This is a genomic window from Bradyrhizobium sp. AS23.2 (genome assembly GCF_001908185.1).
GTDB lineage: Bacteria > Pseudomonadota > Alphaproteobacteria > Rhizobiales > Xanthobacteraceae > Bradyrhizobium.
On the sequence record NZ_LGHM01000012.1, the window covers coordinates 1 to 47,236 of the forward strand.

The 47,236-nt window shown below is 62.4% G+C and carries 45 protein-coding genes and 1 pseudogene; 36 read left to right on the forward strand and 10 right to left on the reverse strand.

Annotated elements, in window-relative coordinates; translation table 11 throughout:
• The 3 genes from AC630_RS02220 to AC630_RS02230 all read right to left on the reverse strand — a co-directional run.
• Positions 1-1,009 (reverse strand): acyl-CoA dehydrogenase family protein (locus tag AC630_RS02220; RefSeq protein ID WP_074116854.1); only part of this gene is annotated, 1,009 nt, incomplete at its 3' end.
• A gap of 93 nt (positions 1,010-1,102) precedes the next feature.
• On the reverse strand, positions 1,103-2,254 hold the full coding sequence (locus tag AC630_RS02225; RefSeq protein ID WP_074116855.1) for an isovaleryl-CoA dehydrogenase: 1,152 nt from the start codon (positions 2,252-2,254) through the stop codon (positions 1,103-1,105).
• Between the two features lies 1 nt (position 2,255).
• Positions 2,256-3,278, reverse strand: coding sequence for an enoyl-CoA hydratase/isomerase family protein (locus tag AC630_RS02230; RefSeq protein ID WP_208866947.1), 1,023 nt, complete (start codon positions 3,276-3,278; stop codon positions 2,256-2,258).
• Between AC630_RS02230 and AC630_RS02235 the strand changes: the two genes are divergently transcribed.
• The 14 genes from AC630_RS02235 to AC630_RS02300 all read left to right on the forward strand — a co-directional run bounded on the left by AC630_RS02235 (position 3,277) and on the right by AC630_RS02300 (position 20,014).
• Positions 3,277-4,086, forward strand: coding sequence for an enoyl-CoA hydratase-related protein (locus tag AC630_RS02235; RefSeq protein ID WP_074116892.1), 810 nt, complete (start codon positions 3,277-3,279; stop codon positions 4,084-4,086). The two genes, AC630_RS02230 and AC630_RS02235, sit on opposite strands and share 2 nt — an antisense overlap.
• A gap of 98 nt (positions 4,087-4,184) precedes the next feature.
• Entirely contained in the window at positions 4,185-4,976 is a 792-nt protein-coding gene (locus AC630_RS02240) for an ABC transporter ATP-binding protein (protein ID WP_074116857.1), read from the forward strand.
• A complete protein-coding gene (locus AC630_RS02245; RefSeq protein ID WP_074116893.1) occupies positions 4,973-5,749 on the forward strand; it encodes an ABC transporter ATP-binding protein in 777 nt (258 codons plus the stop codon). The genes AC630_RS02240 and AC630_RS02245 overlap by 4 nt, the downstream gene beginning before the upstream one ends.
• Entirely contained in the window at positions 5,746-7,605 is a 1,860-nt protein-coding gene (locus AC630_RS02250; protein WP_074116858.1) for an AMP-dependent synthetase/ligase, read from the forward strand. The genes AC630_RS02245 and AC630_RS02250 overlap by 4 nt, the downstream gene beginning before the upstream one ends.
• Before the next feature lie 30 nt (positions 7,606-7,635).
• Positions 7,636-8,475 (forward strand): branched-chain amino acid ABC transporter permease, encoded by an 840-nt coding sequence (locus AC630_RS02255; protein ID WP_283808378.1) that lies wholly within the window; start codon positions 7,636-7,638, stop codon positions 8,473-8,475.
• The gene (locus AC630_RS02260; protein ID WP_074116860.1) at positions 8,475-9,521 is read left to right on the forward strand and encodes a branched-chain amino acid ABC transporter permease; all 1,047 of its coding nucleotides are present in this window, start codon (positions 8,475-8,477) and stop codon (positions 9,519-9,521) included. Before AC630_RS02255 ends, AC630_RS02260 begins: the two co-directional genes overlap by 1 nt.
• Positions 9,522-9,558: 37 nt before the next feature.
• The gene (locus tag AC630_RS02265; protein ID WP_167561118.1) at positions 9,559-10,716 is read left to right on the forward strand and encodes an ABC transporter substrate-binding protein; all 1,158 of its coding nucleotides are present in this window, start codon (positions 9,559-9,561) and stop codon (positions 10,714-10,716) included.
• A gap of 88 nt (positions 10,717-10,804) precedes the next feature.
• A complete protein-coding gene (locus tag AC630_RS02270; protein ID WP_074116862.1) occupies positions 10,805-11,404 on the forward strand; it encodes a TetR/AcrR family transcriptional regulator in 600 nt (199 codons plus the stop codon).
• Positions 11,405-11,551: 147 nt separating this feature from the next.
• Positions 11,552-12,937, forward strand: coding sequence for a phenylacetate--CoA ligase family protein (locus AC630_RS02275; RefSeq protein WP_074116863.1), 1,386 nt, complete (start codon positions 11,552-11,554; stop codon positions 12,935-12,937).
• A 4-nt stretch (positions 12,938-12,941) separates the two neighbouring features.
• Positions 12,942-14,558 (forward strand): acyl-CoA carboxylase subunit beta, encoded by a 1,617-nt coding sequence (locus AC630_RS02280; RefSeq protein ID WP_074116864.1) that lies wholly within the window; start codon positions 12,942-12,944, stop codon positions 14,556-14,558.
• A gap of 14 nt (positions 14,559-14,572) precedes the next feature.
• The gene (locus AC630_RS02285; protein WP_074116865.1) at positions 14,573-16,555 is read left to right on the forward strand and encodes an acetyl/propionyl/methylcrotonyl-CoA carboxylase subunit alpha; all 1,983 of its coding nucleotides are present in this window, start codon (positions 14,573-14,575) and stop codon (positions 16,553-16,555) included.
• A 6-nt stretch (positions 16,556-16,561) separates the two neighbouring features.
• Entirely contained in the window at positions 16,562-17,524 is a 963-nt protein-coding gene (locus AC630_RS02290) for a hydroxymethylglutaryl-CoA lyase (protein WP_074116866.1), read from the forward strand.
• Between the two features lie 38 nt (positions 17,525-17,562).
• Entirely contained in the window at positions 17,563-18,462 is a 900-nt protein-coding gene (locus AC630_RS02295) for an enoyl-CoA hydratase/isomerase family protein (protein ID WP_245330235.1), read from the forward strand.
• Positions 18,398-20,014: a class I adenylate-forming enzyme family protein gene (locus AC630_RS02300; protein WP_245330236.1), complete on the forward strand. Its 1,617-nt coding sequence runs from the start codon at positions 18,398-18,400 to the stop codon at positions 20,012-20,014. The genes AC630_RS02295 and AC630_RS02300 overlap by 65 nt, the downstream gene beginning before the upstream one ends.
• 83 nt (positions 20,015-20,097) lie before the next feature.
• Here the strand turns inward: AC630_RS02300 and AC630_RS02305 are convergent, their stop codons facing one another.
• Positions 20,098-20,847: an IclR family transcriptional regulator gene (locus AC630_RS02305; RefSeq protein WP_208866948.1), complete on the reverse strand. Its 750-nt coding sequence runs from the start codon at positions 20,845-20,847 to the stop codon at positions 20,098-20,100.
• Between the two features lie 445 nt (positions 20,848-21,292).
• Here AC630_RS02305 and AC630_RS02310 point away from each other — a divergent pair, with 445 nt between their 5' ends.
• From AC630_RS02310 to AC630_RS02340, 7 genes are all read left to right on the forward strand, one after another.
• Complete coding sequence (locus AC630_RS02310; protein ID WP_074116870.1) at positions 21,293-22,519, forward strand: ABC transporter substrate-binding protein; 1,227 nt, start codon at positions 21,293-21,295, stop codon at positions 22,517-22,519.
• A gap of 78 nt (positions 22,520-22,597) precedes the next feature.
• Positions 22,598-23,341 carry an ABC transporter ATP-binding protein gene (locus AC630_RS02315; RefSeq protein ID WP_208866949.1) on the forward strand — a complete coding sequence of 248 codons (744 nt, stop codon included), beginning with the start codon at positions 22,598-22,600 and terminating at the stop codon, positions 23,339-23,341.
• Positions 23,334-24,053, forward strand: coding sequence for an ABC transporter ATP-binding protein (locus AC630_RS02320; protein WP_074116871.1), 720 nt, complete (start codon positions 23,334-23,336; stop codon positions 24,051-24,053). Before AC630_RS02315 ends, AC630_RS02320 begins: the two co-directional genes overlap by 8 nt.
• Before the next feature lie 17 nt (positions 24,054-24,070).
• The gene (locus AC630_RS02325; RefSeq protein ID WP_074116872.1) at positions 24,071-24,943 is read left to right on the forward strand and encodes a branched-chain amino acid ABC transporter permease; all 873 of its coding nucleotides are present in this window, start codon (positions 24,071-24,073) and stop codon (positions 24,941-24,943) included.
• Between the two features lie 51 nt (positions 24,944-24,994).
• On the forward strand, positions 24,995-26,011 hold the full coding sequence (locus AC630_RS02330) for a branched-chain amino acid ABC transporter permease (protein WP_074116873.1): 1,017 nt from the start codon (positions 24,995-24,997) through the stop codon (positions 26,009-26,011).
• A 51-nt stretch (positions 26,012-26,062) separates the two neighbouring features.
• Positions 26,063-27,352 (forward strand): ArgE/DapE family deacylase, encoded by a 1,290-nt coding sequence (locus AC630_RS02335; RefSeq protein WP_074116874.1) that lies wholly within the window; start codon positions 26,063-26,065, stop codon positions 27,350-27,352.
• A complete protein-coding gene (locus AC630_RS02340) occupies positions 27,349-28,578 on the forward strand; it encodes a Zn-dependent hydrolase (protein ID WP_074116875.1) in 1,230 nt (409 codons plus the stop codon). Before AC630_RS02335 ends, AC630_RS02340 begins: the two co-directional genes overlap by 4 nt.
• Positions 28,579-28,630: 52 nt before the next feature.
• Here the strand turns inward: AC630_RS02340 and AC630_RS02345 are convergent, their stop codons facing one another.
• The 3 genes from AC630_RS02345 to AC630_RS02355 form a co-directional block, all read right to left on the reverse strand.
• Positions 28,631-29,710, reverse strand: a complete 1,080-nt coding sequence (locus tag AC630_RS02345; protein WP_074116876.1) for a YeeE/YedE family protein — start codon at positions 29,708-29,710, stop codon at positions 28,631-28,633.
• A gap of 72 nt (positions 29,711-29,782) precedes the next feature.
• Positions 29,783-30,133 (reverse strand): ArsR/SmtB family transcription factor, encoded by a 351-nt coding sequence (locus AC630_RS02350; protein WP_074116877.1) that lies wholly within the window; start codon positions 30,131-30,133, stop codon positions 29,783-29,785.
• A gap of 38 nt (positions 30,134-30,171) precedes the next feature.
• Entirely contained in the window at positions 30,172-30,543 is a 372-nt protein-coding gene (locus tag AC630_RS02355; RefSeq protein WP_143197745.1) for a thioredoxin domain-containing protein, read from the reverse strand.
• A 75-nt stretch (positions 30,544-30,618) separates the two neighbouring features.
• Here AC630_RS02355 and AC630_RS02360 point away from each other — a divergent pair, with 75 nt between their 5' ends.
• Entirely contained in the window at positions 30,619-31,350 is a 732-nt protein-coding gene (locus tag AC630_RS02360; RefSeq protein ID WP_074116878.1) for a cytochrome c biogenesis CcdA family protein, read from the forward strand.
• 103 nt (positions 31,351-31,453) lie between these two features.
• On the opposite strand, the gene AC630_RS02365 is transcribed toward AC630_RS02360, so the two are convergent.
• Positions 31,454-32,176 (reverse strand): hypothetical protein, encoded by a 723-nt coding sequence (locus AC630_RS02365; RefSeq protein ID WP_074116879.1) that lies wholly within the window; start codon positions 32,174-32,176, stop codon positions 31,454-31,456.
• 41 nt (positions 32,177-32,217) lie between these two features.
• Here AC630_RS02365 and AC630_RS02370 point away from each other — a divergent pair, with 41 nt between their 5' ends.
• The 12 genes from AC630_RS02370 (at position 32,218) to AC630_RS02425 (ending at position 41,782) form a co-directional block, all read left to right on the forward strand.
• Positions 32,218-32,835, forward strand: coding sequence for a SoxW family protein (locus tag AC630_RS02370; protein ID WP_083636104.1), 618 nt, complete (start codon positions 32,218-32,220; stop codon positions 32,833-32,835).
• Between the two features lie 128 nt (positions 32,836-32,963).
• Positions 32,964-33,419 (forward strand): sulfur oxidation c-type cytochrome SoxX, encoded by a 456-nt coding sequence (gene soxX, locus AC630_RS02375; RefSeq protein ID WP_074116880.1) that lies wholly within the window; start codon positions 32,964-32,966, stop codon positions 33,417-33,419.
• 18 nt (positions 33,420-33,437) lie between these two features.
• Positions 33,438-33,890 (forward strand): thiosulfate oxidation carrier protein SoxY, encoded by a 453-nt coding sequence (gene soxY / locus AC630_RS02380; RefSeq protein ID WP_074116881.1) that lies wholly within the window; start codon positions 33,438-33,440, stop codon positions 33,888-33,890.
• Between the two features lie 18 nt (positions 33,891-33,908).
• Positions 33,909-34,235, forward strand: a complete 327-nt coding sequence (soxZ, locus tag AC630_RS02385; protein ID WP_074116882.1) for a thiosulfate oxidation carrier complex protein SoxZ — start codon at positions 33,909-33,911, stop codon at positions 34,233-34,235.
• A 29-nt stretch (positions 34,236-34,264) separates the two neighbouring features.
• Positions 34,265-35,086 (forward strand): sulfur oxidation c-type cytochrome SoxA, encoded by an 822-nt coding sequence (soxA, locus tag AC630_RS02390; RefSeq protein ID WP_074116883.1) that lies wholly within the window; start codon positions 34,265-34,267, stop codon positions 35,084-35,086.
• A gap of 27 nt (positions 35,087-35,113) precedes the next feature.
• Entirely contained in the window at positions 35,114-36,805 is a 1,692-nt protein-coding gene (gene soxB, locus AC630_RS02395; protein WP_074116884.1) for a thiosulfohydrolase SoxB, read from the forward strand.
• A 6-nt stretch (positions 36,806-36,811) separates the two neighbouring features.
• Entirely contained in the window at positions 36,812-38,083 is a 1,272-nt protein-coding gene (gene soxC, locus AC630_RS02400; RefSeq protein ID WP_074116885.1) for a sulfite dehydrogenase, read from the forward strand.
• Entirely contained in the window at positions 38,067-38,759 is a 693-nt protein-coding gene (locus AC630_RS02405; RefSeq protein WP_074116886.1) for a c-type cytochrome, read from the forward strand. Before soxC ends, AC630_RS02405 begins: the two co-directional genes overlap by 17 nt.
• Positions 38,760-38,785: 26 nt before the next feature.
• Positions 38,786-39,220, forward strand: a complete 435-nt coding sequence (locus AC630_RS02410; RefSeq protein WP_074116897.1) for a DsrE family protein — start codon at positions 38,786-38,788, stop codon at positions 39,218-39,220.
• A gap of 14 nt (positions 39,221-39,234) precedes the next feature.
• Positions 39,235-40,140: an alpha/beta hydrolase gene (locus AC630_RS02415; RefSeq protein ID WP_074116887.1), complete on the forward strand. Its 906-nt coding sequence runs from the start codon at positions 39,235-39,237 to the stop codon at positions 40,138-40,140.
• A gap of 9 nt (positions 40,141-40,149) precedes the next feature.
• A complete protein-coding gene (locus AC630_RS02420; RefSeq protein ID WP_074116888.1) occupies positions 40,150-40,593 on the forward strand; it encodes a DsrE family protein in 444 nt (147 codons plus the stop codon).
• 106 nt (positions 40,594-40,699) lie between these two features.
• A complete protein-coding gene (locus AC630_RS02425) occupies positions 40,700-41,782 on the forward strand; it encodes a YeeE/YedE family protein (protein WP_074116889.1) in 1,083 nt (360 codons plus the stop codon).
• Positions 41,783-41,926: 144 nt separating this feature from the next.
• Here the strand turns inward: AC630_RS02425 and AC630_RS48185 are convergent.
• Positions 41,927-42,031 (reverse strand): annotated as a pseudogene (locus AC630_RS48185) (hypothetical protein); the annotation flags it as partial.
• Positions 41,982-42,965, reverse strand: coding sequence for a biotin synthase BioB (gene bioB, locus AC630_RS02435; RefSeq protein ID WP_074116890.1), 984 nt, complete (start codon positions 42,963-42,965; stop codon positions 41,982-41,984). The pseudogene AC630_RS48185 and the gene bioB, both read right to left, overlap by 50 nt.
• Positions 42,966-43,103: 138 nt before the next feature.
• Here bioB and AC630_RS02440 point away from each other — a divergent pair, with 138 nt between their 5' ends.
• Both AC630_RS02440 and AC630_RS02445 read left to right on the forward strand, forming a co-directional pair.
• Positions 43,104-43,730, forward strand: coding sequence for a GntR family transcriptional regulator (locus AC630_RS02440; RefSeq protein ID WP_074116898.1), 627 nt, complete (start codon positions 43,104-43,106; stop codon positions 43,728-43,730).
• Positions 43,731-44,130: 400 nt separating this feature from the next.
• Positions 44,131-46,452 (forward strand): molybdopterin guanine dinucleotide-containing S/N-oxide reductase, encoded by a 2,322-nt coding sequence (locus AC630_RS02445; protein WP_074116891.1) that lies wholly within the window; start codon positions 44,131-44,133, stop codon positions 46,450-46,452.
• Positions 46,453-47,236: the final 784 nt, after the last annotated feature.

Here is a 47,236-nt window from a genome sequence, read left to right on the forward strand (position 1 = left end):
AGATCATCTCGGGGGCGAACTTGCCTTCGTCCATCAGGCGGCCGACGCGCAATGAACCCTGCAGGCCCAGCGCGATCTCGGTCTCCATGTCGGCGAGCTTCTTCTGCACGAGCTGGGTCGCGGCGAGCGGCTTGCCGAACTGCTTGCGGTCGAGCGTGTACTGGCGGGCGCGGTGCATGCAGTCTTCGGCCGCGCCAAGGGCGCCCCAGGAGATGCCGTAGCGGGCGCGGTTGAGGCAGCCGAACGGGCCCTTGAGGCCGGAGACGTTGGGCAGCAGGGCGTCTTCCGGAACCACGACGCCGTCCATCACGACCTCGCCGGTGATGGAGGCGCGAAGCGACAGCTTGCCGCCGATCTTCGGCGCGGACAGGCCCTTCATGCCCTTCTCCAGCACGAAGCCGCGGATCTGGTTGTCGTGCGCGGCCGACTTGGCCCAGACCACGAATACGTCCGCGATCGGCGCGTTCGAGATCCACATCTTGCTGCCGGTCAGGCGATAGCCGTCGGAGACCTTCTCGGCGCGGGTCTTCATGCCGGCCGGATCGGAGCCGGCGTCGGGCTCGGTCAGGCCGAAGCAGCCGACCCACTCGCCGCTCGCGAGCTTGGGCAGGTACTTCTTGCGCTGGTTCTCGTCGCCATAGGCGTAGATCGGGTACATCACCAGCGAGGACTGCACCGAGTTCATGGAGCGGTAGCCGGAATCGACCCGCTCGATCTCGCGCGCGACGAGGCCATAGGCGACGTAGCTCGCATTGGCGCAGCCATACTCCTCGGGCAGCGTGATGCCGATCAGGCCGAGCTCGCCCATCTCGTTGAAGATCTCGCGATCGGTCTTCTCTTCGAGATAGGCCTTGGAGACGCGCGGTAGCAGCTTGTCCTGGGCGTAGGCCCGGGCGGTGTCGCGCACCATGCGCTCGTCTTCGGTGAGCTGCTCGTCGAGCAGGAACGGATCGTCCCACTGGAAAGAAGCCGCAGTCGGCTTGTCCTTGGCCTGCGCAGATGCTGTCATGGCGATGAATTACCTGGTCTTCTTGCGGTCATGATCGAGGGGGCGGACGAGCATGGCGTTGGCGCGCCGCCCCAGCTTCGCCGTCACCGGAGTTCAATGGCCTTCCATCAGTTCACGACCGATGAGCATCTTGCGGATTTCGGTCGTACCTGCGCCGATCTCGTACAGTTTGGCATCGCGCAGCAGGCGACCTGTGGCAAAATCGTTGATGTATCCGTTGCCGCCGAGAAGCTGGATCGCATCGAGCGCCACCTGGGTCGCGCGCTCCGACGCGAACATGATGGCGCTGGCGGCTTCCTTCCTGAGCGGCATTCCCCGGTCTGCAGCCGCAGCAACTGTATACAAATAAGCTCGTGCGGCATTGAGCGAGGTCATCATGTCCGCAAGCCTGCCCTGGACCAGCTGGAATTCCCCGATCGGGCGGCCGAACTGCTTACGCTCGCGGACATAGGGCAGGGCGATATCCAGCGCCGCCTGCATCAACCCGATGGAGGCGGACGAGGCAACGATGCGTTCGTAGTCGAGCCCCTTCATCAGCACCTGGACGCCGCCGTCGAGCTTTCCCAGAACATTCTCTTCCGGAACCTCACAGTCCTCGAATATCAGCTCGCATGTGCCGGAGCCGCGCATGCCGAGTTTGTCGAGCTTCTGGCCCTGGCTGAACCCGGGTGAGTTCCGCTCCACGATGAACGCGGTGATGCCGCGCTTGCCGGCATCTGGCGTGGTCTTGGCGTAGATGATGTAGACGTCGGCATGGTGTCCATTGGTGGTCCACATCTTGGTGCCGTTGAGGACAAATCTATCGCCGCGCCGGGTAGCCTTGAGCGACATGCTCACGACGTCCGATCCGGAGCCTGCTTCGCTCATGGCGAGCGCCCCGACGTACTCTCCCGAGATCAGCTTCGGCAAGAAGCGCTTTCTCTGTGCGGCGCTGCCGTTGAGGCGGATCTGATTGACGCACAGGTTGGAGTGGGCAATGTAGGAAATTCCGATCGAGCCGGACGCGCGCGAGACCTGCTCCGAAGCGACGACATGGGCAAGATAGCCGAGGCCCGCTCCGCCGTCGGCCTCGTCAGCGGTGATGCCGAGAATGCCGAGCGCGCCGAGTTCGGGCCACAGTTCGCGCGGGAACACGTCGGTCCGGTCCACCCTGTCGGCCAGGGGCGCAATTCGCTCCGCGGCAAACGCCGCAACCGTGTCACGGATTTGGCTCGTGGTTTCGTCAAGCAGGTAGAGATCAGTCATCTCAGCGTCCCTTGAACTGAGGGGCTCGTTTTGCGGCGAATGCGGCGAAGCCTTCCGCGGCGTCCGCGGACGATAGCAGATCGCGGAGGCCGGCTCGCTCGATGTCGAAGCTTTCGGCGAGACTGAGCGAACGCGACTTTCGGATGAGGTCGAGGGTCTTTGCGATGGCCAGCGGGGCGTTGGCGGCAATACGACCGGCGATCTTCAATGCAGTGTCGAGAAGCGCATCGACCTCGACCACGCGGCTGACGAGCCCGATACGAAGTGCTGTTGCGGCGTCGATCGGGTCACCCGTCAACAACATTTCCGCTGCCACGGCCGGCGCGACGAAGCGGGGCAGGCGGCTTGCTCCTCCGGCGCCGGCCAGGACACCGATCTGAACCTCCGGCAAGCCGAATCTGGCTTTGGTGTTGGCAATGCGGATATCGGACGCCAGAGCGAGTTCGAGGCCGCCGCCGAAGGCAAGACCATTGACCGCCGCAATGATCGGCTTTCTCGTCGGATAGACGCGGGTCAACCCGCAGAAGGTCCCGTCATCGTCATTCAACTGACTGCGGTCACGAATATCGGGGAGGAGCCGCTCGATATCGCCGCCGGCGCAGAACGAACCGTTCGTGCCAGTCAGCACGATGCAGCGCACGTCCTCTCTCTGCTCGGCCCAGGCCCATGCTTTGCGCATCAGGGCGTCCGTTGCGGGATCGATGCAATTGAATTTTTCCGGCCGGTTGATGGTGATCAGCGCTACGCCGGGACGGATCAACTCGCGAAGGACAGTCATGAATTGACCTTGCTGCAAGGTTCGCGCCGGATCATGTCCTTCGATCGATCGTAGGTATGCTTCGGGAAAGCATTGTGCATCTTCGCCGGATTGTCGGCGGCTGGCGAGCCTTTGGTTCGGTGCCGAGTATTCTGCGACATTTAATCGCCCCTCGCTTGTCGTGACCGTTCTTTCCGGTGGACGGCGTATCAAATCCAATCTAGGAATGCAACGGTCAACCGTTTGTTTATTGTCGGAAGCCGTCATGAAACAGGAATCGTCGGTGATCTCACAGCCGGGCGTCGTGACGTGTCAGGTCGACGCGCGGGGCGTTGCGCGGATTGCGCTTAATCGCCCTGAACTGCACAACGCCTGGAATCCCGAGCTGGTTGTTGCATTGAACGATGCGGTCGTGCGCGTGTCGCAAGAGCGAGATGTCCGCGCGGTTGTTCTCGCGGGAGAGGGCAGGAGTTTCAGCGCTGGAGGCGATCTGCGGTGGATGCGTGGCATTCTGGATCTCTCCTCTGAGCAGCGCCGTCAGGATGCGCTTCGGATCGGCGCGTTGCTTGTGGCTGTGGACGCATGTCCGAAGCCGGTCATCGCCCGCGTCCATGGTGCGGCGATCGGCGGGGGATTTGGTCTGGTTTGCTGCAGCGACATTGCGATTGCAGGCACGCAGGCGTCGTTCGGCTTGTCGGAGGTCAGACTCGGCATTGTCCCGGCGATGATTTCGCCTTTCGTCGTTGCTCGGCTCGGCGAAGCGTTGGCGCGGGCGCGCTTCTTGACTGGTCGTGATCCGGTGTCCGCTGCCGATGCGCTCGCATTCGGTATCGTGCATCGCGTAGTCGAGCAGGACGAACTGGATGCGGCTGTAGAGGAGGAGGTCGGCGCGATCCTGAGGTCGGCGCCGGGTGCGATCGCCGAAACCAAGCGGCTATTTCACAGGGCGGGCGGACTATCCAAGGGTGAGATGATCGCCGAAGCGGCGGATGCTCTGGTCAAGAGGTGGGAGACGGCAGAGGCGCGCGAAGGCTTGCAGGCGTTTCTGGAGAAGCGAAAGCCTGCCTGGCGATAAAACGGACAGGCAACCGTTTTTTTATTGCAGCGCTTGCGGAGCCTTGCTAACGGTAGCGGCGGCGAGGCCCGTTCAAGAGGTCGGCGCGAGGGGGCGAGATGCTCGAGGTCGAAAATCTCCAGGTCGTCTACAACAACGCCATTGAGGCCGTTCGTAATGCCTCGCTGACGGTCGGTGTCGGCGGCATGACGGCGCTGCTCGGCGCAAACGGCGCCGGCAAGACGACGCTGCTGAAAGCCATATCCGGCGTTCTCTATCCAGAAGACGGCTCAATTCGCGACGGGCTGATCAAGTTTGAAGGGCACGATCTGACGTCGCTTGCGCCTGATGAGATCGTGCGGCTCGGCATCGCGCATGTGCCGGAAGGGCGCAGGCTGTTCATCGAATTGACTGTGGAAGAAAACCTCGTTGTGGGAGGTCACATCGCCGAACGGGCCGACGTCGCGCGCAGGCTTGAGGAGATCTACGCTTTATTTCCGCGGATCAAGGATAAGCGCGCGGTTCTCTCCGGATACTTGTCCGGCGGCGAGCAGCAGATGGTGGCCATCGGGCGAGCGCTGATGACGAATCCTCGCCTCTTGATGCTGGACGAGCCGTCCCTCGGCATTGCGCCTCTGATGGCGCAGGCGATCTACGCGGCGGTCGAGCGTCTGTGTCGCGACAACGGTCTGACAGTGCTGTTGGTTGAGCAGAACGCTCAACTCGCGCTCGATGCTTCGCGTCAGGCCTACGTTCTCGAAAACGGTCGCGTCGTGCTCGATGGGACTTCGGACGAGCTCAAACGCAATGAAGACGTTTGCGAATTCTATCTGGGCCTTGGTGCCAAGGGGGATCGGCGCAGCATGCGCGAGGTGAAACATTATAAGCGCCGGAAGCGGTGGCTGTCGTGAGTTCGATTCTGGATGTCGAAGGGCTGGGCAAGGCGTTCGGCGGCGTGCAGGCCGTGCAGGACGTCTCGTTTTCGGTCGAGCAGGGTACGATTTGCAGCTTGATCGGTCCCAACGGGGCCGGCAAGACCACTGTCCTCAACATGATCAGCGGTCTCGTGCCGCCGACGACCGGGCGCGTGAGTTTCGAGCGGCGCGACATCACGAACTCTCCTGCCTATCGCATGGCGAGTCGCGGCCTGGGTCGCACGTTCCAGAATCTGGCGGTCTTCGCCCACGCCTCCGTGGTGGACAACATTCTGGTCGGGATGCACGCGCGGCTTTCGGCCGATCCGCTCACGGCGGCGGTCTATTGGGGACGTGTCCGCAACGAGGAGATCAAGGCCCGGCGCAGGGTCGAGGAAATCATCGACTTTCTTGAGATCCAGAATGTGCGGGATCTGCCGGTGGGTACGTTGTCGTACGGCTTGCAGAAGCGGGTGGAGCTCGGTCGAGCGCTGGCCATCGAGCCGCGGCTCCTTCTCCTTGATGAAATGGTGTCGGGCATGAACCAGGAGGAAACCGAGGACATCGCGCGTTTCATTCTCGATATCAAGGAGCAGCTCAACGTCACGGTGCTGATGGTTGAGCATGACATGGGCATCGTGATGGATATATCGGATCAGGTCGTCGTCCTGGAGTTTGGGCGGAAGATTGGCGACGGCACTCCAACGCAGGTCTCGCAGGATCCGCGGGTGATGGCGGCCTATCTCGGCGGCGCGGGCGAAGCGGCATGAGCAATCCGATCCGCGATCTGGCTCGTGCCGGAAATCTACCACTGCCGCAACTCGTTCGGCTCTGGAGCGAGATCCAGCCGGATCGACTCGCTTTCCGGGAAAAAGAGCTCGGCATCTGGAAGCGCGTAACTTGGGGCGAGTACGCCCGCAACATGGATCTCGTTGCGCTCGGGCTATCGGAGCTTGGATATGGGCCAGGCGATCGGATGGCGATCGCCGGCGAGGGGGTTCCGGAATGGATGTACGCCGACCTCGCGTCGCAGTCGCTCGGCGGGGTTTGTGTCGGTCTGTATCCGACCAGCCCCTGGCCGGAACTGGCCTACATCCTCCAGAACTCCGGCGCGCGGGTTGTCGTGTGCGGCGACCAGGAGCAGGTCGACAAGATCCTCGAAGCACGCCGGCGCACAGATCTGCCCAATCTGTCCTGGATCGTCTACGTCGATGACAAAGGCATGCGAGGCTATCAGGAGGATGGCCTGATCAGCTTCGCCGACCTGATCGAGCGCGGCCGGCGTCGGCTGGAGCAGGAGCCTGCGGCGCTGGTCGCTCACAAGAAGCAGATGGCGGAGCGCTCGCCGGACGAACCCGCGATCATTGTCTACACCTCGGGCACAACCGGCGCGCCCAAAGGTGCGATGCTGTCGCATCGAAACATGCTGGTAGCCGCCTGCAGCGTCGTCGATACCTTCGGCTACGACGGAAATAATCACGAGGTCCTCTGCTATCTTCCGCTCTGTCACGTCGCTGAGCGATCATTCTCGACGGTGATGCAGCTCTGTTGCGGCTCCGTGGTGAATTTCGCGGAGTCGGTCGACACCGTTTCTGCAGACCTGCGCGAAATCGGGCCGACCCTGTTCCTCGGCGTTCCGCGCATCTGGGAAAAGCTACAGCAGACCATTGATATCAAGATCAGGGAATCCTATCCGCTGCACCGCTGGGCGTATCAGTTTGCGCTATCGCGGGCATTACCTATCGCGCGGCGCGAGATTGCGGCCGGCGGCCAGCGGAGGACCCTGCGCGACAGGATCATGGCGTGGTTGCTCTATGTGCTGATGTTCCGCAACATTCAGCGGTTCCTGGGTCTCTATCGTGCTGCTGCCTGCTTCTGCGGAGCGGCGTCAGTGTCGCCCGAGACGCTTCTGTTCTTCCGCTGCATCGGGCTTCCAATCTACCAGGTCTACGGGATGACGGAAACGGCCGCCGTCGCCTTTCAGCAGCAGCCCGGACGAACTGCCTTCGGATGTGTCGGGGTTCCGATCCCCTCGCTTCAGTATCGTCTCGGTGAGGACGGCGAGCTGCTGATGAAAGGGCCGACCGTATTTCTGGGCTATCTCGATGCTCCCGAAGCGACGGCAGCGGTGATGAATGACGGCTGGATCGCGTCCGGGGATATCGCGGCGGTCGTCGACGGCGAGGTGCAGATCATCGACCGCAAGAAGGATCTCATCATCACGTCCGGAGGCAAGAACATTTCGCCTTCGGAAATCGAGCATGCGCTGAAGGAGAGTGCCTATGTCCGGGAGGCGATCGTGGTCGGGGATGGCCGCAACTTCGTCTCGGCGCTGATCCAGATCGACTACGACACCGTGGGCAAGTGGGCGCAGGAGCGTCAGCTCTCGTTCACGACGTTTCGTAGCCTGACATTGGTCGCCGACGTGCGTGAACTGATCGGGCAGGACGTGCAGAAGGCCAATTCCCGCTTCGCACGGGTGGCGCAGGTGCGCAAGTTCGCTCTGTTGAGCAAGGAGCTTGACCATGACGACGGTGAGTTGACCGCTACCATGAAGGTTCGGCGCAAATCGATCGAACAGAAATTCGCGCAAGAAATCTCCGAGCTTTATGGAGCACGAGCTTGAACTATTTTTTTTGCTCTTCTTGGGTCGGGGCTGGCGGTCGGCGCAATCTACGGTCTCGTCGCGATCGGGTTCGCTATCATCTACCGGGCGACCCGGGTCATCAACTTCGCCCTGGGCGAGATGATGATGCTGAACGCATACATCGCCCACACCATCGGCGTTCACACCGGGCTCGGCTTCTGGGGCCTGGTGCCCGTCGTCATTGCGGTGTCGCTGTTGCTCGGTCTCCTCATCGAATTTGTCCTGATCCGTCCGATGATCGGGGAGCCTACGATATCGATCGTGATGATGACGGTCGGCCTTGCAGTCTTCATCAGGTCACTGGTCGTTCTGGTCTGGGGCGCAGCGCCGCTGGAATTTTCTGCTTCGCCGGGAGACATCGTTTTGTCGCTCGGCCCCGTTCGTCTCTATCTGGCGCAGGCCATCGCGATCGGATTGTTGCTCGCGATCATGGCGGGATTCGCGGTGTTCTACCGCTACACGCGATCCGGCATTGCCATGCGCGCCGCCGCCAACGACGAGACCGTCGCGCTATTGATGGGCATCGATGTGCGACGGATCTATGCGCTGGCCTGGGTGCTCGCCGCGAGTACGGCCGGACTCGCCGGGCTCCTGATCTCGACAATCTATGAACTCGGCCCGGATATGTCGGCTTTCGGCCTGCGGGGATTTCCGGCGACGATCCTCGGTGGGCTCGACGCGGTAGGCGGCTCGGCCGCGGGCGGCTTCATCATTGGCATCCTTGAGAACCTCGGCGAGGGCTACGTAGGGCGCGGCCTCAAGGAGATCATCGGCTTTGTGATCATTCTGGTGGTTCTGATGATTCGACCCTTCGGTCTGTTTGGCACGCGCAACGTGGAGCGAGTCTGATGCGGGCGGGACATTTCAAGCAGAGCTACCCCGAGCTGGTCGCGCTGACCGACTCCGGCGCGGTCAAGGCATGGACAGTGACGTTGCTGGTCGCCTGCATGGCCTTGCCGTGGGTTGCCAGCTCCTATGTACTGGCGCTGGCGACCACTATTCTCATCACCGGGATAGGCGTTGTGGGCCTCAACCTGCTGACAGGAGTGTGTGGCCTGATCTCGCTCGGTCATGCCGGTTTTCTGGCGATCGGCGCCTACACTGCGGCCGTCCTCGCCGTCGACTATGCGGTGCCTGTCGTTCCAGGCATCATCTGCGGCGGTCTTTTGGCGGCGGCATTATCCCTGCTGGTCGGCATTCCCTCGCTGCGGCTGAAGGGACTCTATCTGGCGATCACGACTCTCGCGTTCACGATCATCGTGACGCACTCGATCCTGAACCTGGATTGGCTGACGCGCGGATCGGCCGGCCTGTCGCTTCCGGCAGCCGATCTGCTCGGCGTTTCGCTCGCCGGCAAGGTGTCGTTCTATTATTTTAGCCTGGCGGTCTGTGTGCTGTTCGTTGCCGCGGCGACGAACCTGATGCGTAGCCGGATCGGACGCGCCTTTGTCGCCATCCGGGATCACGACATCGCGGCCGAGATGATGGGTATCAATCTGGTTGCCTACAAGCTGATGGCCTTTGCTCTCTCCGCGTTCTTCACCGGTGCGGCCGGGGCGCTCGCCGCCTACCAGGTGCGTTACATCAATGTCGATAGCTTTGCCGTACTCGTGAGCATCGAAGCTCTGGCGATGATCATCGTCGGGGGGCTGGGGTCGATCGCAGGCGCCATTCTCGGCACCATTTTCATGTCGCTGCTGCCCGAGTTCACCAGGTGGTTGTTCGATGCGCTTGGCAGCGGGTTGACGGAGACCTTTTCGACACGCGCGCTCGAAGTGCGAGGTCTGATCTATGGCGTCGTGATCATGACCGTACTGCGGGTACAGCCCGACGGACTGATCGGGCTGTGGCGCGATGCGAAGCGACTTTGGAGCAACTGGCCGTTCCGTTACTGAAATCCATAGAAACGACAGGGAGAAAGTGATGCATTTGATGAGAAGAGTCGCGGGCGTTCTGATGCTGGGGGCACTTGCCGGTACTGCGCATGCAGCTGACCCCGGAATCACCGACAGAGAGATCAAGATTGGCGAGGTGCTGCCGCTCACTGGACCCGTGAGCTTTGCCGGCGAAGCGCACTATCTCGGCACCAAGGTCGCGCTTGCGGAAGCCAATGCTACCGGCGGAGTGGCGGGGCGCAAAGTTGTTGCGGTGACCGAGGACGACGGTTATGTCCCGGCGCGCGCGTTCCAGGCGGCCCAGAAGCTCTTGGCCGAAGGCGTGTTCGCCGTTACCGGAACTTCCGGCACCAGTCATCTGAACGCGATGATGCCGCTGTTCATCGAACAGAAGGTCCTCACCATCGTTTCGATTAATCCGGCCGAGCAGGCCTACAATCCGGTCAAGAAGAACATCTTTGTCATCGGGACCGACTATGGCAACGCCCTTTATGCGGTGGTCAAGTACGCGGTCGAAAAGTTGGGCAAGAAGGACGCCCGTTTCGGCGTGATCTACCAGGACGACGACTTCGGTGCGAACAACCTGCTCGGCTACCAGCGCGCGGTTAAGGACTTTGGTTTGAAGAACGTGCTGGAGATTCCGTATAAGCGCGGCCAGAAGGACTTCTCGGCCGAAATGCTGCGCGTCCAGAATGAGAATGTGGGGTTCATCGCGTCGGGCGGCATCATTGCGGAGAACGTCGCGATTTTCAAGGAAGCCAAGAAGCTCGGCTTGAAGGATTTGCGTGTTGGGACGGTGTGGACCGCCCACCTCCCCATCGTGCAGCAGCTCTCAGGCGAGGCGGGTGACGGCTACTACACGGCCGATTACATGTCCGACCTTTCCGACGCCGACGCCGCGCCGTTCGTGGAAGTCGCCAAGAAGTATCTCTCCGCCGACGAGATGAAGAAGGTGAACCGCTACACCATGGCGTCCTACAGTGGCGCCAGCATCCTGATCCAGTCGATGCGTGCCTGCGAAAAGGATCTCACACGCGATTGCGTCATCGGCCAACTCGAGAGCGGCAAGAAGTTTTCCGTGAACGGCGCCACGGCTCCGTTCGGCTTTTCGCCCAGCAAGCACTTCTCTGACTCGCCGGTGCGCGTCTTGCAGAACGATTTCAAGAATGCGCGCTTTGTCCGCGTCCCAGAGTAGGGCTGCATAAGCCCATGCTTTCACGCCCGTTTTCTGCGTTCGAAATGCTATATGTAGGATCGCAGAATCGGCACGAAGGGACGAATTGATGGCAAGGACCACAGGCTCGACCGGGGTTAAGACCAAGGAGACCATCCGGAAGGCCGCCATCAAACGCATCTATCAGCATGGTTTCGAGGCGATGAAGCTTCGCGACCTTGCTGATGATGTCGGAATCCAGGCCGGGTCGCTCTATAACTACATAAAATACAAGGAAGATTTCCTTTACTCGCTGCTCAAGGAGGTTCTGCTCGAACTGCTTGACGGTCTGGCGAAGGATCTGAACGGCCCCGAGACGCCGCTTGCGGCCCTCGAGGCGTTCGTTGCATTCCACCTGCGCTGGCACACGGCTCGGCGGGAGGAGGTCTTCATCGGCAACATGGAGCTCCGCAGCCTATCCGGGCCTCATCTGAACGAGATCGTGCGGCTTCGCGAAACGTACGAACGGAAGCTGCGCGATATCCTCGAGTGGGGAAACAAGGAAAAGATCTGGCGGGTGCGTGATCCCAAAGTGACGACTTACGCAGTGATCGCCATGCTCACCGGCGTGTGCAACTGGTATCGCCCCCGAGGGAGATTGTCTCAGGACGAGATCATCGAAATCTACCGCGAATTGGTGCTGCAAGGTATCGGCCTGATCAAGAAGTAGCGCGCCCCGGCTGGTCCGAGCCGCGTCGCTGCTGTGACTAATAAAAAAACGGTCAACCGCTTGTTTTTTTGCGCGAGGCCATCTAACAATTGAGTGTCTCGACCGGGCATCATTGTTCGATGTGGACCGCAAAAGACGGAGAGTGAGATGCGATTTCGTAAGCCGTTGGCATTTTCCCATGCGATTGCCGCGACCTTCAGCGGGGTGGAGACAGCGTCCCCGTCGGCGATCCGCGATCTTCAGGAACATCGTCTCAGGGTGCAGCTCGATTATCTCGCGGCGCGATCGGCCTTTTATCGGCGCCGCTTCCGCGCGGCGAATATCGACGTGTCGCGTATCCGTACGATCGAGGATCTGGCGCGCGTGCCGTTCACGACCAAGCAGGACTTGCGCGACAGCCTTGCCGCAATGCCCCCGCTCGGCGAACATCTTGCAGCGTCGCTCGAAGACGTGGTGCAGATCCAGGCGTCCTCTGGCACGACGGGCAGTCCGTCCTATGTCGGTTTGACTGAGGCAGATGTGCTTGCCTGGCAGGAAATGACTGCGCGCGCACTGTTCGCGTGCGGGATGAGGCCGGGAGATCTCGTGCTGCACGGCTTCTCCATGAGCAAGGGATTTGTTGGCGGCATTCCGATTTTCCAGGCGATCCAGTATCTGGGTGCGCGCGATATTCCGATCGGCGCGGACGGCGGTTTCGACCGGCTGCTGATCGCCTGCCGCGATCTTCGTCCGCGTTGCATCGTCGGCACTCCGAACTTTCTGCTCTTCCTCGCAGAGAAGGCAAAGGAGCTCGCTGGTGTCGAAGCGGCCGACCTCGGGGTCGAATGCCTGATCGTGGGCGGGGAGCCCGGCGGCGGCATTCCGGCCGTGCGTCAGGCCATCGAGCAGCGCTGGAATGCGACCTGCCGCGAGCTGATGGGTGGCACCGATCTGGGGTGCACTTATTGGGCCGAGAGCAACGCCGACGGCGGCATGTACATGGTCGCGCCCGATCATATCCTGGTTGAGCTGATCGATCCGGAAAGCGGCGACGTTCGGCCTTTCGATGTCGGCGCGACGGGCGAGCTTGTCTATACTGCGCTTGGCCGCGAGGCGTCGCCGGTGTTGCGGTTCCGAAGTGGCGACCATGTCATCGTGACGAGCGACGGGCGCTCGGGCGGGGTGCGGACAACGCCCGCCGTCCGGTGTTTCGGTCGCACCGACGACATGCTGATCGTGCGTGGGGTCAATCTGTTTCCGTCGGCGGTCCAGGACGTCGTTGCCGCGACGCCGGGGACAAATCGCGTCATGCGCGTTGTCGCCGACTTCCCCGGTCACACGACCCAAGACAATCTGAAGGTTCTCGTCGAGCGCGCCGAGGGAGCGGATCCGAAAGGCGATGCGGTTCTCAAGAGCAATATTGAGGGACGCATTCGAAACGCGCTGTCGGTCAAGGCCGACGTCACGATCATCGACGCGAATTTCTTCGAAAAGCCCGGCGCGCGAAAGGTGTCGTTGACGCTGCGAAAGATGCCTGAATTGAGGGGGATGTGAGGGTATGACTGGCGGACTGGTCGAGAACCTCGAGACGGCATCAGTTGCTTCAGAAGCGGATCTGAACCGAGAAGCCTATCGGAAGCTGCTGGATGATCTGTTTGAGCGACGCCGAGCGGCGAGAGTCGGGGGGCCCGACGCCGCACGGCGAAAGCATCGCGAGCGCGGCAAGCTCCTGGCGCGCGAGCGCATCGATGCCTTGATTGATCCAGGCTCGCCCTTTCTCGAACTGGCCGATCTTGCCGGCGAGGGACTCTACGAAGGTGTTCCCCCAGGCGCGGGCCTGATCACAGGCGTCGGCACGATTGCCGGGCGTTCATGCATGATCATCGCCAACGACGCCACGGTGAAGGGTGGCACGTATTTTGGAATGACCTGCCGGAAGCACGTGCGCGCGCAGCGCTTCGCCTGGGACAACCGCCTGCCTTGCATCACGCTGGTGGACTCCGGCGGTGCATTCCTGCCCGATCAGGCCAACATCTTTCCCGATGAGGGGCTGTTCGGCTCGATCTTCCATAACCAGGTTGGAATGTCCGCGGACGGCGTTCCGCAGATCGCTGTTGTGCTGGGCGCTTGTACGGCCGGCGGTGCCTACATTCCAGCGCTGTGCGACGAGGTCGTGATCGTGCGGGGGCAGGGGTTTATGTACCTTGGCGGACCGCAGCTCGTTCAGGCCGCGACGGGCGAACAGACCGATGCCGAGGCCTTGGGTGGTGCGACGATGCACAGCCGCGTGAGCGGAGTGACCGATCATCTGGCCGAGAACGATGCCCATGCATTGTCCATCACGCGCCGGCTTGTCGCGGAATTGCCGGCTTCCGCCAGCCCGCGCCGGACGCAAGCTGCTCCGGCGCCTGCGCTGCATCCGGCCGAGCGGATTTACGAGATCGTGAGCCGTGATGCTCGCAAGCCGACCGATACCCGGGCCATCCTCAAGTGCCTGCTGGATGCGGGCGAGTTGCAGGAGTTCAAGGCCGAGTACGGCAACACGCTGATCACGGGATTTGGTCGCATCAACGGCCACCAAGTTGGAATTCTGGCGAATGCCGGCGTCCTGTTCACCGAGTCCGCGCTGAAGGCAACCCACTTCATCAATCTGTGTTGCCAGCGCGATGTTCCGCTGTTGTTTCTGGCCGACGTTTCGGGCTTCATGGTCGGGCGCGAAGCAGAGGCTGGCGGCATCGCGAAGGCCGGCGCGAAGTTCATCACGGCGATGAGCTCCGCATCCGTGCCGAAGTACACGATCATCGTCGGCGGATCATACGGCGCGGGATATCTCGCGATGTGTGGGCGGGCCTTTCGCCCCACGGCCATGTTCATGTGGCCGAACGGGCGTGCTGCGATCATGGGGCCTGAGCAGGCGGCGACGACGCTTGCGCTGGTGCGGCGGCAAATCGCCGAGCGCAATGGTCAGGAGTGGACCGCGGAGGTGGAGAAAGCGTTCAAGGACCCGATCCGGCGCGAGTACGAAACCTTCGCCAACGCCTACAATTTTGCCCGGCATCTGTGGGTCGACGGGGTGATCGAGCCGGCGGAAACGCGGGATGTGATGACGTTGTTGCTCGATATTGCAAGCCGGACTCCGCGTCGCGAGACGCGATTCGGCGTGTTTCGCATGTGAGGCGGAGTAGTCGCGTGTTTCGCAAGATTCTTGTCGCCAATCGTGGTGAAATCGCCTGCCGGATTGCCCGGACTTGTCGTCGTCTCGGAATCGAGGTCGCAACGGTACATTCGGCCGCCGACCGCACCGCGCTCCACGTGCGCGAGATAGGTGAATCGGTAGAGATCGGGGCCGCGGCCGCAGGCGACAGTTACCTCGTTATCGAGCGTATCATCGAGGCCGCCCGGCGCGTCGGCGCCGACGCGGTTCATCCCGGCTACGGCTTTCTCGCCGAGAACGGCGACTTCGCGGAGGCTCTGAAAGAACACGGGATAGCCTTCATCGGACCGTCGCCGCAGGTGCTCAGAGACTTCGGCAACAAGGCCTCCGCCAAGCAGGTGGCGCGGCGCGCAGGCGTTCCCGTGGTTCCCGGGACGGATGAGCCCAGCGCTTCCGTCGAGGACATCGCGGCCGCCGTCGCAACCATGCGTCTTCCGGTTCTGCTCAAGGCGGCCGCCGGCGGCGGCGGCAAGGGGATGCGCGTCGTGACGAATGCCGCGACAGTGCGGGCCGACATCGCGGCCGCGATGCGCGAAGGCAAGAGTTCGTTCGGTGATCCACGTCTGATCGTCGAACAATTTCTGCCCGATGCCCGTCACATCGAGGTCCAGATCCTCGGCGACGGACAAGGTAACGTCATTCATCTGTTCGATCGTGAGTGCAGCCTGCAGAGGCGGCACCAGAAGGTGATCGAAGAAGCCCCGGTCCTCAGCCTTGAACCGGCTCTGCGCGCCGAAATCCTGGCGCATGCAGTTCGGCTTGGCGCCAAGGTTCGCTATGCTGGCCTTGGCACGGTGGAGTTCATCGTGAAGGATGGAGCCGCCTTCTTCCTCGAGGTGAATCCGCGCATTCAGGTCGAGCACCCGACGACCGAATTGATTACCGATCTCGACCTGGTCGAACTGCAGATCCGCGCCGTCGCGACCGGCCGGTTGCCGCTCTCGCAGGCCGACGTATCGGCTTCCGGTGTAGCGGTCGAGGCGCGGCTTTATGCCGAGGATGCCGACAAGGGCTTTTTGCCGTCTACGGGGACGATCGAGAAACTGCATCTGACGGATATGGTTCGGGTCGATGCGGGCGTTGCTGCGGGAATGCCGATCACGCCCTATTATGACCCTATGATCGCCAAGCTGATCGCGATCGGGGCGACGCGTGAGGAGGCCTATTCAAGGCTGGCGATGGCACTGCGCGACTGCAGCGTCGGTGGCGTGACGACCAATTTGGGCTTTCTTCACCGCATCGTTGCCGAGCCCGCCGTGCTGTCGAACGAAGTGCATACCGGGACCATCGACGCGATGACGGCCGCGAGCGGGGAAGCGGTCAGGCACCCGCTAGAAGTGCACATCGCCGCAGGCCTGTGGCTATGGGCACGAAAGGATCGGACATGGTGCGGTTGTGAAGGATTGACCGCATGGCGGCTGGGCGTGGGCAAGTCCGAGCCTGCAACGGTGCCGACGCTGCGGCTTGTCGCGTCGGGCCGGAACCACGAGGTGACGTTTGGCTATGCCGGCGGACGGGATCGTCTTGTGGTCGGCGTCGATGGAAATGTTCGGACGCTCGATTTCCATGCACACGACAATGGTACGACTATGGTTTCGTGCGATGGACTCGCGATAACGGTCACGCCGGTGCTGTCGGATACGTTCGCCGGTTTCGCGTCCGCCATTGCGAGCTCCAGCTTCGAGGTGCATCCTTATCTGTCGGGCTCGCTGCTCGCGCAGGCCGGCGCCGGTGATGGGCAGGTTCGTGCGCCCATGATGGGCCGCATCGTGTCGGTTCATGCGGAGCAGGGGCAGCTGATCGCCGCCGGCGACGTGCTTGCGGTGATGGAGTCGATGAAAATGGAGCTGTCCATCGTTGCGCCGTTTGCAGGTCGGGTCACTGCCATCGAGTGTCCGGTGGGAGGCACCGTCGAGCGCGATCAGGTGGTGTTCGTCGTGACGCCGGAATCGGAGTAAGTTTCCATGAGCGATCTGCCGTCGCATATCGAGATCCACGAGGAGGGACCCCGAGAGGGGTTCCAGTTCGAGAAGACGATATACCCTTTGGCGGATCGGGTCGCCCTGGTTGACGCGCTGTCGCGAACAGGACTGAAGCAGATCCAGGTGGCATCGTTCGTCAATCCGAAACGCGTGCCGCAGATGGCGGATGCCGCCGAACTCTTCGCGCACATCGAGAAAGTTCCCGGTGTCGCGCATACCGCATTGTGGCTGAACGAGAATGGGTTCAGGCAAGCGGCGGGCGCGCGAAACGTTGATCTCAAGGGGATATTGCTGTTCTACGCCTCCAACGCGTTCGCGTTGCAAAACAACGGGCGTACTGCCGAGGCCATGCTGCAGCAACAGGATGACTGGATTCGGCTCTACGATGAGGCGGGTGTATCTGTTCAGGCCGCTTACATCATGACGGCATTCGGCTGCAACCTGCAGGGCGATGTTCCGGTCTCGGCCGTCACTGACCAGGTGCGGTGGATTGTGGATCGCTGCGGGAGGGATCGTCGCCCGCTTCCGGCGATCTACCTTGCCGACACGGTGGGGTGGGCCGTGCCGACCGAGATCGAACGTCGCGTCGGAGCCGTTCGCGAAGTCGCACCCGATGCGCGGATCGGATTGCACCTCCACGATACGCGCGGTAGCGGGCCCGCCAGCTTTTACGCTGCCCTGCGCATGGGGGTCGATCTGTTCGACAGCTCCGTCGCCGGATTGGGCGGCTGTCCGTTTGCCGGACACGATAACGGGGCGGCAGCCGGGAATGTTTGTACCGAAGACATGGTCTTCATGGCGCATGAAATGGGAATCGCAACCGGCGTCGACCTCGATGCGCTGATCGAGGCCGCGCGGCTGGCTGAGCGGATCATTGGCCGTCCTCTTGGCGGACGGGTCATGCACAGTGGCTCGCTGAGCCGGTTCCGGACCCGGCATGAGTGAGAAGATCATCAGGTCGTAGGTCGACCTGAGCGCTGGAAGTGCTCGGCAATGGAGATGACGATCTGAACGCCCAAGAGGCTCGCAGGTGGGCGTCGCCAACCGCAGGAATATCAAGAGGGAGAACATCCATGTCGACTCGTTACGCCGCCTATACGAAGTTGAAAATCGACTATCCGTCAAAGCGAGTCTTGCGGCTGACGTTCGACCGCCCCGAATCCTACAATTCGGTCGATGCGGAAACCCACACCCAGCTCACGCATATCTGGCGCGACATCAATGACGATCCGGAGATCAGCGCCGTCATCGTTACGGGAGCCGGGAAGGCTTTTTCGGCCGGTGGCGATTTCGAGCTGATCAAGAGCCTCCTCGACAATCCGGTGGCGCGTATGGCCACCTGGAAGGAAGCGAAGGATCTCGTCTACAACGTTATCAACTGCAACAAGCCGATCATTTCGGCCATCAATGGCGTCGCGGTCGGCGCCGGTCTGGTCGTCGGTATCCTTGCGGATGTATCGATCTGCGGAAAGTCGGCACGCATTGTCGACGGTCACACCCGGCTTGGCGTCGCGGCGGGCGACGTCGCCTGCATCATTTGGCCGCTGCTGTGTGGCTTGGCCAAGGCCAAATACTATCTGATGACCTGCAAGCCGCTATCCGGCGAGGAGGCTGAGCGCATCGGGCTGGTCTCGCTCTGCGTCGAGGATGCCGACCTGCAGAAGGTCGCGCTCGAAACTGCCGAGGACTTAGCAAACGGCGCGCAAAGCGCCATCCGTTGGACAAAATACTCGTTGAACAACTGGCTTCGGGTCAATGGTCCGCTGTTCGATACATCGACAGCGCTGGAAATCCTCGGCTTTAGCGGGCTGGAGGCTCGTGAAGGCCTGGCGTCCCACATTGAGAAGCGTAAGCCAGTGTTTCCGCCGGAGTGCCCGATTTGATTTCGTGAGGCAACCTATGACGATCGGATTCAATAGCGAGATCGGTGCGGCATGTGCGGTTGGGACCGTTGGCGACCTGTTTGAAACATGCGCCGAGGTCAACGCCCAGCGAGTCGCGATCGAATATCGCGATCGATGCATCTCTTATGGAGAGCTTCTCGATCGTGTCCGACGGCTGAGTGCCGTGCTCACCGCGCGTGGGCTGAAGCGCGGTGATCGGCTTGGCTTGCTCTCGCGAAACCGCCCTGAATATCTTGAGGTCGAACTCGCGGCTGCTCATCTCGGGGTCATTACGGCATGCCTCAACTGGCGATTGGCAGGTCGCGAGCTCGCTCATTGCATTGAGCTTATCGCGCCGGCACTTCTGATCGTGGAAGCCGATCTCGTGAGCAGCCTCCCGCCTGTCGTTGGATCGCCATCCGTTCTCGAGATCGGGCCGCATTACGAGAGTGAACTCGCACAGCAGGCAGGGAGCTCTCCTCCGTCTGTGGCACGCTCGGAGGACGGCCTTATTATACTGTACACGAGTGGGACGACCGGCCTTCCGAAGGGAGCTGTGATCTCGCACCGGGCCATGATCATGCGTGCCCTGACATTCTCCTCGGAGCTCGGCATAGCGCCGCATGATGCGTTCGTTGCTTGGGCTCCCCTGTTCCATATGGCTTCGAACGATCACGCACTCGCCACGCTTATGCGTGGCGGGATGGTGCTCGTCATCGACGGATTTCAGTTGGAGCCGCTTCTGACCGCCGTGTCCCGGCATAACATCGGCTGGTTGCTCTTGATACCGGGCATGATCGAAGCCTTTGTCGAGGGCTTAAAAGCTCACCAGGAACCTGTGAAGAAGGTGCGGGTTTGCGGGGCCATGGCGGACCTCGTGCCTCCGCACCTGATCGCAGAGGTGACCGCGCTGCTGGGCGCGCCATACCTGAATAGCTTCGGGTCAACCGAGACTGGCCTTCCTCCCGCGACGCGAGCGTTGATTTCGCCGGGAGAGGTTCCGACAAGACTATCCAAGCGGCAAAACGGGTTTTGCGAGATCAAATTGGTCGACCCTGAAGACGAAGAGGTCGCACCAGGCGAGCCCGGAGAGCTGGCCGTGCGCGGCTCTACATTGTTCTCTGGCTACTGGCAGGCCGACGAGGAGAACGCGCAGGCATTCCGCGGCGGCTGGTACCACATGGGTGACGTCTTCAGGCGCAACGCCGACGGGTCCCTCGATTTCGTGGACCGAGCCAAATATCTGATCAAGTCCGGCGGCGAAAATATCTATCCTGCTGAGATTGAGCGCGTCCTGTTGCGCGACAAGCGCGTGACGGAAGTCGCGGTTGTGCGCGCCGCGGATCCCAGATGGGGGGAAGTCCCGGTCGCCTTCGTCGCGTGCGGCGGGGACGAGCCGCCGACCGAGGCTGAACTCGTCGACTTGTGCGCCCGCGAGCTCGCCGGTTACAAAAGGCCGCGCGCATTCCACTTCGTCAGCCTCGCCGAGTTCCCGCGATCCACGAGCGGCAAAGTCCAGCGCCAGGAACTCGAGCGCAGGCTCAAGCCCTAACGGCTGGTGCGCAAGGCGTGCCCCGCGTTGTGGTCGGAATCGATGGTACGCATCGATGTCGGCGGTACGAACTCACCCAACGATCAGGGCTGTAAACTTGCTCCAATCTCGGCGGCGGCATCGATCAGGCTGTCGAGATAGCGCGGACTGCCGTCCTCGCGGACCAGTCGCGACGTTAGGGTCGTGATGCTGAGGCTGGCCACGAAAGCGCCATTGCGATCGAAGATCGGCACACCGAGACCAGCGAGCCCCACGACATAATCGTCAACGGCCAACACCCATCCACGCGCTCGAATGGCAGCGGAATCGGCACGCAAGGCCGCCGGATCGATCTGAGTGAACGGTGTCATGGGCGTGAGCGGCCCGGCCAGCACACGCTCGCGTTCGGCTGCATCGATGTACGCGAGCAAGGTTCGGGCTCCGCCAGCATAATTCAGCCCAATGCGGCCACCGATGGTGGCCCACGGCGTGTCGATGTGGAGGGAGCGCGCGCGGACGCGATCGATGCACAGCGCCTCGCCCTGATGGTAAACCCACAGGAAGGCCGTGGCGCCGGTCGTCTCTGCAATCCGCGTCAGGAACGGTGCGGCAATTTCTCTCAGATCGCCGCCGACACTAACGGCCGGCGCCAACATCAGGACAGCGGCGCCGAGTGCGTAAGTCTGCGATTGCTGATCGATGTGGATGAAATCCACCGCGGCCAGCGTGTGAAGCAGCCGTCGTGCAGTGCCCTTGTCGAGGGCGGTTGCGCGCGCGAGTTCGGCGAGAGTCAATCGTGAATGTTCGGGCGAGAAGGCTTTGAGCAGCGCGGCAGCGCGCTCGACGGCTCGCACAACTGGCAAGCTCGACTTGCGAGGCGAATCTGATGCGTGAGTTGCGACAGGCGGGGTCAACGGTATCTCGCTCAAAAAACAATGAAACAGCCTGACGGTGAGCCGTCAGGGCACAGCAGTCGTGATTGGGCCTGCAGAGTCACCCCTGGCGCGATCGTCATGTCTCACCGCCTCCGGTCTCAATCAAATTAGCAGCAAGCCTCCTGCTTGAAGCGCCGAGGCGTGTGTTATCAGGTGACACATTATGTCATGCCTTGACACGATTGGAAAGGGCCGACACTATCCTGCGGCCTCTGCTCCGGGTGACGAGCATTGCTCCAAAGGGACGCATCACGACCCTGACGCGCGCTTCATCGCGGGTGGATGGGCTTGAAGCGACCGACGTCGAACAGGCCGGCAATCAGAAACGGTCGATGGTTAGAGGAAGACTAAGGAAGGGTTTGGAATGAGAAGCCGCATATTCGCATACGCTCTTGGCGCCACTCTCGGCGTGACGCTCGCTACGACCGCGCCGGCTGCCGAAATCGCTATTGGCGTGATCGGCCCGCTGAGCGGACCAGCCGCCCAGTCGGGAATATCGATGCGTCAGGCCTATGAGGCCGCGGCGGCCCAGGTCAACAAGGACGGCGGGATCAAGGTCGACGGCGCGCAGAAGACGATCAAGCTCATCTTCGAAGACAGCGCCTCGCGGCCCGAAGTTGGCGTCAGCGCCGCACAGAAGCTGCTAAGCCGCGACAAGGTCGATATTCTCGTCGGCGACAGCATCGCCAGCTCCGTCACGCTCGCCATCATGGAGGTCGTGCCAAGCTTCGGCAAGTTCGCCATGAGCGGCCAGCCGGTCTCGATCGAGATCGCCAAGAAGATCCAATCGGACCCGAAGCGTTTCGCTAATTTCTGGAAATCAAGCTTCAATAGCGACGCCTATGCGCAGGCCGTTTTCGCATCCACCAAGGAACTGATCGACGCCGGAAGCTTCAAGCCCAAGAGCAAGAAGATTGCCTTCGTGGTGGAAGACACGGACTACGGCAAGTCAAACGCCGAGTACACGATTCCGCTGTTCGAAAAGGATGGCTGGAAGGTCTCGTCAAAGGAAGTCGTAGCTCTGGGGCACGCTGATTTCTATCCGCAGCTTTCGAAGTTGCGGGCCGATGAGCCGGACATGATCGTCTCGATCTTCACCTCCGTGAATTCCGGCATCGCGCTGGTCAAGCAGATTCAGGAGCAAGGTCTCAAGTCGCTGCACATGGCCGTCTACTACCCGATCCGCCCCGAATTCCTGGCGGGCGCGGGGAGTGCGGCCAATGGTCTGCTTTGGACGCCGTTCTTCTTCGATCCGGTGAACAGCGCCCAACACAAGGCCTTCGCCGCGGAATTCAAGAACCTGGCCAAGGTGGCAGGCAATGGCGATCATGCGCAGGGCTACTGCGAGATGATGCTGCTGCTGAACAATCTCAAGGCTGCCGGCACGGTCGAACCGGCCAAGCTGTCGGAGGCGTTCGCCAAGAGCGACACGAAGTGCGCCATCGGCCGCTATGTCTATGACACCGAGCTGCACACGCCGCGCATCGGGGCCGACTACATCCCCATCCCGATCGCCCAGATCCAGAACGGGACCAGCTTCGCGATCTGGCCATCGACGGTTGCAACCGCAAAGTTCAAGCCGGTCCAGTGAAACCTGGCGGGACCCGGTGGGCATTCCAGCCGGGTCCCGTCGATCCCTTGATCACTTATGCGGACGGACGACTGTTCAATGTCGAACATGCCCTCGAAGACTCTGCTCAGGGTCGACGACATCACCATGGCTTTTGGTGGCATCGTTGCCGTCGCCAATCTGTCTCTGACGGTCGAAACCGGCGAGATCCTGGCGCTGATCGGGCCTAACGGCGCCGGCAAGACCACGACCTTCCACGTCATTGCCGGAGTCCACAAGCCGACTGCGGGTCGCATCTTCTTCGACGGCCAGGACATCACCTTCTACAGGCCTGACGGGCGCTGTCGCTCCGGGGTGGCACGTACATTCCAAATCACGCAACCTTTTCAGGAATTGACGGTGGAAGAGAACGTGATGGTGGGATCGCTCGCCCAACATCGCAGCATTGCGGATGCTCGCAAGGACGCGCGCCGCTACGTGGAAATGGTGGGGCTGAGCGACCGGGCCAACGTGCTCGCCAAGGGCCTCAGCACCGGCCAGCGCAAGCGCCTCGAGATGGCGCGCGCGATGGCGACGCGCCCCAAGCTTCTCCTGCTCGACGAGGTGACCGGCGGTGTCGACCAGAAGAGCATCCCGGGCCTGATCGAACTCGTGAAGCAACTTCGTCGCGAGGGACTGACCCTTGTCATCATCGAGCACAACATGCGCGTCATCAACGAGCTCGCTGATCGCGCGATCTTCATGAACCGCGGCCAGAAGATGGCCGAGGGCACGCCGGAAGATGTCATGCAGCGGCCGGAGGTCGTCGAACTCTATCTGGGGGAGGAGCTCCAACATGGCTGAAGCTCCCATGCTGCGGGTCGAAAACCTCAACGTTCTCTACGGCGACTTTCAGATTCTCTGGGACGTCTCCATGACGGTCGGCGCGAAGGAGGTCGTCGCCGTGCTCGGGCCCAACGGTTCCGGCAAGAGCACGGTGCTCAAGGCCATCATGGGGCTCACCCCGGTCCGCTCCGGCAAGATCATTTTCGAGGGCGAGGATCTGACGAAGGTGCCAACCCATGAAATGGTCGCTCGTGGTATCTCAATGGTGCTGGAACGACGTCGCCTGTTCGGCGCCATGACCGTGCGCGAGAACATCCTGCTTGGCGCCTATCACCGCAGCGTCAACAAGAACACCGCCTCGCGTCTCGAATGGGTTGAAAGCCTCTTCCCGATTCTTGCCGAACGTCGGGACCAGATCGCAGGGCGGATGAGTGGTGGCGAGCAGCAGATGGTGGCCATTGCGCGCAGCCTGATGTCGCGCCCGCGGCTGCTGCTGATGGACGAACCCTATCTCGGATTGGCCCCACGGATCGTCAGCCAGATCGCCAGCATCATCCAGCGGATCAACCAGGAGGGAATCTCGGTGGTCTTCAACGAGCAGAACGTCCATCTTTCATTCGGCGTGTCCCATCGCGGTTACCTGTTGGAGAGCGGGCGGATGATGTTGACGGGGACCGGCGAAGAGATGATCCATTCGGACGTTATCCGTCGCGTTTATCTGGGCGTCTAGGCGCGAGGAAGCCTCCGATGACCTTCTCTCTCTTCATCGAGCAAATCATCAACGGGTTGATCATCGGATCAATGTACGCGCTGGTCGGTAGCGGTATTGCGTTGATCTACGGCACCATGCGCGTGCTCAACCTGGCGCATGGCGAATTCTACATGCTGGGCGGCTACCTCGTCTTCTTTCTGGTCGTCACCTGCGGGGTTCCTGCCTATCTCGCGATTCCGATAGCGCTGCTGGCTGCCTTCCTCCTCGGCGCTCTCATTCAGCGACTTACGATCCACTATCTGTTGCAACGGGAGGGATGGGCTTTCTCCACCATCGCCGTCACGCTTGGCCTGTCGATCTTTCTTCAGAATTCCGCCCTGCTGCTGTTCGGCGAGAATGTGCAGAGCGTACCTTATTATGTGACCGGCATCGTCGAATTCGCAGGTGTCCGCATTCCCATGCAGCGCCTGCTCATACTGGGCGTCGCGATTCTGACTATTGCGGTCATGACCTACGTGCTGAAAGCCACCCGGCTTGGCTGGGCGATCCGCGCCACCTCGCAGGACCGGGATGCCGCTGCTGTCGTTGGTATCCCTGCGTCGCGGATCTATCTCATCACCTTCGGCATTGCCGCTGCGTTGGGTGCCATCGCCGCGGCGATGATGGCGCCGATCTACGCCATCACGCCATGGAGCGGCCTTCCCATCCTGTTCAAGGGCTTCGTCGTGGTCATTCTCGGTGGTCTGGGTAGCTTTCCCGGAGCGATCGTCGGCGGTCTTCTTCTCGGCGTGGTCGAGGCAGTCGGTGTGCAGCTGACATCCACGGAATGGAGAGATGTCATTGCCTTCGCTCTCATGATCGCGGTGATCTGGGTTCGGCCTTGGGGCCTGTTCGGCAGCAAAAGCTGACGATGCCACTCCTCGCGATGTCATCTGCTTGTATATGGTTGGGTAGAACGCATGTTTGAGCCGCTTAGGCCATGGCAATGGCTTCTCGTCGCGATCACACTGGCCGCGCTGGCTGCTTTGCCGCTGCTTTCGAGCAACTCCTACGTGCTCCACGTGTTGATCTTGTCGATGATCTTCGGGATATTCGCCTCGGCGTGGAATCTGGTGACCGGGTTTGCAGGCCTCAAGACATTCGGTCACCATGCCTTCTTCGGCATTGGCGCATATTCCTCCGCGCTGGTCGCCCTGCATTCGGGCCTTAGTCCCTGGCTTACGATCTGGATCGCTGCCTTGATCGCCACCGTGGCTGGCCTGTTCATCGGACTGCCGATCCTGCGCATCAGATCGATGCCGCATGTGGCCATCGTGACACTTGGCTTTGCCGAGATTGTGCGCATCACCATCTCCAATCTGCAATCGATCACTCGCGGCGAACTCGGACTTTGGGGCATTCCACCGTTCGAGAGCTTCACGCTGCCGGTGCTCGGCGAGATGAAGTTCACGCCGGCGGACAAGGCTGGATACTACTATCTTATCCTGGTTCTATTGGTGTTCTCGACAGGCCTGATCACGCTTCTCATGCGGTCCAAGTCGGGACTCGCCCTCGTTGCCATGCGAGACGCTGAAGATGCTGCCGAGAGCCTCGGCGTGAACTTGACCCGTCACAAGTTGTTGGTGTTCGGCGTCAGTGCTTTCCTGGTCGGGCTCGCCGGTGCGTTCTTCGGTCACTACATCGGGATCCTCACACCGAGCGCGGCTGTCGGGCCCGATCTCATGATTCTCGTCATCGCGATGGCGCTCGTCGGTGGTCTCGGCACACTGAGCGGACCGCTCGTCGGTGCGCTGGTTCTCACATGTGTCGTCGAGCTGCTGCGCGATCTCAACGACCTGCGGCTGCTGATCTACGGCGCGATCATCATCACCGTTGTGATGTTCCTGCCCAAAGGGCTTGCAACGCTCGGACCACTCGTGCGGCGGCGCATTACCTACCTTAGGGCTCCCACCACGTCACCGGCCAAACACCTCTAGCCTCTGTGCCGCCGGACTGCGCACAGACCAATCATAAACAGGGAATAGATCATGTTGGACCAGGACGTCGCGTCCGCGATCATCGAGGCTGTCGATCGAAGCTTCGACAGGCAGCTTCGTTTCACCCAGGATTTCGTTCGCATCCCTTCCTTGCGCGGCCAGGAACACACGGTTCAGGATTTCATGGCCAGCGCGATGGCCGAGCGCGACCTGTCCGTCGACCAATGGCGCATCGACGTTGACGACATCAAGCATCTGCCGGGATTCGCCCCTGTAACGATATCCTACGAAAATTCCTTCAACGTCGTCGGTACCTACCGGCCGGCGACACGCAAAGGACGATCGCTGATCTTCAATGGTCATGTCGACGTGGTGCCGACTGGAGATGCAGCGCGATGGACAACCCCGCCCTTCGAACCACGCATCGACGGACACTGGATGTACGGTCGCGGCGCGGGCGACATGAAATCAGGCCTCGCCGCAACGCTCTTCGCCTTTGACGCGGTGCGTGCGGCCGGCTTCCAGCCCACCGCGCCGATTCATTTCCAGTCGGTCGTCGAAGAGGAATGCACCGGCAACGGAACGCTCGCCTGCCTGCAGCGAGGGTACAAGGCGGATTGCGCCTTCGTGCCCGAACCGTTGCAGCCAAAGTTGCTGCGCGCCGAGATCGGGCTGATCTGGTTTCGCGTCCATGTTGCCGGCGACCCGCAGCACGCATCCGGCTTCACCTCGACCGGTGCCAACGCGATCGAGAAGGCGCTTGCCCTGTGGCCCCATATCAAGGCGCTGGAGGATCTATGGAACGCGCGCAAGTGTGATCACCCGGTTTACAAAAACCATCCGCATCCGATCCGATTCAACATCGGCGAGATCACCGGCGGCGAATGGACGTCGAGCGTGCCATCGACGGCAACGCTCCATGTACGCTGCAGCGTCCTGCCGGGTTGGAGCCTCTCCGAGGCGTGTGCGGAGATCGAAGCCTGCGTGCGCAACGCCGCGCTGACGGACCCATATCTGTCCAACAATCCTCCTCGGATCGAATATCACGGGCACATGGCGGAGGGCTACGTGCTCGAGAACGGTGCGGCCCAGGAGGCGGTCCTGGCAGACAGCCATCGGATGGTGTTCGGCACGGCGCTGGAAGAGGAGGTGACGTCGGCGGCAACGGACGCGCGTTTCTTCGGGCTTTATCAGGGAACGCCGGCCATCGTGTACGGACCAATTTGCGAGAGCGCTCATGGTTTCGACGAGCGGGTCGATCTCAATAGTCTGCGCGCTGTGACCAAGACCATGGCGCTATTCCTCGCGGATTGGTGTGGAATCGAGCGGGTGAAAGCATGAGCACATTCAGGGTTGACGGCGAGCGGCTCTGGTCCTCGCTGATGGAAATGGGAACCTTCGGCCAGACGCCAGGCGGTGGTTGTCGGCGGCTGGCGCTGACGGACGAGGACAAGCAGGCGCGCGACCGGTTCTGCAGCTGGGCGAAGGCATTGGGTTGCAGCGTCACCGTCGATCGTATCGGCAACATCTTTGCCCGACGCGAGGGCACGGACTCGCGCGCGGCGCCGGTCATGATCGGGAGTCATCTCGACACGGTGCCGACCGGCGGCAAGTTCGACGGTGTGCTCGGGGTGGTCAGCGGAATCGAGGTGCTTCGCCGCCTCGATGAGCTCTCGATCAAGACCAAAGCGCCCGTGGAAGTCGCCGTCTGGACCAACGAAGAGGGGGCACGCTTTTCGCCAATGACGCTGGGATCATCGGTATTCTCCGGTGACTATAGCCTCGGAGCGGCCCTCGGCCGCACCGACGGCGACGGGGTCACTGTGGCTGAGGCGCTTGCACGCATCGGCTATGCCGGTAATGCTCCCGTAGGCGGTCGCAAGATTTCGGCCTATCTCGAACTTCACATCGAGCAGGGGCCGTTGATGAAGGAAGGCGGCGAGCAGATCGGCGTCGTGAACGGATCCTTCAACGCTCGCTACTTCGTGGCTACTGTGACAGGCGAGCCCGCTCATGTGGGGCCGACGCCCATGGACATGCGTCGCGACGCGCTGGTCGCCGCGGCCGCGTTGACCCTGGAGGTCGACCGCATCGGTCGATCACGAGGTCGCGAAGGCCGGTCGAATGCGCCGCATCTTTCGCTCTATCCCAATGTGCGCGGGGTCATTCCCGGCGAGGTCCGGTTGAGCTGCGATGTTCGGCATAGCGATCAATCGGAAATGCTGGCGATGGAGCAGGAGCTGCGTGACGCCTGCGTCAAGGTGGCGTCGGAGCGCGGCGTCGAGATATCGCTCGAGCAGTACTTCGAATTCGGCCCCATCGAGTTCGATCCTGGCGTGACGGCGATGGTCCGGGAGACGGCAAAGGCGCTCAAGCTTTCGCACCGGGACATTCTTACGGTTGCCGGCCATGACGCGGTGCCGATGAACACAATCTGCCCAACCGCGATGATATTCGTACCGAGCGAGAGCGGGATCAGCCACAACGAGGCCGAATACAGCACACCCCAACAATGTGCAGATGGAGCCGATGTGTTGCTGAATATGGTGTCGAAGCTTGCGGGTTAATTGACCGATTATGGCGCGACAAATAGCGGCTCAGAAACGAAATGCTGTCTCGTTACGTCGACATGCCGAATAGCCTGCGCACTGCTGGCAGCCACTCGCCGGTCATCGTGAACTCGAGCCCGAGTCGGGCTCCGCAGGCGATCGCCAGCATGGTGATCGGCGCCGAGAGAGCAAGCGTCGAGAATGCGGTCAATCCCTGGCCGATGGTGCATCCCATCGACATGACCCCTCCGATGCCCATCAGAAGCGCGCCGGTCATGTGACGCTTCAATTCGCGAGCGTCGTCGCAGGCTTCCCAGCGGAAGCCACGTGCGAGCAGTGCCGCGGCAAAAGAGCCCGCTACAACGCCGGCAACGGAGCCGATACCGAAATTCAGCCGCGCGCCTGAGAAGGTGGCGATGTATAGGATCGCGTCGCCGAGCGGAGCGACAAAAGTGAGCGAGGAAACTCGGGCGGGATCAAATTCGTCATCCGCGAGCCACCCCGTCGCGAACCAGCCGAACGCGATGGCGGCGCCGACGGCAAGGCCGGAGAGCAATAGTCTCCGCGATCGGATCAGTTTTCCGTCCGCGAGCGCCCAGAAGGCCAGCGTGGCTGCAACCGATGCGACGAGAACTGCATGCGTCGAGGTGCCCACAGCGAGCAGCGATGTCATCGTCTGATTGGTGCCCTCGGGCAGCCGGATGGCCAAGGGCTCGATCAACGCCAGGCGCAGCATCCCCGTAATGCCGCGCATGGTCGCGAGCGCCGAGAGACCGAGCACAAGAAAGACCACGATGGCGCGCAAATCGCCGCCGCCGACACGGACGAGCGTGCCGAAGCCGCAGGTGCCGACCAGCGCCATGCCGACGCCGAACATCAGCCCGCCGATGATCGCGCCACCGAAGCCGATCGACGACGTCAGGTAGATCGACCGCGACAGATCGACGACGCTGAATTCAGCCAGTGCCTGCGTCGCAAGCATCGCGACGGCGGCTGCAAGGGCAAAGGACTTCAACCGGCGGAAATCCGATCCGAAGAACGCGTCCTCAAGCATCGCAAGCGTGCAGAAACGACCCGCCCGGCCGGCAACACCGAGCACCGCGCCGGCGCCAAGCCCGCACGCGAACGCTATGATCGAAGGACTCAGCATGCCTACCGGACGTCTTTGTTCTGCTTGCTTGGCAGTCTGCGCTAGGAAGGTCCGAAAATCCAGAGCGGAAAATCACCGGCGGCGCCGACGCACCGGCTCGCAGAACACGTCGTATATGGCGGTGAGAATCTTGCGGACGTCTTCGTTGGCGAGACTGTAGTAGATCGCCTTGCCGTCCCGGCGGGTCGTGACCAGCCGGTCCAGCCTGAGGCGCGCGAGCTGTTGCGAGACGGTCGACTGCCGCTCGCCGAGGAACTGCTCGAGTTCGGTCACCGATTTCTCGCCTTCGGCGAGGATGCAAAGCAGGAGCAATCGAGACTCGTGCGACAGGGCCTTCAGCATGTCGCTGGCCTCGCGCGCCTTCTCGATCATCTGCTCGAGCTCGGCCGAACCCTCGATCTCCTTCAGCTTTGGCAATGGCATCGCGTCAAATTCCCCTGGCTCAAAATCTCGGAGAGCGGTCACGACCTTTCCGGCCCCGATCCCGTCCCGGCGAGGATCCGGTCCAACAGGCCGAAGAAGAAGGCATCCCCCGGATAACCTCGAATGCGCCCGATCTCGCGGCCCTCTTTTACCACGACGAAAGTCGGCGTGAAGGCGCCCGGATCGATTCCGGCGAGGTCGGCGGGACGGGGGCCGTTCAGGTCGACGCGACGCAGCGGCGCGATCTGGCCTTCCTCGGTCTTGCCGTAGATCGGCGCGATCTCGGCGTCAAAGCGCGCGCACCAGGCGCAGCCCGCCCGCTCGAACATGACGAGCTCGGCGGCACGCGAACCCGTCGCCGGGAGCGCGAAGGCGCCAATGGCCAGGAGGATTGCGATGATTCGGCTCATGCCTTCTAAACGATCTCTGGACTTCCTCGGCGCTTTATATCATTACATTCGTATATGTTCTAGGGATGAGACGCAATGACCTTGGACGTCACGCTCGGTGCAGCCTTCGTCGCGGGCCTGTTGTCGTTTCTGTCGCCCTGCATCCTGCCCCTTGTCCCGCCCTTCCTTTGCTACATGGCGGGCGTTTCGGTCACGGATCTCTCCGACGGCCGTTCCGATCTGCGCCCCCGCATCCTGATTTCCGCGCTGGCCTTCGTGGCGGGCTTCTCCCTCGTGTTCGTTGCGCTCGGCTCGACCGCATCGATTGCCGGACGCTTTGTTTCCGCCCATTTGTCCACGCTCGGCCTCGTCGCCGGCGTCCTGATCATCGTCATGGGCCTGCATTTTCTCGGCGTGCTCAGGATTCCACTGCTCTATCGCAGCGCGACGGTGCAGGTCGACAACCGGCCGGCCGGCGTGGCGGGCGCCTTCGTCATGGGCTTGGCGTTTGCGTTTGGCTGGACACCCTGCGCAGGGCCCATTCTCGCCGCTGTGCTGATGATGGCAGGGGCCGAGGACACTACGGGCCGAGGAGCGCTCTTGCTGCTCGCCTATTCGGTCGGGACCGGCATTCCTTTCCTGATTGCCGCGGCCTTCACCGGCCGCTTCATCGCGGCGCTGGGCCGCGCGCGCCGGCATCTTGGCGCAGTTGAGAAAGCAATGGGGGCCTTTCTGGTCGTAACCGGATTGATGTTCCTGACCGGCTTGATGCCCGCGGTCTCCGAATGGCTGCTCGAGCATTTCCCTGGACTGACCAGCATCGGCTGACCTAGAGCGTTTTCGAGCGAAGTGGATACCGGTTCGCGTCAAGAAAACGCGTCAGAATAAGAGTCTAGAGCTCCGTTCCGATTCCATCGGAACGGAAATGGCTCTAGCCGTAGCGGAAATCGAGGAGCTGCGCATAGGATTGCAGCTCTATCAGATAGCGATGCACGAGCGGTCCGTCGCCCGCCATTGCCGCATGGGCGATCTCGCCGCTGCTTGCGACCGCGCCATCGATCAAACGGCGGAATTCACTCTTTTCCGCGACGTCCGCGCTCGCCCAATCGTTGCAGCGCTGTAGGCGATCGCGCAACGCGCTCGCGGTGGCGACCGTATCCTCGGCACGCGCAGGTGCGGGCTGCTCGCCGAACCGCGTGGCCGCAACGCGCAGCTTCTCCATGGCCGGCGCGATCTCGAAGACGCAGTCGCCGAGATCGTAAAGGCCCGAACTTCGCCTGAGTTCGTGAAAGGATTGGCGAAGCGAAAGCAGCTCGCGGCCGGCGCCGCCATTGTCCCCGCTGTCTAGCGCGCGCGTCGCCGCCGTGAGCTGTTCGCTGCCTTTGGTGAGAAATTCGGCCAGCGCGGCCGGCACGTAAGGGGGCAGGGGACCGGCCGCCGTGGTCTCCTGAAGCCGCTTCCACGCCGCCATGGCTTCATCGGACTCCATTTGCGCCAGCGCGGTGTTGCCGGTGCGGGCATAGCTCGCGGCCGTGCGCAGATTGGCCATGATCGGCTCGATCGCCGATGCGAAATCTCTGGGCTTGCCGACGTCGGCACCGAGAACAAGCCCGCACGAGACCAGCCATGCCAGCAGGATGATGGTGCAGCGCAAGACAGTAAATCCTTGTTACATTCGAGTATTTGAATATCATAATGGAAATGATCGATGTGCAAGAGGACAAATTCCAGATGTCGCCCAGCAGGCCGACGCGGCGCAACGTTCTCGCATGGGCGCCCTGTGCCGCCCTTGTTGCGGGCTTGAGCGCGGCGCGTGCCGAGCCGTCGCCCGGAGATGACGGGCTCTATCACGAGCCGTGGTTTCTGCAGAGCTTCCTTGACCTGCGTGACGACCTCGACAGCGCGGTCGCCGGCGGCAAACGCCTCGCCATCATGTGGGAGTTGCGTGGTTGTCCCTATTGCCGCGAGACGCATCTGGTGAACTTCGCCGACGCCGACATCACGAAATACATCCGCGACAATTTCGAGGTGTTGCAGCTCAATCTGATCGGCTCTCGCAAGGTTACGGATTTTGACCGCCAGGAATTGTCCGAGAAGGATCTCGCCCAGAAATACGGGATCAGGTTTACTCCGACGTTCCAGTTCTTTCCGCCATCGTCCGGCGGCATCGAAGTAAAGGAGCCGATGGCCCGCGAGGTCGCGCGGGCGCCGGGTTATCTCAAGCCGCAGCATTTCCTGGCGATGTTTCGCTTCGTACGGGAGCGGGCCTATGAGCGCGGTTCGTTCCGGGATTTTCTCGCTACCAACGGCTAGCTGAGAGCGCTTCGCGAATTTCGCTTGACGTCGTCGTTCATATCAACATATCGTAATAATTGAATTTGATGGACTGTCAGTCCATCGTCGTCAAAGGCGGGCGTCACCTCGCCATAAGGGTAGGAAACATGCGGCGCTCGCTTGCGGCTGCGTTTGCACTGTGTCTGTCGGTTGGGGGCGCCTGCGCCCAGGAGCCGATCAAGGAGCCGATCAAGCTCGACATCGTCAACGACTCCCTGCCGAAATCCCTGACCGGCACGCCCGGCAATGCCGAGGCCGGCAAGAAGGTGTTTTTGACGCGGACGCTCGGCAACTGCCTGGCCTGCCATCAGGTCACCAGCCTGAAATCCGAGGAATTCCACGGCGAGTTCGGTCCATCGCTCGACGGCGTGGCCGGCCGCTACACCGAGGCGCAATTGCGCCTCATCGTCGCCGACCCCAAGCGCATCTTCACCGACACGGTCATGCCGGCGTTCTTCAAGAACGACGGCTTGAGCCGCGTGCGCCCGGAATTCGTCGGCAAGTCGATTCTGACGGCCGCGCAGGTCGAGGACGTCATCGCATTTCTCAAGACGCTGAACTGACGGCGAGGAGGATCAGGAATGAAAGCCATCAATCGACGGCAGGCATTTGCGCTCGGGGGCGGCTTCGTCATGCTGACCCTGATGCCCATGGCGGCCGATGCCGAAGTGACGAACGACGCGGCAAAGTGGATCGAGAAGTTCACCGGCGGCAAGACGCCCGCCAAGGGCAAGATTTCACTCGACCTGCCGGAGATCGCGGAGAACGGCAACACGGTGCCGCTCTCGATCAACATCGAGAGCCCGATGACCGCGGACTCCTACGTCAAGGACGTCATGATCCTCGCGGATGGCAACCCCAATGCGGGCGTTGCAACGCTGTCCTTCACGCCGTTGTCGGGCAAGGCGGAAGCCTCGATCCGGATCCGGCTCGCGACCACGCAGAACGTGGTTGCGATCGCGAAGATGAGCGACGGTTCGCTGTTCACGGAGCAGAAGACCGTGAAGGTCACGATCGGCGGCTGCGGCGGCTAAAGGCTTAGGAGAAGGAAGATGGCAGACAAACCGCGCATCAAGCTTCCGAAGGAAGCGGCCAAGGGCGAGGTCATCCAGATCAAGACCCTGGTCTCGCACGTCATGGAATCGGGCCAGCGCAAGGACGCGCAGGGTAAGACCGTGCCGCGCAAGATCATCAACAAGTTCGCCTGCGAGTTCAATGGCAAGCCGGTGTTCTCCTGCGCGCTGGAGCCGGCGATCTCGGCCAATCCCTACATCCAGTTCGATGCGAAGGTGGACGAGGCCGGAACGTTCAAGTTCTCCTGGACGGACGACGACGGCACGGTGATCACGGCTGAAGAGAAGGTCGCGCTGAAGGCGTAAGGCGCCTGAAGCTTCAAGGGAGGGCACGGATGCCAGTGCGATATCTCGGTCTCGCGGCTGTGGTCGCCGCCGGCGTATCGGTTGCGACCAGCGCGTTCGCGCAGGACGCCGAGCGCAAGGGCGTCCCCGCGCCACCCGGCCACGTCTTCAAGACCATCATCTCCGGCTACGAGTTTCGCAGCAAGGAGACCCGTGCGCTGCAGGACGACGATCTCGAGAATCCGGGCTTTCTCGCCGTGGAGCGTGCTGCGGACGTCTGGAAGAAGGTCGAGGGTTCCGAGGGCAAGTCCTGCATGAGCTGCCACGGCGAGGCCGAGACCAGCATGAAGGGTGTCGGCGCCGCCATGCCGAAATGGGACGACAAGCTGAAGAAGCCGGTCAATCTCGAGCAGCGCATCAACATCTGCCGCACGGAGCACATGAAGGCCGAGCCCTGGAAATTCAAATCCCAGGAGCTGACCGACATGACGACGTTCGTGCGATACCAGTCGCACGGCATGCCGGTGGCGGTGAAGACCGACGGTCCGATATCGCCCTGGTTCGACCGCGGCAAGCAGATCTATTACACGCGCTACGGCCAGCTCGATCTCGCCTGCGAATCCTGTCACGAGCGCAACAACGGCAAGTTCATGCGGGCCGATTTCCTGAGCCAGGGCCAGACCAACGGCTTTCCGACCTATCGGCTGCGCGACCAGCGTCTGGTGCCGCTGCATGAGCGTTTCGAAGGCTGCATGTTCGACGTGCGCGCCGAGCCGTTCAAGCCCTTGTCGGACGAGTTCGTCGCGCTCGAGCTCTATGTCGCCTGGCGCGGCATCGGCCTGCCGGTCGAGACGCCCTCGGTGCGCAATTGAAACGATGAGCATGCAGGAGCGTTGCGCATGATCTCTCGCCGCGAGTTCATTCAGGTTGCTGCGGCAACCGCGGCACTTTCGACCGGCGTCACTTCCGGTCTGACGCGGGCGGTGGCCCAGCAGCGCCTGACCGAGAAGGAGCTGCTGGCGTTCGAGCCGCTCGGCAACGTCACGCTGGTGCATGTGACCGACATTCACGGCCAGCTCATGCCGCTCTATTTCCGCGAGCCCTCGACCAATCTCGGCGTGGGCGAGGCGAAGGGGCTTCCGCCGCACGTCACCGGCAAGGAGTTCCTTACCCGCTTCGGGATCGCGCCCGGCTCGTCGGCGGCCTACGCACTGACGTCGGAGGATTTCGAGGCGCTGGCCAAGACCTATGGCCGGATCGGCGGTCTCGATCGCGCCGCGACCGTGATCAAGGCGATCCGCGCAGAGCGCGGCGACAAGGTCGCGCTGCTCGACGGTGGCGACACCTGGCAGGGGTCGTGGTCGTCGCTGAAGACGCGCGGCCAGGACATGATCGACTGCATGAAGCTGCTCAAGCCCGACGCCATGACCGGGCATTGGGAGTTCACCTACGGGACCGAACGGGTCAAGCAGGCGATCGAGGGGCTCGGCTTCCCGTTCCTCGGTCTCAACATCCGTGACACCGAATGGAACGAGGCCGCGTTTGACGCTTCGACCATGATCGAGCGCGGCGGCGTCAAGATTGCGGTGCTGGGCCAGGCGTTTCCCTACACGCCGGTGGCCAATCCGCGCTGGATGATTCCGAACTGGTCCTTCGGCGTACGCGAGGAGGATGTCCAGGCGCAGGTCGACAAGGCGCGCAAGGACGGCGCACAGCTCGTCGTGCTGCTCTCGCACAATGGCTTTGACGTCGACCGCAAGCTTGCGAGCCGCGTCAAGGGCATCGACGTCATCCTGACCGGACACACCCATGACGCGCTGCCCGAGGCCGTGAAGGTCGGAAAGACTCTGCTGATCGCATCGGGCTCGTCCGGCAAGTTCGTCTCGCGGCTCGATCTGGACGTCCGCGATGCTGAGGTCAAGGCCTACAGGTACAAGCTCATTCCGCTGTTTTCGGACGTCATCTCGGCCGATGCGGAGATGGCTGCGAAGATTGCCGAAGTGCGCAAGCCCTTCGCGTCCGAACTCGCCAAGGTGCTGGGCAGGACTGACTCGCTGCTCTACCGGCGCGGCAATTTCAACGGCACGTTCGACGACCTGATCTGCCAGGCGTTACTGCAGGAGCGCGACGCCGAGATCGCGCTCTCCCCGGGCTTCCGCTGGGGCACCAGCGTGTTGCCCGGACAGGACATCACCTTCGAGGACGTCACCAATGCGACCGCGATCACCTATCCGGCTGTCTATCGCATGGGCATGACGGGCGCGCGTCTGAAGGAGATCATCGAGGACGTCGCCGACAATCTCTTCAACGTCGACCCCTACTATCAGCAGGGTGGCGACATGGTTCGCATCGGCGGACTTTCCTACGCGATCGATGTCGCAAAGCCGCAAGGCAGCCGCATCTCGGATATGCGGGTGCTCAAGACCGATACGCCGATCGATCCCAACAGGGAATATCAGGTCGCCGGCTGGGCCAGTGTCAACGAAGGCACTGAAGGACCGCCGATCTGGGAGGTCATCGCGAATTATCTGACCCGACAGAAGACGGTTCGCCTCGAACCCAACAGAGCTGTCAAAGTGACCGGAGCGTGAGAAGCGATGTCGCAGATGGATAGTCCCCGGCAGTCCCGACGCAATTTCCTGGCCGCTGGCGCCGGCGTTGCAGCATCGGTGCTCGCGAAGCCCGCCTTTGCCGGCGGCGGTAATCCGGCGAACCAGCCGCCCAACGTACCGGAATGGACGAAGTCGCTTGGTGAGGGCGTCGCTGTGCGCCCCTATGGCAAACCGTCGAAATTCGAGAAGGAGGTCATCCGGCGCGACGTCGAATGGCTGACCGCCTCGCGCGAGTCCTCGGTGAGCTTCACCCCGCTGCACGAGCTCGAAGGCATCATCACGCCGAACGGCCTTTGTTTCGAGCGCCACCACGGCGGGATTGCGGAGATTGATCCGGCCGATCATCGCCTGATGATCCATGGGCTGGTGGAGCGGCCACTGATCCTCACGCTGGACGAGCTGAAGCGTTATCCGCGTGTCAATCGCATTCACTTCATGGAGTGCGCTGCGAATTCAGGCATGGAGTGGCGCGGCGCCCAACTCAATGGCTGCCAGTTCACTCATGGCATGATCCATTGCGTGCAGTATACGGGCGTCTCGCTGCGCGCGCTGCTGGAGGAAGCCGGCGTCAAGAGCAACGGCAAGTGGCTGCTGGTCGAAGGTGCCGATGCCGCAGCAATGGATCGTAGCCTGCCGATCGAGAAGGCGCTGGACGATTGCATCATCGCCTACAAGATGAACGGCGAGGCGCTCTACCCCGAACAGGGCTATCCGATGCGGCTCGTGGTGCCCGGTTGGCAGGGCAATCTCTGGATCAAGTGGCTGCGTCGCATCAAGGTGGGTGATCAGCCCTGGCACACCCGCGAGGAGACCTCGAAATACACGGACCTCATGCCGAACGGCAAGGCGCGTCGCTTCACCTGGGCGATGGACGCCAAGTCGGTGATCACGAGCCCGAGCCCGCAGGCGCCGATCAAGCACGGCAAGGGTTTCACCGTCGTCTCAGGGCTTGCCTGGAGCGGCAACGGCAAGGTCAAGCGCGTGGACGTCTCGCTCGACGGCGGCCGCAACTGGTGGCCGGCGCGGCTCGACGGGCCCGTTCTCGACAAGGCGCTGACGCGCTTCTACTACGAGTTCGACTGGAATGGCGAGCCGCTGCTCTTGCAGTCGCGCGTGCAGGACGAGACCGGCTATGTGCAGCCGAGCAAGGCCGAGCTGCGCAAGATCCGCAGCGTCAACTCCATCTATCACAACAATGGCATCCAGACCTGGCATGTACAGGCCAATGGTGAGGTCGAGAATGTCGAAGTCGCTTAAGGTCATTGCAGCGGCGGTGCTCCTTTGCGCGGTGAGCGCACCGGCACTCGCGCAACAGAAAACGGACGCCAAGGGCGGCCCGCGCTATCACATCGGCCGCGCACCGACCCCCGACGAGATCCGCGGCTGGGATATCGACGTCCGGCCTGACGGCCAGGGCCTGCCGGAAGGCAAGGGTACGGTCGCCCAGGGCGAGAAGCTCTTCATGGACAATTGCTCGACCTGCCACGGCGAGTTCGGCGAGGGCAACGGCCGCTGGCCGGTGCTGGCCGGCGGCAAGGGCTCGCTGACCTCTGACAACCCGGTCAAGACGGTGGGCTCCTACTGGCCCTACGCTTCGACCGTATTCGACTATGTCCGTCACGCCATGCCTTACGGCAATGCGGAGTCGTTCTCCGTCGATGAATATTATGCGCTGGTCGCCTACGTCCTGTACCTGAACGACGTCGTCACCGACCAGAACTTCGAGCTGAACAACAAGAACCTTGCCACGATCAAGATGCCGAACGAGCAGGGTTTTGTGATGGACGATCGCGCCACCAGCGAGAAATCCTTCTGGCAGAAGGACCCCTGCATGAAGGATTGCATCGCGCCGGTGAAGATCACCGCGCGCGCCGCCGTCATCGACGTGACTCCTGAGGATACCAAGAACGGAAAGCCGCGGGGCGTGGAGTGAGCCGCGGCCGGGCCAGTCGCCGCGGATTGCTTCGCGGTCTCGTCGCGGCCGCCTTCATTGCGACAACTCCGGCCGTCCCGTCCCGAGCGGCCGCGCCGCACAAGCTTGCGCTTCAGATCAGCGACGACGATCCGGCCAAGATGCGCGCCGTTCTCGATGTTGCAGCCAATGTCTCGCGGCATTATTCGGGGCAGGGCGAGGATGTCGAGATCGTGATGGTCGCCTTCAACGGCGGCCTCGACATGCTGCTCGAAGACCGCTCGCCGGTGAAGGAGCGCCTGGCAAATTTCCTGAAATCGATGCCCAATGTAAGCTTCATCGGCTGCGGCAATACGCTGGAGACGCTTGCGGTGAAGGAGGGCAGGCGACCTCCGCTGATCGAGGGCGTCAGCGTCACCCAGGTCGGTGTTGCCGCCCTGATGGAACTTGCAGAAAAGAGCTGGACAATCGTCCGGCCGTGAGGAGACGGTCACCGATGCGATGGTTGATGGGACTGGTTGTCTTGCTCACGCTCGCGCGGCCTGCGGGCGCGGCCGAGCAGGAGCTCGAGCTGTCGATCGACGGCCGCACGACCCTGGCGACCCTGCGTGCGCCGGCCTCCATGGGGCCCGATACGCCACTCGTCGTGATGACTCATGGCACGCTCGCCCACAAGGACATGGAGGTCATTCAAGGCGTCGCGAAGGCGCTCGAGCAGCGCGGCATCGCCTCGCTCGCCCACACGCTGTCGCTGGGGCTGGATCGCCGCAAGGGCATGTATGACTGCGCCGTACGGCATGACTATTTGGTCGACGATGCGGTTGCGGAGATCGGCGCTTGGGTGAACCGCGTGAGGGGCCTGTCGAGCCAGGTCTACGTGTTCGGTCATTCGCGCGGCGGCAATCAGGTCGCGCGCTATCTGGCGGCGAGCCAAGCTCCGCCGGTGGCGGGTGCGGTCCTGCTGGCGCCGGTGACGGCGAAAGCTGAGGCCGATTTGCGCGCCTCATATGCCCAGACCTATGGCAAGCTCCTCGAACCGTTCCTGGAGCAGGCGACGAAGGAAGTCGCGGCGGGGCGCGGCGGAGAGTGGATGGACGTGCCGGGCTTCATCTATTGCCGCAACGCCGTGGTGACTGCGCGCGCCTTTGCGTCCTTCTATGCGGCCGATGCCGGCCAGGACACTGCGGCGCTGGTGGCGCGGCTCAAGCTGCCTGTGCTGGTGCTCGCCGCAACCAAGGATACGGTCGTGCCTGATGTGATAGCGTCCTTCGCGCCGTCAGCCGATTCGAGCGGCGGCAGGATAAAGCTCGAGAAAATCGAGGATGCTGATCATTTCTTCCGCGACCTGTTCGCGGAAGATGTGGCCGATCGGATCGCCGAGTTCATCAAGCAGACAAGATAGGGAGGGACCATGCAGCGTCGATCCATGCTTCGCGCGAGCCTTGCCGGGCTATTTGGCGCCTTCGCGGTGCGCGAAGCGGCCGCGGCGGCGGAAACGCCGGCGCGGCAGCGCGTCGTTTATCACCTCGCCGATGCCGATCGCGTCATCTTCGTTCTCGGCAATCTCCAGAACCACGTCGACGGCGTCGGCGGGCCCGGCAAGGCCGACATCAGGCTGGTCGTGCATGGGCCGGCGCTGCGCGCTTTCCACGCGCTCGCCGCCGAAGACCACACCATTGCGATGATGAAGAAGCTCGCCGATGCCGGCGTCGGATTTGACGCCTGCGCCAACACGATGAAGGCGCAAGGCGTGAAGCTTGACGATCTCATCCCCGGCTTTGTCGTTGCCGAGAAGGGCGGAGTGGTGCGGCTCGCCGAGCTGCAGCAGCAGGGATATGCCTATCTGCGTCCCTGACCGGGCGCGGCGATCTCCTACAGATTGGCCGGCCTTGATTTGGCTCATACAGCGAGGCCGTGCCGCGCAGTAGATTGCCAGACCTCAATGCAACACTGAGGCGGCCGTGCTGACCACCGTCATCGATTTCCTGGGGGAAGACCGGCTGTCATGGCTCGGCGCTCTCCTGGTTGGCGGCGTCTTCGGGTTCTTCGCCCAGCGCAGCCGCTTCTGCCTGCGCGCCGCGGCCGTCGAATTCTCCCGCGGTGAGGGCGGGCCGCGCCTGGCGGTCTGGCTCCTGACCTTCGCGGCGGCGCTGGTGGGCACGCAAGCGCTGGTCGCGCTTCAGTGGCTCGACGTGTCCGAGGCGCGCCAGCTCGCGCAGCAGGGCAGCATCTCCGGCGCGCTTGTGGGTGGCGCGATGTTCGGCTGCGGCATGATCCTCGCGCGGGGCTGCGCCAGCCGGCTGCTCGTGCTCTCGGCCAACGGCAATCTCCGAGCGCTGCTGTCGGGCCTGGTGTTTGCGGTCACCGCGCAGGCTTCCTATCGCGGCTTGCTATCGCCCGCGCGCGAATGGGTGACTAATCTGTGGCTGGTCGACGGCGGCCCCTCGCGCGACATCGTGGCCGTTTTCGGCGCCGGCACGCCCGAGAAGCTCGCATTCGGCGGATTGTGGTTGATTGCGGGGCTCGCCTTCGCCTTTCGCAGCCAGCTGCCGCGCCGCCTGATCCTGTCCGCGCTCGCAACCGGCGCGGCAGTGGTTGCCGGCTGGCTCTTCACCTACCAGCTCTCGCAGGCGTCCTTCGCGCCGGTGACGTTGAAGAGTCTCACCTTCAGCGGACCATCGGCCGAATTGTTGATGCTGGTGCTGAACAGCGCGCAGCTCCGGCTCGGTTTCGATCTCGGCATCATTCCCGGTGTGTTCCTCGGCTCGTTCGTCGCCGGAACGAGCGCGGATGAACTGAAGCTCGAGGGGTTCTCGGACGGGCTCGGCATGCGGCGCTATTTGCTCGGCGCGGTGCTGATGGGGTTCGGCGCGATGCTCGCCGGCGGCTGCGCGGTCGGCGCCGGAGTGACCGGCGCCTCGGTGTTCGCGCTCACAGCCTGGCTCGTTCTCGCCGGCATGTGGCTGGGCGCAGGGCTGACGGATTTGCTCGTCGACCGCGCCGGCATGCCGCGACCGCAGCAGGTGTCGCCGGGTCGACGTTGAAGCCGGCGCCAGGGATCGCCACATGGGCGGCGGCGAACCCGATGAGCAGCGCCAGGGTCGAGACGATCTCGAAGTAGAGAAGCGCCTGGTCACGCTCTGATGCTGTCGGAGATGCTCGAGCCAGGACGCGACCATGAACGTTTCCAGGAAGCGTCCGCTCTCGGCTGCATCCTCGAAGACGTCCCAGGCATAGGCGCCGTCACGCTGTCTCTGCCGTGAGGCCAAGTCTGTGCAGAAGACTTGAGTCACGATCATCGCCAGGATTGGCTGCCGTCAGCAACGTGTCGCCGATGAAGATCGAGTTCGCGCCTGCGTAAAAACAAAGCGCCTGCATTTCGTCCGACATGGAGCTGCGCCCAGCGGTCAGGCGAACATGCGATCGCGGCATAAGAACGCGGGCGAGGGCCACGATGCGAACAAACGCGATCGGATCGATCGGCGCGGCATCCGCGAGCTTGGAGCCTTTCATCGGGATGAGCATGTTGATGGGGACGCTTTCCGGAGGCGTCGGCAGATTCGCCAAGGTCATCAGCATGTCTATGCGATCATCCTCGCTTTCGCCGAGCCCAAGTATTCCCCCGCTGCAAACCTTCATGCCCGCTTCGCGAACATAGGCCAGTGTTTCCAGTCGTTCCTTGAAAGTGCGGGTCGTCGCGACCTCCGGGTAGAATCGCTCGGAAGTATCGATGTTGTGATTGTAGTAATCGAGGCCCGCGTCGGCAAAAGTCTGGGCCTGCTCGGGCGACAACATGCCGAGCGTCATACAGGTTTCGAGGCCAAGGGCTTTCACGCCCTTCACCATTGCGACAATTGTCGCCTCGTCGCGCGGCTTGGGACTGCGCCAGGCGGCTCCCATGCAATATCGCGTGGCGCCGCTTTCCTTCGCGTTGCGCGCCTCTTCGACGGCTTGCTCTGGGGTCATCAGCTTCGACGCCTTCACCCCCGAGAGATGATGAATGGACTGGCTGCAGTAGCCGCAATCCTCCGGGCAGCCACCGGTCTTGATGTTGAGCAGCTTGCTGAGCTGCACCCGATTGGGATCGAAGTTGGCCCGATGCAGTGTGTGCGCATGGAACAGATGATCGTTGAAGGGACGCTCATACAAGGAGCGCGCCTCCTCAAGTGTCCACCTCCGCAGCTTCCTGCTCTCCGCCGCTAGCGAATAGTCTTCCGGGTCCAGCATTCTCGCTTCTCCTTGCCCGTCGTGCTGATCACGAGCAAACTTCATAGATAATCTATTTATTTGCGCCGTACTTTTGTACTTGACCCGACAAGGGGAGCTGGTCAATTTGGAATTACATAGATTATCTATGAGATGCAGATGGCTGAAACAGTTGCTGAGCGGATTGCAAACGTGATCGGAGAACGCATTGTTTCCGGAGAGCTGGCTCCCGGAACACCTCTTCGGCAGGACCATGTGGCCGAGGAGTTCGACGCGAGCCATGTGCCCGCGCGTGAAGCGTTCCAACTGCTGCGATCCCGCGGGCTGGTTGTTAACGTGCCTCGCCGCGGTGTGCGTGTATCTCCGCTTGATCCTGCATCAGTGCAGGAAGTCGTCGAAATCCGTGCCGCTCTTGAGACACTAGCACTCACCTTGGCCGCTCCCAGAATGAACGCCGCGTGCTTCGATCGAGTCGAAAGAGCGCTCCTTGCGGGCGACCAAGCTCAATCGATAGTCGACTGGGAGCGAGCCAATCGCGCATTCCACAGGGAGATCGTGTCACCCTGCAAGATGCCCAGACTGCTGTCCATGCTCGACGATCTTCAACTGGCAAACTCTCGGATCATCTTTTCCGCAACGCGCTCCGCTGGCTGGAAACCCGGTTCAAGTCTTGCGCATCGCCAGATTGTAAACGCACTGAGGAAACGGGAGTTCGAGAGGGCCGTGTCGCTTCTTCGCGCGCACATCCGGAATCTCGAGCGAACCACCGGAGACACGGCGGGTTGATCGAGTAGGAACACGCAGCAGGTGGAGAGACGAAGCAAAGCTCGGGCGAGATCAGGCGCGGGAATGCGAAGGTGTGTCTGCGGGTTGAGAATTGCAATCGCGAGGTTGAATCACGCTCTCGTGCCCCCGATGCAGCGCTGCGGAGCCGGGGCCCAGGTTGCTGCGCTGTGTCGTGTTGTCTTCTGGGGCCCGGCTCTGCGCAACGGTTGCGCGCTGCAGCGCGTCCGGGACACGAGAGTGAATGGCGCTGCCGGCCTGTGCGATCTGCGCGATGCCGCTATGCTTGCCGGTTCCAGACAATGGTAATCCGTTGCCCTTCAGGCGAGCGCCTTATTATATTGTGTCGATGATTGCGACGGGAGCGGATATGCGAACAACGGTTCGCGAAAGGGAACGCGCGATGAATGAGACGATTGGCTTCCCCGACCCCGGCCTTGACCTGTCCGACGGCTTCAAGCCGCACACCTCGCACTGGGGCGTGTTTTCCGCGCGCCAAAGCGAAGCCGGGCTCGAGGTCAGGGCCTATGCGGGCGATCCCGATCCGAACGGCATCATCGACAATTTCCCCGGTGCGCTCCGCCACCAGGCGCGTATCGCGCAGCCGGCGATTCGTCGCGGTTGGCTTGAGCGCGGGCCCGGCCCCGATGATCGCCGCGGCCGCGACGAATTCGTTTCCGTAAGTTGGGAGAAGGCGCTTGATCTCTTAGGCGACGAGCTCTGCCGCATCCGCGACACGCGCGGTCCCGGCGCCGTGTTCGGTGGGTCCTATGGCTGGTCCAGCGCGGGCCGCTTCCATCACGCGCAGAGCCAGGTGCATCGCTTCCTCAACATCGCCTTGGGCGGCTATGTGCGCTCGGTGAACACCTATTCCTCGGGCGCGTCCTCGGTGCTGCTGCCGCAGATCCTGGCGGGCTATGAAGACATCACCAAGCGCAACGTCACTTGGGAGCAGATCGCAGCCGAGACCGAGATCGTGCTGGCGTTCGGCGGCATGGCGCTGAAGAACTCCATGGTGGCCGGTGGCTCGATCAGCAAGCATGTCGAGCGCAGCGCCATGGAAGCTGCGCGCCGGCGCGGTTGCGAGTTCATCCTGGTCAGTCCGCTGCGCGACGATCTGCCTGTCGAGGCCGGAGCCGAATGGATGACCTGCGTGCCGGGCACCGACACCGCGCTGATGCTCGGCATCGTCCACACGCTGGTTGCGGAAAACCTGCACGACCAGGCCTTCCTTGATCGCTACACCGAAGGCTGGCCGGTCTTCCTGCGCTATCTCACGGGCGAGAGCGATGGGCAAGCCAAGCACGCCGAATGGGCCGCCGCGATCTCAGGCGTCGATGCGGCCACGATCCACAAGCTCGCGCGTCGCCTTGCCGGAAAGCGCGCGCTGATCACCGTCTCCCATTCGCTGCAGCGCGCCGAACATGGCGAACAGCCGGTGTGGATGGGCATGGTGCTGGCGGCCGCGCTCGGCCAGATCGGCCTTCCCGGCGGCGGCTATGCCTATTCGCTCGGGGCGATCGGCTATTACGGTCGCCGCGTCAACGATGTGCCGGGGCCGACGCTGGGGCAGGGCCGCAATGGCGTCAGGGATTTCATTCCTGTGGCGCGCATCGCCGACATGCTGCTCAACCCTGGCAGTACCTATCGCTACAATGGCGAGACGCGCACCTATCCGGACATCCGGCTCGTCTACTGGGCCGGTGGCAATCCCTTCCATCACCACCAGGACATCAACCGTCTGCGCAAGGCCTTTGCGCAACTCGATACGTTCGTCGTGCACGAGCTCGCCTGGACCGCGACGGCGCGGCACGCCGACATCGTGCTGCCCTCGACGATGACGCTCGAGCGCGAGGATATCGGCTATTCCACCAACGATCCCCTCATGGTCGCCATGCACCGGATCGCCGAGCCGTTTGGCCTGGCGCGCGACGACTACGAGATCTTCGCCGATCTCGCCGAGCGTCTCGGCGCGCGCGAACCCTTCACCGAGGGACGCACGTCACGCCAGTGGCTGGAGCACCTCTACGAGCCGACCCGCGCCTCGCTCGAAGCGCGCGGACTGGAGGCGCCGAGTTTCGAGAAATTCTGGCAGCGCGGCAGTCTGGTCGTGCCGCAGCAGCCCGACGACGGCGGCCGCCTGCGCCGCTTCCGCGAAGATCCGGTCAATCATGCCTTGCCGACGCCGAGCGGCCGCATCGAGATTTTCTCCGAGAAGATTGCGGGCCATGGCGATGCGGATTGTCCGGGCCATCCGGTCTGGCTGAAGAAGACCGACATGCCGAAGCCTGGCGCCCCATGCTTCCTCGTCGCCAACCAGCCGGTGACGCGCCTGCACAGCCAGCTCGACTTCGGCGGACATTCGCTTGCCGCAAAACATCGCGGCCGCGAGGTCGCGCGCATGAACCCGCGCGACGCGGACGCCCGCGGCATCAAGGACGGCGACATCATCCGCCTGTTCAATGAGCGGGGCGCCTGCCTCGCGGCAGCGCATGTCACCGACGGCATTGCGCCCGGTGTGGTGCAGCTCCCGACCGGCGCTTGGTGCGACCCGATGGATCCCGAGGACGAGGCGCCGCTCTGCGTTCACGGCAATCCGAACGTGCTCACCCGCGACATCGGCACTTCGTCCTTCGCGCAAGGCTGCACGGGGCAGCTTACGACGGTGGAGGTGGAGAAGTTCACGGGCAACCTGCCGCCGATCCGGGCGTTCGATCCGGTGTAGCGAGCCCTCAGGACGTAGCCCGGATGGAGCGCAGCGAAATCCGGGGGGGCGTTCCTGGTGACCAGCCACCCGGATTGCGCTGCGCTCCATCCGGGCTACGAGCCGACCAGTCCTCGCGTTGCCCATCGGGCAAAACACCTAGTGGGTCGTCAACCCGCGTCCACAAAAACATTCCACTTTACCGAAATTCGGATTTGTCGTATGTGTCGCCCATCCCAGCTCTACCTTGAGGGGCGATCATGTGTCGTCACGTTTCGCGAGCCGGGTTGCGGTGGACGCGGCAGCGTCGGGCGCGAGAGGTGCGGGCAGGGCGGATTGCTCTCCGTGAGCCCGAGGCTTCGTGCTAGATGAGCGGCGCTGTCAGGTTCGTCTCGCCAGTATTTCGATGGCAACGTGCACAACGCTGTCGAACCCTGTGGCGCCAACGAACCGTGCGTACGGCAAAACCGTGTGGTCCTGGCCGTCGTTGCTACGGTCAAGCTTTTGCGGAGGTGAAAGCCGGCTCAACCGGGCGGACTTTCGCCGTCAATTCGTGGAGCGAGGGAGACCAAAGGAATTCGGCTCCCGGGAGAGCGCGGCATAAGCCGTAAAGCCACTGCGCAGGGAAGGCCGTGTGTTGGGCTTCACCTGTCTGCCGCTGTGCATTTTTTCCTGCGCTACATGCGCACAGCGGACTCATGGGTGCCGGCCGGCACCCGGCCTTCCCTGCGCCCTCTTGGTTCAAGAGAGGGCGGAGCGACGAAGCAAAGCTCGGGCGAAACAAGTCGCGAGAACGAGACGTTGT

Excerpts from the sequence above, each read along its gene's own strand:
- AC630_RS02290 (WP_074116866.1), top strand. The coding sequence starts at position 16,562 with ATGAGCGATCTGCCGTCGCATATCGAGATCCACGAGGAGGGACCCCGA.
- soxX (WP_074116880.1), top strand. The coding sequence starts at position 32,964 with ATGCGGCGCTCGCTTGCGGCTGCGTTTGCACTGTGTCTGTCGGTTGGG.
- AC630_RS02340 (WP_074116875.1), top strand. The coding sequence starts at position 27,349 with ATGAGCACATTCAGGGTTGACGGCGAGCGGCTCTGGTCCTCGCTGATG.
- AC630_RS02250 (WP_074116858.1), top strand. The coding sequence starts at position 5,746 with ATGAGCAATCCGATCCGCGATCTGGCTCGTGCCGGAAATCTACCACTG.
- AC630_RS02265 (WP_167561118.1), top strand. The coding sequence starts at position 9,559 with ATGAGAAGAGTCGCGGGCGTTCTGATGCTGGGGGCACTTGCCGGTACT.
- AC630_RS02360 (WP_074116878.1), top strand. The coding sequence starts at position 30,619 with ATGACCTTGGACGTCACGCTCGGTGCAGCCTTCGTCGCGGGCCTGTTG.
- AC630_RS02445 (WP_074116891.1), top strand. The coding sequence starts at position 44,131 with ATGAATGAGACGATTGGCTTCCCCGACCCCGGCCTTGACCTGTCCGAC.
- AC630_RS02325 (WP_074116872.1), top strand. The coding sequence starts at position 24,071 with ATGACCTTCTCTCTCTTCATCGAGCAAATCATCAACGGGTTGATCATC.
- AC630_RS02230 (WP_208866947.1), bottom strand. The coding sequence starts at position 3,278 with ATGACGGCTTCCGACAATAAACAAACGGTTGACCGTTGCATTCCTAGA.
- AC630_RS02270 (WP_074116862.1), top strand. The coding sequence starts at position 10,805 with ATGGCAAGGACCACAGGCTCGACCGGGGTTAAGACCAAGGAGACCATC.
- bioB (WP_074116890.1), bottom strand. The coding sequence starts at position 42,965 with ATGCTGGACCCGGAAGACTATTCGCTAGCGGCGGAGAGCAGGAAGCTG.
- AC630_RS02315 (WP_208866949.1), top strand. The coding sequence starts at position 22,598 with ATGTCGAACATGCCCTCGAAGACTCTGCTCAGGGTCGACGACATCACC.
- AC630_RS02370 (WP_083636104.1), top strand. The coding sequence starts at position 32,218 with ATGGAAATGATCGATGTGCAAGAGGACAAATTCCAGATGTCGCCCAGC.
- AC630_RS02330 (WP_074116873.1), top strand. The coding sequence starts at position 24,995 with ATGTTTGAGCCGCTTAGGCCATGGCAATGGCTTCTCGTCGCGATCACA.
- AC630_RS02355 (WP_143197745.1), bottom strand. The coding sequence starts at position 30,543 with ATGAGCCGAATCATCGCAATCCTCCTGGCCATTGGCGCCTTCGCGCTC.
- AC630_RS02345 (WP_074116876.1), bottom strand. The coding sequence starts at position 29,710 with ATGCTGAGTCCTTCGATCATAGCGTTCGCGTGCGGGCTTGGCGCCGGC.
- AC630_RS02225 (WP_074116855.1), bottom strand. The coding sequence starts at position 2,254 with ATGACTGATCTCTACCTGCTTGACGAAACCACGAGCCAAATCCGTGAC.
- AC630_RS02310 (WP_074116870.1), top strand. The coding sequence starts at position 21,293 with ATGAGAAGCCGCATATTCGCATACGCTCTTGGCGCCACTCTCGGCGTG.
- AC630_RS02415 (WP_074116887.1), top strand. The coding sequence starts at position 39,235 with ATGCGATGGTTGATGGGACTGGTTGTCTTGCTCACGCTCGCGCGGCCT.
- AC630_RS02280 (WP_074116864.1), top strand. The coding sequence starts at position 12,942 with ATGACTGGCGGACTGGTCGAGAACCTCGAGACGGCATCAGTTGCTTCA.
- AC630_RS02440 (WP_074116898.1), top strand. The coding sequence starts at position 43,104 with ATGGCTGAAACAGTTGCTGAGCGGATTGCAAACGTGATCGGAGAACGC.
- AC630_RS02260 (WP_074116860.1), top strand. The coding sequence starts at position 8,475 with ATGCGGGCGGGACATTTCAAGCAGAGCTACCCCGAGCTGGTCGCGCTG.
- AC630_RS02335 (WP_074116874.1), top strand. The coding sequence starts at position 26,063 with ATGTTGGACCAGGACGTCGCGTCCGCGATCATCGAGGCTGTCGATCGA.
- AC630_RS02405 (WP_074116886.1), top strand. The coding sequence starts at position 38,067 with ATGTCGAAGTCGCTTAAGGTCATTGCAGCGGCGGTGCTCCTTTGCGCG.
- soxY (WP_074116881.1), top strand. The coding sequence starts at position 33,438 with ATGAAAGCCATCAATCGACGGCAGGCATTTGCGCTCGGGGGCGGCTTC.
- AC630_RS02275 (WP_074116863.1), top strand. The coding sequence starts at position 11,552 with ATGCGATTTCGTAAGCCGTTGGCATTTTCCCATGCGATTGCCGCGACC.
- AC630_RS02350 (WP_074116877.1), bottom strand. The coding sequence starts at position 30,133 with ATGCCATTGCCAAAGCTGAAGGAGATCGAGGGTTCGGCCGAGCTCGAG.
- soxC (WP_074116885.1), top strand. The coding sequence starts at position 36,812 with ATGTCGCAGATGGATAGTCCCCGGCAGTCCCGACGCAATTTCCTGGCC.
- AC630_RS02240 (WP_074116857.1), top strand. The coding sequence starts at position 4,185 with ATGCTCGAGGTCGAAAATCTCCAGGTCGTCTACAACAACGCCATTGAG.
- AC630_RS02420 (WP_074116888.1), top strand. The coding sequence starts at position 40,150 with ATGCAGCGTCGATCCATGCTTCGCGCGAGCCTTGCCGGGCTATTTGGC.
- soxA (WP_074116883.1), top strand. The coding sequence starts at position 34,265 with ATGCCAGTGCGATATCTCGGTCTCGCGGCTGTGGTCGCCGCCGGCGTA.
- AC630_RS02320 (WP_074116871.1), top strand. The coding sequence starts at position 23,334 with ATGGCTGAAGCTCCCATGCTGCGGGTCGAAAACCTCAACGTTCTCTAC.
- soxB (WP_074116884.1), top strand. The coding sequence starts at position 35,114 with ATGATCTCTCGCCGCGAGTTCATTCAGGTTGCTGCGGCAACCGCGGCA.
- soxZ (WP_074116882.1), top strand. The coding sequence starts at position 33,909 with ATGGCAGACAAACCGCGCATCAAGCTTCCGAAGGAAGCGGCCAAGGGC.
- AC630_RS02235 (WP_074116892.1), top strand. The coding sequence starts at position 3,277 with ATGAAACAGGAATCGTCGGTGATCTCACAGCCGGGCGTCGTGACGTGT.